Raw genomic sequence first — 57,525 nt, forward strand, 5'->3', positions numbered from 1 at the left:
ACCACCTTTGCATCCTCACCATGAGCTGTTATTTTTAAAGGATCGATTTTAGCTTTGTAGCGACCGTATTGTTCTAATGCATCCTCTGGAATGCCGGCCGCTTTGGCGATGTCTATAATTGGCTTCATTACCGCTTGGCTAGCAATTTCTAAATCTGATAAAGGTTGATTTTTCGTTGTCATATGGAACCCTACTTTCTCTATATATGATTCAACTCCATTATAGACTTTATTGTGAAAGAATACACAGTTAGTTATGCAATATTTCGACAATCAATTGACATCTCTAATGAATTCATGTATGTTCTAAGAGAAAATGCAATTTTTCATATTTTTTCAATTATGTCACGATTTAATTGATAGTATTTTACATTCAAGCGCATTGGAGGCGAATGCTTATGCAACAAGGAATCGTAAAGTGGTTCAATAACGAAAAAGGTTATGGCTTTATTGAATGTGATGATGGAGAAGATGTATTTGTACATTTTACGGGCATACAAGAGGAAGGCTTCCGTACACTTGAAGAAGGGCAAAAGGTTTCATTTGATGTAGTGGAAGGCAATCGCGGTCCGCAAGCATCCAATGTTGTGAAATTATAAGGTACAAGGAGCTGTTCAACAACTGAACAGCTCCTTATTTATAAACGGTCCTACTTTAAACATCTCTAAGGGTTAAGCCAATAAAATGCCGAAGGAAACATTAATGTTTCCTTTGTTCGTTCAGTATCCTTCAATGTCACTCCGAAAGGCCCTTCACTTTTATGTCCAAGCATCATTTTTGTAGCAGCAGCTTCTTCATAGAAATCTAAACGAATATTTGGCAAATGTAGGGCAATAAACTCGGAATGTACAACTGGCTCCGGTAATTGTAATACTTCATGCCATAACTTTGCTGTTGCCTGTGCATCTTGCACATAAAATTGCACAGATTCCATTGAAATCGTTTGTGATGTTGTTACCGCCCCACTGGCTATTAACTGCGCATAGCGCTCCTCATCTCCATCAGCCCACTCAATAAAAAATGGAAAATCAATTGCTTGCCCTACTTTCCCAAAATGCAATAGTTTCCAATGCACAACTGATCCATCTGGTCTCGTTCGACTACAAGCATCTGGTCCATAAACATCGAAACCAAGAGCACTTAATCGTTGTGCCTCTTGCTCTATATTTGTTGTACGTAAAGCAATTCTTGAAAAACCATAGCGCTCATTGTTCTGTTTGAACGTATAATGCAGAGAATACGGTAATTTAGCCGCTTCCTCAAATAGTGCATGATCGTATACTGCTATTTGTTCAATATAGCTTAATCCAAAATAGCTTAACGTATTATATGTCCCCCACATTGTGTGTTGCCCACCATTCACGGTATGGATATGACGTTTATTTAAAAAGACTTTCATATTTTCTGGTGACTGAACTTGATGAACTAAATGATCAAAATACAAAGTCATACTTCTACCTCCTTTTGTCCTTTCATTATATACTTTACCAGTTAGTTTTGTTGGTTTAAATTAAAATTAAAAATATTTAAATAGTTATAGTACTTTCTCTATACTATGAAACTATTTTAAATGATGTCATTCAAGGCCTACAATGGATTTTGTTTTAAGATTTTGCGAAGTTTGTAGCTGCTTAAGAGGATTGTAATTGAAAAAATAGACTAAAAAAAATGACCAATGCCAGTGTTCTTTCTTAACATACAACACTGCTATTGGTCATTTTTTATGGGATGGATAAGGCGAGTAGTTAATATTTGTTTAACGTAAGGATTACGTTTTGTACATCATTTTATATACGAAAGTTGTCAGCATATTTTAACACGAGCTGCGTTCGGGAAGTGACTTGAAATTTCCGATATAAATTTTGCAGATGCTTCTTCACCGTATTTTCACTGACATATAAAATACTAGCAATTTCTGCATTTTTAAACCCTTTACATAAATAGCGTAACAGTTCCTTTTCACGTTGGGTAATTTGCAATGATTGTGCTGGCTGAACGTATTGATGTAATAAATAACTATTTTCAATCAAGCGCTTCACAACTAATAGCTTTTGTCGATCCTGTTCGGTAAAGGGCTTTTCCCCCTTTTTGCGCAAAAAGCCAATTGCCGCGGATGGCTTATGTTGTATAGTCAAATACATCACCATTTCATCTATAAAATCATGGTATTGTAAAAAGGTTTCTATATAATAACGCTTATTCTTTCTTGATATCACTTCGTTTTGTTGCATTAATTGAATATCAGGCTGGTTTTGCATATTCATCGGATGTAAAGGATCATAAAATTTATATACATTTAAATAATTTTCCACTGTATACGCTTCTACATTAAAACACACTGGTTGATTAGTTAACTCGTCATCTATCACTTCCCAGAATATAGCATGCTCGTAGTGACAACATTCACTTAATACTTGCAAAACATTCAATTTAAAATCTTCACTTGTTTGTTGCAAATTAATATTTGAAATTCTAAACATTGCTTCTAGTAAATAGTTCACCTCTTTTATTTCGAAAAATATTATAATCACCTCTATCCTCTCTTTTAAACACATATATTCTCTTTAAAGCAATTTTATCCTTTTGGGTAATGTTACTTTTTCATTTATCATTTTAAAATAAACTTGTAAGTCAAACTAATAATGAGGTGATCAGATGAATTTACAAGAATATGCTTCCTATGATGGGCTTGGATTAGCAGAGTTAGTAAAAACAAAGCAGGTGACACCGCAAGAACTTACAACATTAGCGCTACAAGGAATTGACAAAGTGAACGCTTCGATTAATGCCGTTGTTAGCGTATTAGAGGAACAGGCTGAAAAAGCAATGTCAACTTTACATGAACAACAACCATTTGCAGGTGTCCCCTTTTTAATTAAAGAACTTGTCATTCATGCGGAGGATGTGCCACATAGTATGGGCAGTCGTATGGCAGAAAAGGCGGTGATGTCCGTTGACAGTGAATTAATGAAACGTTTTAAAAACGCAGGTTTTGTATTAAGTGGTACAACGACAACACCGGAATTCGGTTATAATGCTGCAACAGAAGCTGTGGTTTACGGCCCTACTCGTAACCCATGGAATCTAGACCATAGCCCAGGAGGTTCAAGTGGTGGAGCATCTGCTGCTGTTGCTAGCGGCATTGTCCCTATCGCACATGGTAATGATGGTGGTGGATCACTTCGTATTCCCGCATCATGCAGTGGTGTCATCGGTTTAAAGCCCTCACGTGGCCGCGTACCGATGGGCCCTTACAATAGCGAAGCATTAAATGGACTAGCCATTGAATTTGCCCTTACTAAAACCATTCGTGATACCGCTACTTTACTGGATCAAGTAGCAGGGCCAGACTTAGGTTGCTACTCGGTTATACAAAGCCCAGAAATGCCCTATAGTAAAGCGATACTACAAAAGGGAAGACCACTAAAAATCGCCTGGACTACAGCAACTAATTCTGGTGTATCCGTCGATATGGAATGTATTGAGGCCGTTCATAAGACGGTAAAATTATTAGAACAGTTAGGGCATGAAGTAGTTGAAGCACGACCAGTTTATGACCAAGCAACCTTTTCCAGTGCAACGGTCAATATTTGGACAGCGAATATTTATAAAATGATTGAAGGTGCTGCCGCATTAACTGGGAAAACACCTTCACGCGATCATATTGAAGCAGCCATTTGGCAGTGTTATGAATATGGCAAAGAGTTAAAGGCTAGTGCACTATTAGAAGCCATCCATACCAATGCCCTTGTGTCACGCCAAGTTGGAACATTCTTTACGGATTATGATGTGCTATTAAGTCCAACAATCGCCACTTTACCAGCCAAAATCGGGGAGCTAAATGCCAATAATCCAACTATTTCAGCAATTGAATGGACAGAACAAATTTTCACATACGCACCGTTCACAAACTTGTTTAATGCAACAGGTCAACCATCGATATCATTGCCACTTGCGATGAGTGCGTCAGGCTTACCAATCGGACTCCAATTTACAGGGCGCTTCGCAGATGAGCTAACACTGCTTCAGCTTGGGAAACAATTAGAGGAAGCGGTTCCATGGAAAGACCGTCTTCCACCCGTACATGTAGGTACTGAAGTTGCAGAAATTGCTAGAAAGTAAGAAAAAGGAGGTGCAAGCATGAATCTTGCACCTCCTTTTTCTTGTTTATCGACATTGGACATTCTATTAAGTCAAACGTTTGAAATAGGAGACAACGGGTATTGTTTGGATAAAGGCGCTTCGTGAATGAATACATAGCTAAAGGATAAGCGTTTAGGTGCTGTTTCAATTGTTAGTTAGTCTAAGAAAGGATAAGAAACATGAAAAAAACTTTATATGCAAGCATCATCGCTCTAAATTTATGTTTTTTTACCATCATGCAGGATGGTAAAGCAAAGGAAAATGATGAAACGGAACGAAAGATTGTCCTTATCTCATTTGATGGCATGAAAAATGACTATACTAAAAAATATATACAAGAAAATAAATTACCTCATATCAAACAAATGTTAGCAAACGGGGTTACTGCAAAAAATTCTTCTACCATTACCCCTTCTCTTACTGCCCCTTCACACGCAGCCATTGCCACAGGGGCGACACCGAAACAGACGGGCATCGTAAGCAATCATTTTCACGAACCAAATACAGCTATCGATAATGAAGAAAGTGGTTTCCAAGCAGAAAGCGAAGTACCGCCCGTGTGGGTAGAAGCTAGGAAACAAGGCAAAACAACCGCTACTATCGCTTTTCCTGGAGCAAATCCTAAAGAAGAAAAACAAGGTGATTTTGCTATTTATTTTGGTGAAACATGGTCTCCAAGCACTTTGGAGTCATTAACCTTTCAACTAGCTTCCGCATGGATTGATGCCCCTACAAGCTACAGCCCTATTAAGGAAACCGAATTGTCTATTGACATGAAAAATGAAAAAAATCGCCTTCTCCATATTTTAGCGATTGACTCGTCTAACGATCAAATACAAAACTATGACACCTTTATAGTATCTGCAGATAAAAAGGTCGATGCGGAAGACGTGATGGTAACAGCAAAGGAATGGGGAGCTCTTTCCTTCCAGTTAAAAGACTCTCTGTCCGCAGGTTTTTACTTTAAAGTAAAAGCCGAGATGCAAGACCTTAGCCATCCTGTAAAGTTTTATAGAACGGCCGTAACTTCTAGCTTAATTAGTGGTCCTAAAGGATTTTCCGATGAGATTGAGCAACAATTTGGTTTTTATCCTGTCCAAGATGACGACAGTGCCCTAGAAAAAGGATGGATTACGAGAAAGGAATATGAAGAAATCAGCGCCCGATCTGTTATGTGGGTTACAAAAGTTGCTCTTTATATAAAACAGCAATACAACCCTGATTTACTTATGTTTTATACGCCCCATATAGATCATGAACAGCATAAGTATTTATTAATCGATCCACGGCAACCAGACTTTTCAGTTAAAAAGTCCGAAAAATATATGGGCTATATCGAATGGTCATATCGTTTAGCGGATCAAGTAGTTGGTGAAACATTAAATTCCTTGAAAAAGAATGATGCATTATTTGTCGTCTCGGATCATGGAATGGAACCAGCCCATACTACTCTTTTCCCTAATAAAGTATTAAAAGATGCTGGGTTATTAACTGTAGATGAAAAAAACAACATAAACTATGCGCAATCAAAAGCTTACGCCATTCCTAGTGGCTCCGCGGCACATGTCTATATTAATTTGAGAAACCGTGAAAAGAAGGGAGTTGTACCACGTGAACAATATAAACATGTCCGTAGCCAAATCATGCAAGCTTTTAAAGAGGTAAAAGTCTCGGATAATAAGGAAGCACTTATTCAATATGATGTGCAAAAAATGAAAACTGCCATTAAAGTAGAGAGCTTTTCATTCCCTACTGTCCAACATCATATCAAAGATCTTTGGCACCATCTTTTGAAACCAAAAATTCATCCCTATGAAAAGGTCATAAAAAATACAGACGACAATAGTACCCTTTTAGAACATCAAAACGCAGGTGATGTTCTATTAATTGGCGCTCCTGGCTATGTGATGGGCAGCGACATGGAAAAAAATAGTGCACCACCGATTGAATTAGGGACACATGGAGGAGATGCTGCTAGAAAGATGTTACAACCTATTTTTATCGCTACTGGGACAGCTATTGTAAAAGGGAAAGAAATAAACACCACATCTAATTTAGATATTGCACCAACGATTTATCATGTACTTGGCTTAGATATCCCCTCATTTGTTGAAGGCGAAATTATTGAAGACATTGTTACCGTCCAAAAAAGGGAATGATTCACACAATCATTCCCTCAAAGTATGAGCAACACGCAACCGTTTGTTCTTAATCGAACAATAGTGTACCCGCATAAATTGCGTTTGTTCTTACCCCTGGTTTAATTTCTCCATTTATAGAATAAATGTTGCCATCCATTAACACTAAGCCCTCACCACAAGGTGCATCAAATGGGACTTTTCCTACAGAACGCCAAGTATCTTCTTGCGCATTATAGATGAGTACATCTTTATTCCACTTAAATTCATAAGGGTCTGCAGTAAAGTATTTTGTTCTAAATGCCAAAAGTTCATCATCTTTTAATGTCCCTAAATTTTTTACTGCATCATCATAAACTTCTTTATTGAAACCGCCAATGACCATCATTTCATTGTTATTTAATTTGACTGAATTAGCGCCAAGTAAAGATAGCTCTTTGTCATCCAGTTTTACAGAGGAGGCTTTGGACCATTGATTTTTTTCAATATTATATTGGTAACCATCTGTATAGGCAACAGATCCGCCACCACTAAATACATAAAGGTTTCCATTTAATATTTGGGCCACACTTTGGTTTCGAACACTTTCCCCTGGTATCGAAGCTAGCTCTTTTATTTTCAATGTTTTTAAATCATATTCATATAATTTATTACTTTCTTTTGCATTTTGCTTACCAAGTCCAATATACAATTTACCATTCTTTTCAGCCGCTATCCCATCACTAAATGTAAATGGCAAATCCCCTATTTTCTCTACTTTCAATTTTTGATTTTGGTCAACCGTCAATAATGTGATATCATCTGCATATTCTTTGTCAGGACTGCCACCAATATAATAGATTCCCTTTTCTGTCGTGATAGACGCTCCATAACCAATCTCATGATTAAGGTTCGTATGCTCTACCAGCGTTAACTTGTTGTTATCTTTTTTATAGACATAGACATCGGAGTAATGTTTCTTTGCCCCTCCATTTAAAACTGTATCATAAGGGAAATTAGCACCTCCTCCTACGATTAAATAATCTTTATAAGAGCCAGCTAAGACGCCAGCTGTTCCAATATTCTTGTCAAATCCTTTTTGTGCCTTAAGTTCTCCTGCATATTCCCATGTTATTCTGTCCACTGATTCTCCGTCCCTAGAAGCTTCTACTTTTTTATTTGCCATACCAACACCTAAAACCAACATTGATGCCATAGCTACTACCAAAAATTTTTTCATACGTTCGCCTCCTCTTTATTTGGAAATATAAATTTCTTATTATGGATATAAAAAATAGTGCGCAAATCACCTCCTTTGGGGGATTGCTTTTATTTCTAAATAGCCCTATAAAAATTCTAAATATTCCGAATATTTAAGTGTGAAAAAGATTATTCTTTTGAAGGAAAACGATAAGAAAAGAGGTGAAAATAGCGTTTATATTAAACGACGGACATCGTAACAAAATCTATGTTGAAACGATACTTACTAGTATTTAAGAAAACAATCAGCTTCTTCGACAACAAAACTCCTTAAATAAACCAATGCTAGTCATCCATTGATAGTTCTTTTTGATAAGATAGGACACCTCTACAAAAAGTCATTAGTACCTCGTAATGATCGTCTAAAACTACTATATCTGCATCCTTCCCTACTGCAATACTTCCTTTTCGATGACTAATATTTAACTGCTTTGCAGGATTTCTTGACGTCATGTTAATAACATCTTCCAGTGTACAGTCATCACAGTAATGCAGCATGTTTTTCATTGCATCATCAAGTTTTAACACACTGCCCGCTAATGTGCCATTTTGTAATTCAGCCGTACCATCTTTCACGAAGACCAACTGACCGCCTAAATCATAATTGCCATTTTGTAAACATTTTGCACGCATGGAATCTGTAATTAAAATGAGCTTCTCACTTTTTTTACTTTGATATGCTAACTGAATCATTTCAGGACATACATGAATGCCATCTACAATTAACTCAGCATATAATTCTTCCAGCAACAAAGCAGCCCCCGCGACGCCCGGCTCTCGGTGATGCAATCCTTTCATTTGATTAAATAAATGCGTTACTTGCGTAGCCCCCGCAGCCATTGCCTTTTGGACTTGCGCAAATGTCGCATTCGAATGGCCGATTGAGATGACAACACCATGTTGTTTCAAATACTGGATTAGTTCCAAGCCCCCTTTTTGCTCAGGAGCCAACGTAACTAGTTTAATGGTTCCTTCAGCTAGCTTTTGCCATTTTTCAAATAGCGAGATTTCTGGCAGCACGATAAAATCCACTGGTTGAGCCCCTGCCATGCTAGGGTTCACAAATGGCCCTTCTAAATGAACCCCTAGCACCTCTGCCTGACCTGGTTGTTGATGATTTTTTATAAAATTTGCTGCGTTTTTTAACGCCTGTGAAATATGGTCGTCCGATTGTGTCATTGTCGTCGCTAAAAAACTCGTTGTCCCTTCCTGGGGCAATGCTCCGACAATTGTTTCCAGCGATGCAATTTCTCCATCCATTACATCAGCACCAGACGTACCGTGAATATGAATATCAATGAGGCCAGGTATTACGTTATGTCCCTGTAAATCAATGATAACCGCTTGCTCATCCGTTCTATAATTGTGCATCCATCCTATAGCTTGAATGTTCATACCCGTCATCTTTATAAATCCATCATCAATAATGCCATTTTCTGCATATATTTTGGCATTCGTTAAAACAATTGATTGTTCCATCAACCTCACTCTCCCCACCAATCAATTTACTTGTCCGAATATTTTGTCTGCCTTTATAACATCTTCTCTATAACCGCTTGTGCAGTCAGTTCTTTGTTATGAACGGAGTCCTTATTTGTTTTCTTAAAGTATTCTAAATAGAGTAAATCTAAAAGATAGAGCTGTGATATTTTTGCAGATAAACTGCCCCCTTGAAGTGGCCCTTCATTCGCGCCGCAAAGCAATGTAATATCAGAAAAACTTGTTAAAGGAGACTTGGCAAATCTCGTGATTGAAATAATTTTTGCCCCTCGTTCTTTTGCTACTTTTGCTACTTCAATTGTATCCTTCGTTGAACCCGAATAAGATATAAGCACAGCTACGTCTTGCTTTGTCATTAAAGCAGCAGACATAATTTGCAGATGTGAATCGAGCGAACACTCGGTTTTATTCGTAATTCTCATAAACTTGTTTTTGGCCTCCATTGCTGTCATTAAGGACGAGCCGACGCCAAAGAAGTGAATTCTTTGGGCATTAATCATGCACTCAACAGCTAGTGCAATATCCTGTTCCGATAGTAAATTAAAGGTTTCCGTTAGCGCTTGAACGTTTGAAGATAAAACCTTCGACGATAGTTCCGCAATTGTATCTTGCATCGTAATGGCACTAGATAGTTGCGGGGTTTCATTATCGAGAGAAATGCTATGAGCTAACATAATTTTAAACTCCTGATAGCCTTTTAAATCCATCGTTTTACAAAATCGAAATACACTTGATTCTCCTACATGACACGCATCAGCCAAATCGGTAATCGACATGTAAATAACATCTTTAATATTTTCGAGAATATAATCAGCTACCTTTTTTTCCGTGTTAGTAAAAGAATTGTATCTCGAATGAATAAGTGAAAATATATCTTGTTTTGCCATTTTAATACTCCTTCTATTAATCGCCTCGTAAATGAAGTGACACAGCACCTAAAACGCCGGCTTTATTTCCAAGTGAGGCTTGCATAATTTTAACATCTGTGAAACTCTCCATCGTTAACGCTTTCACTTGATGTGCTATAATCTCAACAAGATGATCTTGCTCCATAACACCACCACCTATTATAATCGCTTGAGGATTAAAAATGTGAATGAAGGAAGTTAACCCTAATGCTACTTCTACTATCCAATCTTGAAAAACCTTTTCTAAGCTTTTTTCTCCCTGATGCATTCTTTCGAAAATGACTCTACCATTTATAAAGTCAGCGTTTATTTGCTGTGCTTTTTTTATTAAAGCCGTTGTCGAAGCGTACGTTTCATAACATCCTTGCTTACCACAGTTACACTTATTACCGAAAGGATGCGTAATCACGTGCCCAAATTCTGCTGCTAAGCCATTATGCCCTTTATAAATTTTAGAGTCTATGATAATGGCACCACCAATACCTGTACCATAAGTTAAACAAATAAAATCATGATAGTTCTGTGCTGCACCAAAATGCTTTTCCCCTAGGGCAGCTGCATTGACATCATTTTCAACTTTAACAGGCACTTTAAAATGCCTCTCGAGAATTTCCTTTAATTTAGTTCCCGTATAGTTTGGAATATTATCATTAGCATAAATAATAGAACCATCTGCACTATTAACCTGACCTGCCGTACTAATGCCTATTGCTTGAAAGCCTTGAAACTCATGGATTATCTTAATTAGTTTTTCAACTAAATACTTTCCGCCTTTGTTACTTTCCGTATCATATTCTTTAAATACTTCTAAGCGTCCATTATAATCTGCGATCCCTACTTTTATCGATGTTCCACCAATATCAGCGGCTAATATTTTCACTTGCATCATCCTTTAAAACACTATTCTTCTTCGTCTAGCAATCTTCACTATTGTATAGCCTGAACGAATCTTTTCGTAATTTCCATCGGTCTAGTGATTGCTGTACCGATCACTGCTGTATGAACACCTAAATCAAAAACGCGTTTCAATTCGTCTGGAGTCCAAATACCACCTTCCGCAATAACAGGAATCGGAAAACTTTGGACTAATCTTTTAATTAACGCTGTATCCGGCAATTTTTTATCATTTGTATATTCCGTATAACCACTTAATGTTGTACCTAAGCAATCAAACCCAAGTTCATAGGCCACTTTTGCTTCTTCATACGTGGAGCAATCAGCCATAAAAATTTGGTCTTTAAATGTTTCCCTAATTTTAGGGAAACATTCGCTAATCGTGGTGCCATCAGGTCGTATCCTTTTCGTTGCATCTAGCGCAATGATATCTACCCCCTCCTGATAAAGCAATTCAATCTCATGAGCAGTAGGTGTTATCACTACGTCGGACCCTTCACACGTCTTTTTTATAATACCAATAATCGGCAGTTCTACCATACGCTTAATTTCTCTAATATCTTCAATACTATTTGCCCGAATGCCCTTAGCTCCCCCAAGCATCGCCGCATAAGCCATTTTCCCCATAATAAAAGGGCTGTGAAGAGGTTCTTCTGGAAGTGCCTGACATGAAACAATCAGTTGTCTTTTAATACCGTCAAATACTTTTTGTTTTTTATTCATTTGCATACATCTCCATGGATAAACATTTACTTATCTGCTCCAATCGTTATTCCTTTTGTAAAGTACTTCTGGAAGAAAATAAATATCAGTAACATCGGAATTGCTGCTACAGTAGCACCAGCCATCTTATAAGCAAAGTTAGGATTTAAATCTTGCATTAAGGTTGCGATTCCTACCATTAATGTTTTGGAATGAACGTCTTGCCCAACAACAAGTTGCCATAAATAGTCGTTCCAAACTTGCACAAAGTTAAGAATAAATAAAGCACCTATACCCGGTTTAACTAATGGCAACATAATCTTAAAAAATATACGGAATTCGCTTGCGCCATCGATTTTGGCCGCTTCTCTTAATGAATCTGGAATGGTATCAAAAAATCCTTTTAGTAAAAATACCCCGAAGGCTGTTGCGACATTAGGCCAAATCATACCACTTAATGTATTGACCATATTCATATCTTGAATAATTCTAAATAGCGGAACAATCATAACCTCTTTAGGTATCATTAAACTTGAAATAAAAATAATGAAAATGATGTTTTTCCCTTTAAATTTCAATTGGGAAAAGGCATAGGCCGCAAGTGAACTAACAACAATTAAAGCAAATGTGGACATTAAAGCTACAAACAAACTATTATAAGTCCATATAAAAGCTGGCTGATTGTTAAATACATCTACATAGTTACTAAAGTTTAAGCTTTTTGGAAACCAATCTGGTGGCATTTTTACTACATCCGCACTGTTCTTAAAGGAACTTGTCACAAGCCAATAGAGCGGGAAAAGACTTAAACCGGCAAAAAATAGTACAATGCAATTTGTTATGATTTCTATTTTTTCTCTTTTCCTCTTGTTGTTCTTTCTTCGCATACTCGTTCACCTCTAATTCTTCTTGAGCATTGTTCTTAGCTGTGGCGTAGATAACACTAATGTAATGAGGAACATAATTACACCTACTGCAGAAGCAATACCAAGCTGATTATACTTAAATGCATTATTGTATAAGTAATACATGAGTGTCGTAGAGGCGTTGTTTGGCCCTCCACCTGTTAATAACTGAATAACGACAAATATTTTAAGTACTGCGATAATATTCATAATAATAATGTAAATCGTCGTCGGTTTAACCATTGGAATAATGATTTTGAATATGATTTTCATGCGACTTGCACCATCGACTTCAGCCGCTTCAAAAAGTTCCTTTTGCACCCCAATCATAGAGGCAATATAAAGGATAATGGCCTGCCCCACATTTGTCGCAAATGTAACGAAAATAATGACTGGTAATACCCAATTCGTATCCCCTAAAAAGTTGACGGAGGCTAGTTCCATTTTTCTTGCTATAAAAGGAATAAGTCCATTTGCAGGGTTTAGCAAAAAGCTCCATATCATACTCATAACAACCGCCGAGACCATTACCGGAATATAATATGCACCTTGTATAAAAGACACATATTTCGCATTTTTATCAAATACAGTAGAGGCAACAAACAGGGCAAAAAACACCGTCAGCGCGACAATACATACTACAAAAATAACGGTGTTGATTGTAGACTGAACGAATACAGGATCACTAAATAATTTTTTATAGTTAGCAAAACCAACAAACACTTCATCTTGATAATTTATTTTAAATAAACTTAAACGGATTCCTTCTATAATAGGGTAAACTAAAAATATAAGAAAAAGTAAAATTTGAGGTGCGATAAACAAGTAACCTGTCATATTTTCTTTAAACGATTTTTTATTGATTTTCATCGCTATCATTTACCTTTCTACAATTTAAGCCCCAGCATCTAGGGGCTTAAATTGTTGTAAAGTTATATACACGCCATGCTATTTTTTATAAATTACAGAATCTGCTTTTGATTCTTCAATTACCTCATTGCCTTTTGTTTCATAATCTTTCACAACCTGCTCCGCCGTTTTTCCACCCGTGTATAGTGCTTGTAGTTCTGGATATAAAACTTGTCTTAATTGGCTGTAGCCCGGTACGTTACCTGTGAAGTTAAACATGTAAGGGTCGTTAGCAGAATACGCCTCGAAATAAGGCTTTTCAGATTTGAACTCGTTGGCAACTGATGTTCTAACAGGTACACCATTTTTAGAAGCCTTGACAAGTTCAGCATCTGTGGAAATAAATTTCACAAAATCTTTACTAACTTTTATTCTCGTTTCATCTTTTGTGTCAAATACAGTTGCACCCGTTACATACGTGAACGATAATGGATCGCCACTTTCAGAAGGAATGTTTGCTAGTCTTATATCAAACTTAGGCGCTTTTGCACTTTCCATATCAGCCTTTGCGTTATTGAATAATATTGCGTTAGTAAAACTAATTGCAAGCTGTTGATTTTGGAACATCGCATTCACGTCATTTGAAGAAACGGATTCTACCCCTGGATTTGTTAAGCCATCATCGTAAATTTTCTTTAACCAATTGGCTGCTTTCACACCGTTAGCATCATCAATGATTAAATTGCCGTTGTTATCAAAAAATGGATTGCCAAACATTCTTAAATAAGCAAGATTCCAAGTATCACCTTGATTATTTAACGCATATAATCCCATAGGGTACGCATTGGAATATTGATCTTTCGGTATATCGGACTTTAACTTGTTTAATATGTTTTCATAGTCAGCTAGTGTCCAAGTTTTAATTTCATACTCTCCACCAATGTACTCGTCTAGTCCTGCAGCTTTAAACATGTCCGCATTGTAAGCTAAAGTACCTGGGTTATGCGAGAACGGGAAGAAGTACACATCTTCACCAAATGTCACACTGTCCCAATAACCTTGAGCAATATCTTTTTTTGATTGCTCATCCACAATATCATTTAATGGTACTAATGCTCCTCTATGCGCGTAGTCTCCCATGGCAAATACACTTTCAAAGAACACATCTGGAGGTGTTCCACCATTCAGATTGACATTTAATAGCTCATCTCGTTGCTCCCCTGCAATTACCTCTACATTCACCTTAACGTTATGCTCCTTATACTCAGCAGCGAAACGCTCCCCTGCATGTTTGAAGAAGCTATCATAATCTGCTCCATTTTCAGAAGCATCTAAAACCCCTTTCCATTGCGGAGTTAACCATACTTTTAGCTCTACCACATCAGATGAACTAGAGCTAGATTTTGAACTATCAGTAGAATTACTTGTACATCCTGCTAGCACTGAAAGTACAAACAAGATTGCTATTGCAGTTGCGAAATAACGCCTTTGAAACATAAACGACTCCCCCTTATGAATGTCATTAAAATAAAATTGCCTATATGAAAGACAAGCTTTTTATTAGCTTGTGTCCTCCCCTATGTGAAATTACACTTGTAATTATCGACAACCTTTATTACTAACGGTTGACCTTTTCAAGTGGACTACCCTTTATACTTTTGGATGGCGTTGTCGATTAACGCTTTAATACTAGCGATTTTATTTAAATCGTCACCCGATACCGGCTCTAATGGAGCTCTGACACTGCCTATATGAACCCCGTTTTGTTTTAAAATTTCTTTAATCGTGGAATATAGAGAACCATTTAACGAACATAAAGCAACGATAATATCATTAATATCATGTTGAATTTTTCTAGCATTCGCGAAATCCCCTGCTGACACAAATTTTTCTGCCATTAAAAATAGCTCAGGCATCACGGCATATGTTCCACCAATTCCGCTATCGGCACCGATTATTCTGCCTGAAACGTATTGCTCATCAGGCCCATTAAAGACGATAAAATTGTCACCGGCAGTAGCCTTAAATCTTTCAATATCCATAACAGGCATAGAAGAATTTTTTACCCCTATCACTTTTTCATTTTCTATTAGTTTTTTAAAGAGATTGAGTGAAAGGTCAAAACCTGTCGTTTGTGGGATATTGTAAATAATAAATGGCATTGTCGATGCATCCATAATTTCCGTCCAATACTTATAAACCGAACTTTCTGAAAATTTAAAGTAAATAGGTGGAATGGCCGAGACAGCATCATAGCCTAATTCTTCTGCATATTTTGCTAAAATTACACTATCCCTTGTTGATGGTGCCCCCACATGTGCGATTAATGTAAGCTTCCCTTTTAGTTGGTGTGCCACATATTTTAGGGTCGCTTTTCTTTCTTCTAAGCTGTGATAAATACATTCTCCTGAACTTCCACCAACGTAAAGCCCTTTAACACCTTTTTTGTATAAATAGTTACACAATTCTTTCGTTCTACTTTCAGATATTTCTCCTAGCTCATCATAACAAGCATAAAAAGCAGGAATGATTCCTTTATATTTTTCTAAATTCACCTTTGAACACCACCTAAAAAGTTTTTATATCATTGTCCGTTGACAAAACACCACGAAAATAGCATGGTTTAATGCCCTATTTTCGAAATGATAAAGCATGGCATTAACCTCTTGCGTTTTTTAAACGCCAAACATTACTGTTAACGCTTACAAGTAATATTATAACAAGTCAAAAAAGTTGTAAATAATTTTCTTTATTTTTTTAATTTACGGAGAAAAATTCCACCTTCGTAAACAATAATAAAAAACTACTCCTTATAGACATGACCGAAATCTATTTAAAAGGACCGATATAAAAGGCTTCAGACTAGCCCACTTGATGTCTAGAAGTATTTAAATTGTTTTACAGATGAAGATACGATTGTTTACAATCAGTCTAAAAAGGAGAAACCAATGCTTAAGAAATTAGAAAATTATTTTCAGACTGCCTTTACAACTACCTATAATGCACAAGACAACAGTAAATATTGGTTTATAACAGAGGATAATTGTAAATTCGGCATCGTCAAAACAGCCCTTTCAGATGCCGAACGTAATCTTTTACTGACTTTATTTCATCCCATAGACAATACGATGAGTGGACAAAATAACTCTAGCGTTCAACAAAAATGGTATGATTTTTTAAACAACGATGGAAAAGAGCTACCCTTTTTACAAGATGTAAAGACTTTGCGTTTTTGCTATTTCTATCTCAAACAACCAATTGATGATTTACATAATTTTAAAGAGGCCATTACAGGAGGATTTCAGCAACCGGTAATTTTAATGATGGACGATACACATGGCATTATCGTAGAGGAAAAGCCTCAAGTCGTTTTTGATAAAGAGGCATTTAGCCAACTAAGTGACACATTAACGAGTGATTTTTTTGTTAAAATCTATAGTTATATCGGTCAACTGCATCAAGCTGATTTATTCGTAAAAGAAAAGTTTAGCTATGAATACCAATGTTTCAAAGCAATCCATCGATTCGCTGATCGTGAAAAATCACTCACATTTCACGAAGCATTGCCTTTATTACTCATTAATGCTCCATCATTCGTCAACAAAAACATACTCTCGAATTTGTTTGTTGAAAGTATGCAAGGACAGGAGATGCTTGATACAATTCAAGTCTTTTTACAATGTAATTTAAACGCATCTTTGACTGCAAAAAAACTTTATATTCATCGCAATAGCCTACAGTATCGATTGGACAAGTTTATAGAAAATACAGGAATCGATATTCGATCCTTTGCCAATGCCGCATTTGTTTCACTCGCTATGTTGTTGCTAAAATCAGAAAATTATTATTAGTTGTTCAATGTGCCCAATGATATTTTGTGTAATGTATACATATACATTTTGCATAATTTTCTCTTATACTCTAAAAAACCATTACAAGGGAGATGAACCAAATGGCAGAACTAAAATTACAACATATTTATAAAATCTATGATAAAAACGTCACGGCTGTAAAAGATTTTAATTTGGACATTGAAGATAAGGAATTCATTGTTTTCGTAGGTCCTTCAGGTTGTGGTAAATCTACCACATTACGTATGGTCGCGGGTCTCGAAGAAATTTCTCAGGGAGATTTAATCATTGATGGAAAACGCATGAATGATGTTGCACCAAAAGATCGTGATATCGCCATGGTATTCCAAAACTACGCCCTTTACCCACATATGAGCGTATATGAAAATATGGCATTTGGATTAAAACTGCGCAAATTACCGAAAGATGAAATTAACCGTCGTGTCAACGAAGCCGCACGCATTCTAGGTCTTGAGGAATATTTAAATCGTAAACCGAAAGCACTTTCGGGCGGTCAACGGCAACGTGTGGCATTGGGACGTGCCATTGTTCGGGATGCGAAAGTATTTTTAATGGATGAGCCTTTATCGAACTTAGATGCCAAGCTACGCGTTCAAATGCGTGCAGAAATTACTAAACTTCATCAACGCCTACAAACAACAACGATCTATGTTACCCATGACCAAACGGAAGCTATGACGATGGCAACGCGCCTCGTTGTTATGAAAGATGGTATTATTCAGCAAGTAGGAGCACCAAAAGAAGTTTATGAGCAACCTAAAAATGTTTTTGTTGGCGGTTTTATCGGCTCCCCTGCCATGAACTTCTTTACGGGTACGCTTACCGATGGCAAACTCAACATTGGCAGTACTTCTATTGCTATTCCACAAGAAAGAATGAAATACTTACTAGCGCAAGGCTACAACCATAAAGAAATTATAATGGGCATACGTCCAGAAGATTTCCACGATGAACAGGCGTTTATTGAATCATCGCCAGGGTCTAGAATCGAGGTAACGATTGAAGTGGCGGAATTAATGGGGGCTGAAATCATGCTCTATTCACAGGTCGAAGGGCAGCAATTTATTGCACGTGTGGATTCACATGCCAATGTTAAACCTGGTCAAGTTATCCCACTAGCACTCGATATGAACAAAGTCCACTTCTTCGATAAAGACACTGAAAACCGAATTATTCCAGGTGATAACAAACATAACGAAGACAATGAGGACAATGAAACACCACTTGTTGTAAACTAAAAAAGGCGACTAATAACCAAAAAAGTGTTAGATTGGGCGCAATCAATCTAACACTTTTTACATGGTCATTGCTGTTTGCTACGGCGTTGCATTCCACGGTCTATTCTTATTTGAAATGAAAAAAGACTGTAGAACCGATTTTTATCGGTTCTACTTTATAAATTATATTAATATCAATACTTTATTTTTAATCTTAACTACTTTTCTCTCTTGTCATAATCCAATGCTTTTAAATTGATTTATATACGGGTTTTTAATTTTTGAATTTTTTCAATTTGGTAGCTGTATCCAGTCAAATCAAGTTCTTTTACAAGAACATTAAAAAAGACTTCAGCACGATTCAAAAAGATTCCTAATAACATTTTTTGTTCAAATTCTAACACATGATTGTCGTTATCAAATAAAAATTGTATTTTTTTATTTTTTAATTGCTTTAATTGAATTCTAACTGGTTGATCGGGAAAATAACATTTCCCAATTCCTTCTTCTAAGTATTCTTCAATACCATTTAAAATATATGCCCATAGCTCCGGAAGATAATCCCAATATCGAACACCTAAAATCTCTTTATTATATTTTTTAATAGATACCCCCCCATCAAGTGTAAGAAGGCCGTCTTCTATATATTTACTCCGATTATTATTGATAAAAGAAACAAATTCATCCCAGTTATCATTTATGCTTATCGTGTACTTATCAGGATTATTTACCGCATCTTCCAAATCGTTTATAGTTCTTTTTACAATAAATTCGTTAATTGTTACGATCTCCATTATATATTTACCTCACATTCATTTAATCTGTCCCTTTAATATCTCCATCTAGCAATAACTGCTACTGAAACAAATGACTAAAGATAGAATAACGTAGAAGCCCAGATACCCCATCAGAAATTAAAAAATCCTTTCAATGAATTGTTTTAAAATAATTGATTGAATCACGCTTTACAGTTGCTAGATTATTTTGTAGGCTTATCCATAATAGAACGAAGAAAATGCTACAAGAACAAACAAACGGATTTCTCCATAACATAACAAGAGGTGATGTGTATGACGGACAAAGTAACTGCATTTAAACAGGCATTAGGGAATTATCCAACAGGTGTCACAGTTGTTACAGCTTGCAATAATCTAAATGAACCGATTGGCTTAACGGTCAATTCCTTTGCATCGGTTTCCATAGATCCGCTTCTCATTCTATGGTCATTGGACAAAAAATCACAACTACATCCATTTTTTAGTACTACAGAAAAATTTGCGGTCAATATTTTAGCGCATGAGCAAACACATTTATGTACGGTATTTTCAAGTAAAATCGCTGACAGATTTGCGCAAGTTCATTGGTCTACTTCTGCACATGGTTTACCTATTTTGCATGATACGTTAGCTACGCTACAATGCGAAACATATAATAAAATTGATGCAGGTGACCATACGATTTTTATTGGGCAAGTTTTACAAATTGATAATAGACAGAAGGAACCTTTGCTCTATCACCGTAGACATCTTGGACAAATTCCAACGACCTTTTACCAATAATCTGGTTTAAGTAGGTATTTCAAATTTCCCCTTTGAGATACCTTTTTTAACGTTTTAAAATCGCTGCTCATCGCAATATTACGAGTGTAAAAGGAGTGAAACGATTATCATGCCCGATTATAGAAATATACTTGTCCCTTTATTATTCGTTTTCATTATTGCAGGTTGTACAAGCTTAGAAAAACAAAAAATTGAAGTTCAAAAAATGGCAGAAGACGGAGCTTATGAGGATTTCAAGGAAATTACCCATTCCAAAGAGGTAAAAGCGGTTAAACAAATACTACATCATGCTGACTGGGAGAAACGAAAAGTCGATATGGCAAGATTGCCAGACTATGAGTTTATATTTCAATTTGTTAATTCCAATACCAACGCAAAAGCCATCACTTATGCCGTTTGGATTGCTCCAAACAAAAACACACTAGAGGTCGTACAAGGTGAACAGCAATATGTTCATTTGAACGAAAAGGATTCTAGCACTTTGTTCGAAGCATTAACAGACAGTAAACTAGCAGATGTCAAATAAAGAAACATTTAGTGCGTTTTTTCGTTTATCGATTTTTAGTGTAAGACTACCTATGTGGCGTCAAAGGGCGCTTTTAAGGTAGTCTTTTGTTGAGTCTTCCGCATTCTATTAAAACTTTACTTTTTCTGTGGAAATCTTTGCTTTTCAAGTCGATTAATTTGTACAATCACACCATCTTGAATGGTAATTTGCACTTCACCAAATTCCAAATTTTGAATGGCCTTCGCAATCACTTCTAATTTCTTATCATCAATCTTAGACAGTTGAGACATACGATACACCCCTTCTTTTTTCACTTTTTGTATAAAAGACATTCAAGCATCAAAATGACTAGTTCTCTTATCTCTAAAGATAGTACTGAATTTGCATTTTACTCTCCTAGCTTCAGTACTACGTTTCTTGGAAATAATTCTATAATTCAGAAAACCTATTGTCAATATAAACATTATAAAACCTAGCTGAATACTTTGTAATTAAGGAAAAAGTTTCATTTTTCCCTTACAATTCCATATTTTTAATAACTTATTTCATCGATAGTGGTAGTGGCAAGTGGTAAATCACCTTTACTTTATTCATATTTTGGAACGGAATGATGTATGACAACAAAAAAACTGTGCAGAATATCATCTTCTACACAGTTTGTTGTTATACATTTTGTAAGTAATTCATCAATACTTTTGCCGTTTCTTGTTTGCCAATTACTTTGATGGGATCACCTTGTGCAGGTACAATCCAATGAGGCTCTTGACCACCGTACAGCGATTGCGAGCTATTAGCAACCATGCATTGTGCGTTCGCCGTTTCCATACGAAGACGTGCACGCGATAGTAAGAACTGTTCATCCTCTGTTGCCTCTAGCTTAAAGCCTACTAACGTGACATTCGGTTGCCAGCCCTTTATTTGTCCTAACACTTTCGGTGCTTTTTTAAAGTGAATAATAGGAGGCTCGTCTGACGGCATTTTACCCGCACCTTCCATGAGATTGCCCGATTGATCGTAAACTTTATCAATTACCCAATCAGAGCCGGCCGCTGCCATGATCACGATATCTACTTGTCCTTCCTGTACCGCATGGCGAACCTTGTCACCTAAATCTTCAATCCCCTCAAAGCGTACAGTACGCATTTTATCTTGGTTAACTGGAAGTTGTGCAAAATAGCCATGCATATAGATAACATCTGCCCCAGCTTCTAATGCTGCTTCAGCCAAATAGCAGCCCATCGTCCCCTTCGATAAATTCGTATGCCCGCGCACACGATCCCATTTTTCAAGTGTTCCCCCACTTGTAATGAGTACGGTTTTTCCTTGTAATGTCCCCACTCACACTCACCTTTTCTTTTCAAACTATCATGAAATACTAAGCTTTCTTCATGTTCTATTTTAACGTAAAAAGTTAAAATAACCTATTTCTTATTTTGTTCTTTCAGCCATGCACTTAAAATTTCCGCAAATTTTTTTGTCACTGGTGAGGCTTGGTATTTCATTGCCAGCCCAATTGTTCGATAACCACCTTGTTTTAACGGGATGGCCTTTAATGAAGACGGCAATCGATTAATAACTAAGCGAGGTAAAATACTAATTCCTAAATGATGCGAAATCATTGAAATAATTCCTACTTCCTCTGACAGCTCAAAGCGGATGTTTGGTTTCACATGATACTGCTCTAAAAGAACTTTTACATCATTGGTGCCCCGATATGACGTCATTATAAAAGGCATATCCTCTAATTCAGCAATATCAATTTCTGCTCGGTTATAGAGAGAACTTTGATTGGAAACGATACATAAAAGAGGGTCTTGTACTAACTGGATAAATTGGAATTGTTCCGATTTTTGACCATTTAAAAACCCAGCATCCACTACACCGCTTTGTAACCACTGTTCGATTTCATAATAATCGCCTTCGCGCAATTCTACTTGTATGCCTGGAAACTGATTGTCCATAATACGAATAATTTCGGGCATCCAATTGGATGAAATACTAGAAATAACACCTATTCGCAATTTACCACGGGTCACACCAAGAATATGGGCCGCTTCTTGCTGTAATAATTCATTTGCATCGAGAACTTGACGCATCGCACGCAGCATCGTTTGTCCTTCGCTCGTTAATGTTACACCTGTTCGACTTCGATGGATTAGTGCAAATCCACATTCTTTCTCTAAGCTTGAAACAGCATGACTAACTGCCGATTGGGTTAATCCAAGCGCATCAGCTGCTTTTGTAAAACTCGATACTTCAGCAACTTTATTCAAAATCTCGTATTTGACTAAACTCATTCACTTTCCCTCTTATACATGAATTTTTTTAATATTAATCATTATAAACATTCGTTTTACTAATCACAATACAAGATATATAGTAAATTTTAGTATAAAACTGTTTTAGTACACAGATTGAAGGTGGCATAATGAGTAATCAAGGAAAAGCAAATTTACTAATGGTAATTGTAACAATGTTTTGGGGATTGTCTTATACGTTTATGGTTATGGGGCTTGAAACATTGGCTGTTTATAATGTGGTAGCGTTGCGTTGTATTATCGCATTTTTTGCAGCAGGCATACTCTTTTATAAACGCATGATCAAAGTCGATTTCAAAACATTAAAATACGCAGCTATTCAAGGTTTGCTTTTATTCATTGTGTTTGCACTTAGCTTATTCGGACTGGAGACTACTTCCGTTTCCAACGCAGGATTTATTTTAAGTCTGACAGTTGTGCTAGTGCCTATATTCAGTAGCTTTATCGACAAAAAATTGCCTTCAAAAGCTGTTAGTTTTGCGATTGTTAGCACAATGATTGGTATTACTGTATTAACTGTACAACATTCATTTACTTTCCAAACAGGCGATATTTTAGTCGCTATTGCTGCGTTAAGCTATTCAATTTATCTGCTGTTAAACGGTCGATTTACTCGTAGCGTAGAGTCGATTTCATACGGTATCTATCAACTCGGCTTCGCTGGATTGTATGCACTTGTTTTAACGCTACTTTTTGAAACACCGACACTTCCAAATTCTACCACTTCATGGATTGCCATTTTAGGGCTTGGTATTATTTGTAGCGCATTTTGCTTTGTTGGCCAAACTGTTGCACAACAGTATACATCTGCTACACATACAGGGCTTATCTTTTCATTGGAGCCTATTTTTGCCGCGATGTTTGCCATGATGTTTATCGGTGAGGGGCTTACGGTTAAATTACTGATTGGTGGTAGCTTTATTTTAATCGGCAATCTTGTTGCCCAACTGGAACATCTTCACCTTTTACGCTTTATAAGAAAACATGAACAGGAAAAAGTGATGCATTAATCAATACGAAAAGAGTGAGATTGACCATAATCAATCCCACTCTTTTCTATTATCTGCTGCTCTGCCCACTCGGTGAGCGCTTTTCGCGACAATAATCATTTATCGTTAACTACAAATATCTTCTTATTTGTTCCGCATCATTCATACGCTCTTCAGCCTTTAAGCGTTCCTCACGTTGAGCTGGTGTCTCATCCACAATCGATTCAGGTGGCGTGACACGTGTATCCAGCGCATCCGGTTGTGCACGTTGTGATTCGACGCCAAGTGTAGCCGATGTTGGATCGATGTTGTCATCATGTTCGGCATATAATACAATGGCCCCTTCTTCCACAAGTTGTGCGTAATATGCTGTCTGACCCTCTGTCAAATCAAAACGTTTTAATCCTTCTGTGACCGCTGTTTCTCCTGTAAACCATGATTTAATTTGGTCAAACCAATTACCAGCTTCGTGGGTTTTCACATCAGCGTTCCATTTGACATCTTCCAAATCGCTAGCTTCTCTTGCAATAATATGGATTTCATCCGTGTGGTAACCTTCCATGCGCATACATTTTAAAATGTGAAACATCTCTTCTCTCGTATGTGCAACTTCAATTTTTGGGTTTTGTTCATTCATCATGTTCAATTCCTCCTAATTTGTAAGGCTTACTATGTATGTACCCCGACACTTTAAGAAAAAACCCTTTTTGTGCATCCTTTATACAACTGTAATAATTGTCATCTCAATTATTATTCTGTTGCCTGTTTGTCATATTGCCTGTCCTCCCAAAATTAAAAAAACACTTGGAGCTTTAACTAAACTCCAAGTGCTCTGTATTTTAAGCGCCTTTTTTATCAAGAAAGGCTTTTAACATCCAAGTATGTTTTTCAAGGGATTGATACATCGCATTCAGCAAATCTTCTGTACGGTCATCGCCTTCTTCTGCAGCAAGCTGCATCGTATTATTGATAGCTTGCATTTGCTTTTCAAAGTCAGAAATAGTAGTTGCGACCATTTCCTCTGCTGTCTCTTTTCCCGTTGCTTCTTCTACATAGGATAACTCAAGGTATTCTTTTAAAGTAGCGACAGGCTCGCCACCTTTGGATAGAATACGTTCAGCCGTATCATCAAAATTTAATGTAACCTCATTGTATAATTCTTCAAATTTTGCATGGAGTGTAAAAAAGGCATTCCCGGTTACATACCAATGATAGTTATGTAGTTTTGTATACAGTACCGACCATGTTGCTACGAGTTTATTCAATTCCTTGTTTAAATCTTGTGGCATAATTACCCCTCCAAATTATTGTTATTTATATAATTTCAGTATGCAATATACTGTCGAACCCTGTCAAGTAGACACCTTAAATAAAATAAAAAATAACAAAAAGGGTAAAAATCTTAATACACTATGTACGATTGGCATCCAAATAAAAAGAACTCTACATTGAGTACTTTGAACAAGCATACTTGATAGAGTTTGTTAAAGCATTATGTCCTTAAATTACGTATAATGGAATAAAAATGTTGGATACATCTTTCCAAAAAGGAGACTCTATGAATATTACATTAAGCCAATTGACATACGTTGATATGGAAAGTTTATATACATTCGAGCTTACTAATCGGGCTTATTTCGAAAAAATGGTACCAAGTCGTGGTGATGATTATTATGAATTTAATAATTTTCAAAAGCAAAACCTTATGCTAATACATGAACAAGAGCAAGAACGATCTTATTTCTATTTAATCAAAAATGAACTTGGACAAATCGTTGGGCGCATCAATTTAACCGACATAGATAAAAAACAACAGTTAGGTCATATCGGTTATCGAGTTGGCGATGAACATAGCAGCAAGGGCATTGCTAATAAAGCGTTAAAGTTATTATTAACAATCGCGAGCAATAAAGGCATTCGACAAATTGCTGCGAAAACAACAACAAACAATATAGCTTCACAAAAAGTATTAGAAAAAAATGGATTTATATACACTGGCACAAGTTCTGAAGAGTTTGCAATGAATGGACAAAAATTAAATTTTGTTTATTATAATTGGAACGATTCGGAGGCAAGCCGTTTGTAACAATAAGGTTTATTTAATCCTAGTATCACTTAAAATAGTAACTACTTCAACAAAGGGTTATAGCCAAAATATAGTAGTAGACGAAATAAACCGAATGCATATTATATGTACTACAAGCGTCCTTCATTTTAGCATTCGGTTTATTAATTTAGTTTATATATTTTTAGCAGTATTCCGCAATTTCTAAACTACAATCAATACTATTCCTCATTGAATAGATTTCCAACAGGATTTTTTAGAGTTGGGGTAGGCTGTGGTGCGCCCATTTGCATACTTTGTGATGGCGAAGCAGCTAGTTTCATCAATCGATAAATCCGTTTATGATTAAATTGTTTATTGTATTTATGGTTTAGATGGAGCTTCATTTTGCGATAGCCAACGTTTGCTTGTCCCTTTTCATGTAGCGCGTTTAATTCTTTTAAAATCTCGTTATTTTCAAGTTGCCTTTTTGTTGGTACGCGCTGTGTCCATTTATAATAGGCTGAGCGTGCAATTCCTGCGCATTCGCATAGTAGCGAGATAGAGTAGTTGTCGTTGTGATGCAATGCTTGAATGGCTGTATATTTATTTACATAACTCTCCTCCCTTCGATTTCCTCTAGCTTTTTTAGCAATGCATTTTCTGTACGTAGACGTTCATTTTCGCGTTCAAGATATTTTATTTCTTCTTTAAATTGTTCTTCTATTGTACGCTCCTGTTCTTTTTTAGTTCGCCCGCGTTTATCTTGTAGCGATGCTTCGTCACCCGCTTCATATTTTTTAACCCATTGGTAAACTTGTTGGTACGACACTTGAAACCTATCTGCAGTAAGTTGGTAGTTTTTATCATGCTTTAAACAAAAGAAAACGATTTGAACTCGTTCCTCTAATGTCGTTTTTCTTCCCTTTGGCATCAGTTCGGCTATCCTTTCAGCAATTCCTTTTTTATACTATTATAATAGTTAGAACAATAAACGAGAACAGAATAGTAAAGCAATATATTGTAAAAACCCCCTTCTTTAACAGAAGAGGGTTTTACTTACGTATTATCTTTATTCAATTGTTCCGCTTCTTCCAAACTTTCTTCTGCTCTTAACCGATGCTCTCGTTGCTCAGGCGTCTCGACATGATCAATCGTATCAATAAATGGTTCAGGCGCAGTAACGCGAGGTTCAAGTGGATTATGCCAATAGCGATTTTCCTCTTGATCAATCGCTATTGTTACTGGGGCATCTGTGTTGGCCTTCTCGCCAAACACAACAATAGCACCATGCTCTACAAGTTGTGCATAATAGGCCGTTTGCCCCTCACTTAAATGAAAACGTTTGACGCCTTCTTTTACAGCAGATTCACCTGTAAACCATGATTTAAACTGATCGAGCCAATTGCCTGCCTCATGCGTGTGTATATCTGTTTCCCATTTAATGTCCGCAAATGGCGTAGCGTCCTTCGCAATAATATGAATATCATTCGTGTGAAAACCTCGGTTATGCATTTGTTTTAATATTTCTAGCATTTCCTCTTTCGAGTGTGCCACTTCAATATATGGATTTTGTTCATTCATGCAATATATGTCCTCCTATTTTTAATGGCCACTCCATACTTATTCGTATCAGAGGAACTGCCTTTACTGTTTTTTTGTCTTCCTTTTAAAGTTATTCGTTCAGGAATGCTTTTAACATCCATGCATGTTTTTCAAGTGACTGATACATAGCGTTTAATAAGTCTTCCGTTCGATCGTCGCCCTCTTCTGCCGCAAGCTCCATCGTTGCGTTTAAAGCTTTCATCAACTTTTGGAAATCAGAAATTGTTGTAGCAACCATTTCTTCCGTTGTTTCTTTACCTGTTGCTTCTTCTATATAAGAAAGCTCCAGATGCTCTTTTAAAGTAGCTACTGGTTTGCCATCTTTGGATAGAATACGCTCTGCGATTTCATCTAAATTTAATGTTGTTTCATTATATAATTCTTCAAATTTTTCATGCAGTGTAAAAAAGGCACTGCCAGTTACATACCAATGGTAGTTATGCAATTTTGTATACAGTACAGAGTATGTTGCTACTAGCTTATTTAGTTGCTTGTTTAAATTTTGTGACATAATATCTCCTCCAATAATTCATACTAGCCTTTAGTATGCGTTGCTTTGTACTCTGGCTATACTTCATTTTTCCCTACTGACACAATTTCAAACATGTTCTGCTTCTTTTTAAAAAAAAATCATGATTTCGCTAGGCTACTAAAATCTTATTCTTCCCCCTGTAATTATTTCACTTTTCGAAATAGTTTCGTTATAATGGAATCACTTACGTTAAAAGGGGTGTTCTGACATGGAAGTATTACCATTAAGGAAAGATGTTGCAGTGGAAGAAACGTGGAATTTACAGGATTTACTTGAAAATGACGCTGATTTTGAACCTGCATTAGCTCAGTTTGTAGAAGATGCAGTAAAATTTGAAAGCACCTATAAGGGGAGCATTACGGATGCGCAAAAGGTAATTGAGGTACTGACAGCCTTTGAAGCATTACAAGTAGGCATTATCCCTCTGGGAACCTATGCGAGCTTAAATATACAGGCTGATCGTACGGATGACGTTGCACAAATGCGCGCAGCAAAATTTAGCACTGCGATTGGAAAAATTAGCAGTTCCATCGCATTCGTGAATAGCGAATTGCTTGCATTAGACGAAACCATTTTAGAGCAAGCTGCAGCGTCAAGTCCCCTATATAATCGCTATATCACACAACTGTTAAAGCAAAAGCCTCATCAACTACATCCTGAAGTAGAAAAAACGCTTGCTGCTTTGCGTTCTACATTCGACGCACCTTATGAAATTTATAACACGACAAAGCTCGTGGATATGCATTTCGGGGAGTTTGAAGCAAATGGCAAAAATCATCCGCTTAGCTATGTGTTATTCGAAAATGATTGGGAACTTGAAAGCGATCCAACGATACGTCGAGCAGCATTCAATGCCTTTTCTAACAAGCTTCGTGAGTATCAACATACTACGGCAAAAGTATATAACACGCATATCCAGCAAGAGAAAACAATCGCCGATTTACGAGGCTTCGACTCTGTCATTGACTTTTTATTATTTGACCAAGATGTCGATCGTTCGCTTTATAATCGTCAAATTGACCTTATTACAAAAGAGCTTGCCCCACATATGCGTCGTTATGCCAAGCTTGTACAAAAAGCGCATGGCTTAGATAAAATGACGTTTGCTGATTTAAAAATAGCACTTGATACAAGCTATGATCCAAAATTAACAATGGCAGAAGCAAAAGATTATGTTGAAAAATCATTAGCTGTAATGGGTAAAGATTATGAGGAAATGATTGAAAGGGCGTTCAACGAGCGCTGGATTGATTACGCACCAAATAAAGGAAAATCTACAGGCGCATTTTGCTCAAGTCCCTACGGTAGCCATCCGTACATTTTAATGTCATGGAATGAGCGTATGAACGAGGTATTCACACTAATCCATGAGCTTGGTCACGCCGGTCATTTTGTTAATGCACATGCACATCAATCGTATTTGAATAATCGCCCTTCCCTCTACTTTATCGAGGCACCATCTACAATGAATGAAATGCTATTAGCAAACTATTTATTGACACATAATGATGATAAACGCTTTAAACGTTGGGTTATATCAAACATCGTATCGAAAACATATTATCATAACTTCGTCACACATTTACTAGAGGCAGCATACCAACGTAAAGTATATGAACTAGTGGACGCTGGCGAATCAGTGAATGCTACAGTATTGAATCAATTAAAACGTACTGTTTTAGAAGATTTCTGGGGCGATACTGTCCATATCCTAGAAGGCGCAGAATTAACATGGATGCGTCAGCCTCATTACTATATGGGCTTGTATCCATACACATATAGTGCTGGTTTAACGATTTCTACACAAGTATCGCAACGTATTTTAAAAGAAGGTAGTACGGCTGTAGATGAATGGTTAAAAGTACTGCAAGCAGGTGGCACTAAATCGCCTGTAGAGCTTGCCCAAATGGCAGGTGTTGATGTCACGACAGATCAACCGCTGCGAGATACAATTGCTTACATCGGTCAGTTAATTGACGAGCTTGAAAGACTAACAGCAGAGATTGAAGTCTAATAGTATTACCATCTACGCTCAATTCAAGTGCGTAGATGGTTTTCTTTTTTTAGTTCTAAGCTAGAAAATACATACATATAATAGAATTAGGGCGTCCCTCTAATTTTTTGATATTTCAAAATAGATAATCATTTTTCTTCATACAAAAGTACCGTTATTATTAAGTGTACGCAATTTATTTAGCAAAAATCGACTAACAATTTTCAAAGGAAGTGTTTCTAATTATGGTAAAACGTAATGATCCATGCCCATGCGGTAGCGGCAAAAAATACAAAAAATGTTGTGAAGGTAAACAGCAAGTTACAGTTGAAGCTGTAGCAATCGAAGAACTAGAGCGTGTACTACAAACATTCTATTTAGAATATCCAGAACGCAAAGATGTTCGTGCTTATATCGAGCATGTTGGCACATGGCAGCCTAAATTAGAGAGCGTACTACAACGTGAGCTTATTGAAGCGATTGCGTTAGACGACTTCTTCTTCCATCAAGAGCCATCTATTTGGAAAGGGTATTTAAAGAAAACGAAGAAAAAGACGGTAAGACCTTCAACTTTAAAAGTACTTGAAGGCTGGTCACAACCTACACTCTTTATTGGTACGGTAACTGTTGTAGAGGAAAAATATTTTAAAGCTAGTCATGTTCTTTCAAATGAAGAAATTTATATCCGTCGCGAAAATGATAAGCCAATTCCTGAGGGAATGCATGTCTTTGCGTTTATCCTGCCAGATGGCACGAAGCAGGAAGCGCATTATCTAGCGGTATCAACGCTTATATTCTTCCCACATGACCATGAACAAGTATTTGTGAAGTTAAAAGAAAACTTCGAGGCTTCAAATAAGAAAGTTCAAACATTCTTAAAAGAAGATCATCTAACATTCTGGGAGCTACTTGTGTCTAACGGCTACAAGGGCGAAGAATTCACAAACTTCGAGAACGGTGTTATTACGCAAGTTAAGGAATTCCTTGAACAAAATGAGCGTGAAACAGCACCGATGCTTGAACTATTAGAGGATTACTTAATCGAAGGACAACCCTCTGCACGTAAAGAAGCGGCCATCGCAGCAGGTGCTATTCGCTACGGTCAGGAAAAAGAGCTATTTGAATCACTTTCTATGACAGTCAAAGAAATTGCAGCGACTTTCGATATTTCCCCTTCCTCTTTAACAAAATACTACCAAGATTTAAGTCAATACGCTTCAACAAAATAAAAAACAAAAACAAGTGTTAGATTGAGTTACAATCAATCTAACACTTGTTTTGCTAAAGCGGTATTTGCCTTCTATCCGCGATTTCTTCTGTTTTACCCGCGTTTGATGGACCTCTATCCGTGATTTACACTGTTTTACCCGCGTTTGATGGACTTCTATCCGCGATTTACACTGTTTTACCCGCGTTTCAAAAAATAAATAGAAAAAAGCTACGTTCGTTATCTGCATAATAACAGATAACAAGGTAGCTTTTTCTATGGTAACCAACCAATTTTATTATTTCCGAACATATAGTTATTTATGCAAGAAAAGCACTACATATGCTTAATTTCATGCATAAAAATTTCTTATTGGATATTTTTATGTGAGTTCTCACAATCGGCGCCTTATTTGCTATACACTTTCATTAGCTCTTCCCCTAAAAACTGCAGTCGCTCTCCTACTGTACACGCCTCAATACAAAAACGATGGGCCCCTTGTTTCCCACGCTCTTTCCGCAGTTGCTTAATGACTAAGCAATCAGCACAGTACATATCATGTAGTTCATCAATATCTTTCATAACCGTCACTTTATCCATTAAGAACATTCGCCCCCTTCACGTCCAAATTTCATGTCTTTCTATTATGAAGTCAACATTGTATTCAAGCAACTATTTTGTTCATCCTAATTTAACAAAAATTGTTTCAATCATTTGGAGGTTGTCAAACAGCCCCATTGCTGTACAATAAAATGGAAGTCTAATCGCAAAGTAGGGATTTTCATGTTAGAGGTCTATATCGATGCGGCAAGTGCAGGTAATCCTGGCCCTAGCGGCATTGGCATTTTTATTAAAGGAGAAGGCCATCACGTACAAATTAGTGAGTACATCGGTCATACAAATAATCATATCGCCGAATTCACCGCATTAGTACGGGGCTTAGAAGAAGCACAAAAACTAGGTACAAGCATTGTGTCCGTCCGTTCCGATTCAAAAGTGGTCGTTACATCTATAGAAAAAGAATATGTCAAAAACGAAGAATTTAAACCTTTTCTTGAACAAGCATTAACACTTGCAAATAATTTTGATTTATTTTTCATCAAATGGATTCCAGATGGGCAAAATAAAGCAGCAGATGCACTAGCACGCAACGCTATTCAAAAAGAAAAAAATTAAAACAATAGGGGGACCGCCCGCTAAAACAAGCAGTCCCCTATTCGCTTATTTTATTTCATTGTACGTTTCTAAAAGTCCACGATAAGAACTTTCTTCGGAAAACCAAAGTTTTTCATTGTTACAAAACTCCACAAATTTAAAAAACTCCTTCTTCACCTCTTTTTTGAATGGCTCTTTAGGCAACAGATAACGTTGAGAACTAACAAGTTGAATTTCATAGAATTGATCAATTTCTTGAATTGTTGTATAAACATAGGGATAATTATCTAAAAAATTTATCTCCTCTTTGCTCCCATCATATCTACTTTCTAAAATATTACTTAAACTACTCCATGTATCTAATAAACTTTCCGTCATTTGCTCTTCGCCAAAAATAACTTCATCATTGTAAATCAAACTCACAAAGCCACATAAGCAGTCGCCCTCGTTTTCTTCTAATATCTTCTGTGCCTTTTCCACAGCTAATGGATTGGTAATAGGAAAACTTTCGATTTTATAAACAGGAGCAGTTATATCTTCTTCCCCTATAAAGGTCTCAATTTTTAGTTTATTCATAAAAAGCACCACACTTTTTTGAAATGAGTTCCAAGTTTTTTAAATAATACTGTATATTGTGGGACTGCTCATTGAAAATAAACAGTCCCTTGTCTGTATTTTTACCTTTCAACTTCTTTCATCTTCATCATAAAGTAATTCATCATACGTTTCTAAAATTCCACGATATAAACTGTCTTCGGCGAACTGTAGTTTTTCATTTTTACAAAACTCCACAAAATTAAGAAATTCCTTCTTTACCTCATTCCGGAATAGCTCTATAGGTACGAGAAAACACTGGTGGTTTAGTTTAATTTCATAAAACTTGTCAATTTCTTTAACTAATGCATTTCCTCTATAATTATCTAAAAAAGTAATATCAATACTTCTTCCGTCATATCTGTAATTTAAAATATAGATTAAATCACACCACGTATCTAATAAATCCTCTGTTAATTGCTCTTCTCCAAAAATCACCACATCATTATATATCAAGCTGACAAAGCCACATAAGTAATCACCTTCGTTTTCTTCTAATATCTTCTGTGCCTTTTCCACTGCTAAAGGATTGGTAATCGGGAAACTTTCGATTTTATAAACAGGAGCAGTTATATCTTCTTCCCCTATAAAAGTTTCTATTTTTAGTTTACTCATACAAAGCACCACACTTTTTAAAAACGAGTCTCATGTTAAAAGTCTTAAATCAGAGGAACTGCTCATTGGAAATAAGCAGCCCCTTATCCACTAGTTTCATTTACCTTTATCATAAAGTAACTTGTGATATGTTTTTAAATGACTTTTATATAAACTTTCTTCAGAGAATAAAAAGTTTCCATTTTTACAAAAGTCCATAAATGCAATAAAACCTTTTTTTACCTCATTTTTAAATGGCTCAATAGGTAATTGGATGCTATGGGAACTATCAAGGTGAATTTGATAATACTGACCAATTATTTCAATTTCAGTATCATAAGATGCATTGTCCAAAAAGATGATATTATGAATACTACCATCATATCTGTGGTCCAAAATAAAAATTAAATCACTCCACGTATCTAATAAATTTTCCGTTAATTGCTCTTCTCCAAAAATAACTACATCATTATATATTAAGCTTACAAACCTACTTAAGTAATTCCCTTCGTTTTCTTCCAAAATCTTTTGAGCCTTTTCAAAAGCTAAAGGATTCGTAATCGAAACTGCCTCAGTTATTACTTCTGGAAAAGAGCTATAATATTGCCGACCAATAAATGTTTCAATCTAATATCTTCTGTGCCTTTTCCACAGCTAATGGATTGGTAATAGGAAAACTTTCGATTTTATAAACAGGAGCATTTAAAGCTTCTTCCCCTATAAATTTTTCGATTTTTAGTTTATTCATAGAACACCCTAGTTATGGGGACTGCTCGCTAAAAACAAGCAGTCTCCCTAATAAATTTTAGATTTTAGCCTTCTAGTTTTTATCTTCTTCATTTTGTATTAATTCATCATACGTTTCTAATAGCGCTTGATATAAACTCACTTCTGCAAACTGTAGTTTTTCATTTTTACAAAACTCCACAAATTTGAAAAATTCCTTTTTCAGTTCATTTTTGAATGATTCTTTTGGCAAGAGGAATTGGCTTGAACTATTAAGTTCAATTTGATAAAACTGCCCTATTTCTTTAATTACTGTATCATCATAAGAAGCATTATCTAAAAAAACTATCCCATGCCTTCTCCCATCATAATGATTATCAAAAATATAAATTAAATCACACCACGTATCTAATAAGTCTTCAGTTAATTGCTCTTCTCCAAAAATAACAATATCATTATAAATTATGGATACATAGCCACTTAAGTAATCTCCTTCATTTTCTTTTAAAATAGTCTGTGCCATTTCAACAGCTAAAGGATTTGTAATAGAGATATTTTTAATAGTTGTATCTGAAACATTATCCCGACTAATAAATGTCTCAATTATTGGTTTGTACATAAAAATGATTCACCTTCTTTTTTTATTTACCAAATGGATAAGCAGAATTTATATGCCCAGTTCTACTAATCCTAACTCTATATTCAATTCCGTTTACTTTCGCCTGCACTTTTATCCCTTCCTTTTTAATTAGCTGTCTAGATATCTCAGATTTATTATTATTAATTACCGTTGTGACAATATTTTTAATATCATTTACAGATAAATCTGGATCAAAAAACGACTTTCCTTCATTTCCAGTCCAATAATTTGGATGATGATTTTCTAGAATATGTCTCATTTTAGCTTTCGTAAAGTAAACCTTTTTACCACCGCCTACATCCAAAGTGATATCTGTAAAGTTGGCTACAGCCTTTTTCGCCGCATCTTTTGATTTACTAAAAAATGTACGTTTGCCAATTTTCAGAACCTGTTTAAAACCAAATTTTTGTACTGTATATCTAACGACCGCACCACCGATTAAGTATACCAATTGCGGTATTACGTGTGCCTGCAACCTTACAGGATTGCTTTCAAAGATTTCATCCGTTTCTAAATTCGTAAAGATTGTACTAAAATGGTCATCTTCCAATTGTTGCATCGTCACACGATAATGGTTTTGCTCAACAGTGCCGTTTTCTTCGATGACACTATCGATTAATATGTCTTCGCTTTCACTATCAAACTTGATGTCTAAATCCGCTTTCAAATCCTCGGACTCAAAAGTTGTTTGGACAAGTAATTCGTTATCATATATTTCAATATTCCGAATATTTATCGTACTATCGTCTTAATAAATAAGATTTTTATTTAATTCATCGTATAGTTCTTGTTGGTATTCTTCTGTATTCACATCCTGTATTTCATCTATGGAAATCATCACAATAGGCTCATCAGATACTACATCATATTCCTGTGCAGAAATCAAATTGGGTGCAATATTTGCAAATAGCAACGCTGCAATAATAATAGATATAAAGTGTTTTTTCCATTTCATCGTTTCATTTCTCCTTTATTATTGTATAAATATCGTACCTTTGCCATATTCAGCTTCATTCCAAAAATCTTTTGTCACAGTATATTGTTGTAAGATAGCGTTAAAATTTTCTTTTGACTCAACCTCCTTATATATTTCTTTCAACTGAATGAATAGATGTGTTGCATAGGCAGCTGCAAAAGAGGTTCCCGTAAAGACAGATGCTTGCCCATTATGATGAATACTTTGTACATTCTCCCCGTTAAAAACATAATCAATTTTTCCAATAGCTGAAAAAGAGGATCGTTTATTTTTTTCATTAATAGAACCTATTGACAATACACCATCCAATTTTGCTGGATAGTCAGTTGCTAAACCATATGTATTACCTGCTGCGGCGACAATAGTAATTCCTTGTTCTACTGCTTTTTCAATAATAGATTCTAGTTCAGCATTGGGCGTTTGAAAGCCAAAACTAATATTAATGAAATCTACCTGTTTATCTATGCACCATGTAATAGCTTCTATTAAATGATCAATGGAGCCATTGCCTTGTGCATCTAAAAGTTTTATATCGTATATTTTTAATTTAGCTTTTGCTTCTCCTACAATAATTCCCGCGACTGGCGTACCATGATTAAAATCATCTTTAATTTTTTCCCCAGGATGCGTTAAATTGACTTCTTCAAATGCGACACCTTGAAAGACATCCAAATCTTTATTTATACCACTGTCCAGTACAGCAACTTTTATATATTCGCCGTCACTTTTTATTGCCAATTGTCCGAAGGCAAAATAACAAAGAATGCAAATAATCAATGACAACAATACACTAAATTTTTTATTGATAGTGTTCGCCACCTTATTATGTAGTTGTTAAAAAATATTTCCAACATGGATTTCGTAAAGATAGTTATTCTGTAGGGTTTTTCGAAGACAAATGAAGTTTTTCAATAATTTTTTAGATTATTCTAAATTATCTCGATAAAGGTTGTCAATCAATTTAATGTAGATTTCCATGCCAATTTTAATGGCGTTTCCTATTAGTTTAGTGGCGTTTTCTGTAGGTTTTGTGGCGATTCCAGAGGGTTTCGTGACGTTACCTGAAGTTTTACTAGCGATTTCCTTATGACTCTATCAAAAAAAGCTATCTCAAATGAGACAGCTTCTAGATTATTTTAAATTCCTTTGTAAAAATGCTTTTGTCCGTTCGTGTTGTGGATTAGTAAAGAACGCTTCAGGATGGTTGGCCTCGATAATGTCGCCGCCGTCCATAAAGACCACCTTGTTTGCGACCTCTCGTGCAAACCCCATTTCATGTGTCACAACAATCATCGTCATTTGATCTTCCGCTAAATCTTTCATGACTTTTAATACTTCACCTGTCAGTTCTGGATCAAGGGCAGAAGTGGGCTCATCAAATAATAAAATTTGTGGGTTCATCATAAGTGCTCGTGCAATAGCCACACGCTGTTTTTGCCCTCCAGATAGATTCGCTGGATAGGCCTGTGCCTTATCAGCAAGACCAATTTTTTGTAATAAGTCTTGACAACGTTTTTTAATTGCATCCGATGACTCCGTTTTTAGTAAGCCTGGTGCAATTTCAAGGTTTTGTTGTACTGTTAAATGAGGGAATAGGTTAAAATGTTGAAATACCATGCCCATTTTTGCGGTAATTTTTTTAATGTCTTGTTGCTTAGCATATGCCCCGTTTTGTACTAAATAGTCACCATCTACACAAATGCTGCCGCCATTAATTTCTTCTAAATGGATTAAGCTTCGAAGCATTGTACTTTTACCCGATCCAGAAGGCCCAATAACAGCCACGACATCATTTTTCTCTACGTTCAATGTGATGGTCTTTAGCACCTCTAACTTGCCAAAGGATTTCTTCAAATTCGATACTTCAAGCAATGCCATCTGTGTCCACCTCTATTCAAATTTAAACCGTTTTTCTAGCCACTTAAAGAATACCGTTAAAACAAGCGTCATAACCAAATAAATAGCGCCCGCAATAAAGAACGGCACAATGGTAAAGTCACGGTTGACAGCTGTTTGTGCAAAATGCAGCAGTTCAGGTACAGCTACCGCATAAAGAAGTGCTGTGTCTTTAATCAATGTAACAGATTCATTCGATAAAGCAGGCAACGCTACACGGAACATTTGTGGCAATATAATGCGTGTTGTTGTTTGCCATTTTGACAGACCTAACACTTGCGCTGCTTCGTATTGGCCTTTATCAATTGCTAATAAGCCACCACGGAATATTTCTGCAAAGTAGGCAGCATAATTTAAAATAAAACCAAGACATGCGGCAACAAAGCGGTCAAGTACCAGATATTCACCGATTACCGGCACCATCGGTAAACCGAAGCAAATTAATAACAATTGTAGTAATAGCGGTGTACCGCGCATGACATAAATATACGTATTGGCTAGCCAAGACAGTGGTTTGATACGGCTTTTCACAGCTAAAGTAAGCAAAAAACCTAGTGGAATCGATACCAAAATGGCAATAATGAACAGCAACACCGTCATTTTTGCGCCTTCAAGCATCGGCAAAATCATTGTTTGCCAGTAGTCCGCCATAATTATTTTCCCTCCAAAAAGATAAGAGTTTCACGAGGAAACTCTTATCGACTGATAACATTCAATTAAAACGTGCCGCATAAGTACACGATTTATTACCATTATTTTAAAACCTTATTTTCACCAAACCATTTTGTTGAAATTTCTGCGGCTGTGCCATCTTCATTCATTTTATCTAAAGCGGCTTGCAGTTTTTCTAATAATGCTTCGTTACCTGGTTTGACACCAATTCCATATTGTTCTGGTGCTAATGATTCATCTAATAATTTGAATGTGTCAGGCTCTTGCGTCATGTAATATTCTGCTACAACAGCATCAATAATGACTGCATCTACACGCCCCGTTTTTAAATCTGTTAAAGCTAAAACATTGTCTGCAAATTCTGTTACGTTTTTCACTTCTTTGTGGATTGGATTTGAATTCAGTGCTTCAGCAGCAGATGATTGTGATTGAATACCGATTTCTTTTCCTGCTAAATCACTTAATTTTTTAATAGACGATTTATTTAATATCATTACAGCTTGTGAGTTTTCTAGGTACGGTTTTGAAAATAAAACCTTTTCTTTACGCTCATCTGTAATTGTGTAACCATTCCAAATTACATCGATACGACCGCTAATCAATTCTGCTTCTTTCGTTTTCCAATCGATTGGTTGGAATTGAGCTTCCATTCCCATATGTTCAGCAGCAGCACGTGCTAAGTCAATATCAAAACCAACGATTTCATTTTTATCATCACGGAATCCCATTGGTGCAAACTTGTCATCGATTCCTATAATAATAGTATCTTTGTCTGTTGCTTTCGTTGTTTCCTTCGAGCTATCCGTCGTACTCGATTTATCTCCAGAATTACCACAAGCTGCTAAAGCAAGAATAGCTGTAAGCATAAAAAGTAGTGTAAAAATACGCTTCATGATTTAATATCCCCTTACATTGTAATTTGTTTTATAGCAAAAACTACACTTTCTCTTGCTAAACTACTAATGTGTTAAAGAATATCAAACTGGCGCATTATTGTCAATATCCTGATTGAATTATTAGAATATTATTCAATAAAAATTTCTCTATTCTGAACGATTGAATATAACAGAAGCGTAACTTGTTCCACCAAAAAAACAATTCACCTACTCAACGTAACTGAACTGTTTTTCAAGATATTATTTATGCTGTTGTTTTAGCCATCCTATTGCTACATTTGCATGTAGAGCAGCACCATATTTAAAAATCTCTTCATTTTGGCGCATGCGCGGGTTATGCACTGGAGCCTCGCCTTCTTTGCCAGTTCCTAACACAACAAATGCAGAAGGTACTTCCTGTGAAATGTAAGAAAAGTCTTCCGAACCTCCGAGGTATCCGTTATCCACCACATTTTCAGCTCCTACTACATGTTGTAAAAATGGGGTAATGGCATCAATAAATTGTGGATTATTATAAGTTGTTGGTGTATGGAATTCGATTGTATGATACTCTCCACGCCATGCTTTTACCGTATGGTCAATCATCTCCGGAATGCGTTTACATAAGTGGTCACGTGTTTGTTGGTCATAGCTACGCATATTGCCTTGTAACACTGCTTTGTCAGGAATAATATTGGTCGCCGTACCGCCACTCATAGCACCTACCGAAAAGGTGACACTATGGTTTGGATCTGCTTCTCGTGTCATTAATAGGTTTAAACTAGTATATAACTGATTCATAATCATATTCGCATCAATTGTTTTATGTGGCTGCGAGCTATGGCCACCATTACCTTGAATTGTAACGATATACGTATCCATCGCTTGCGTTAATGTCCCTTTATGGACAGATAATGTGCCCGCTTGTTGATCGGGCATAATATGAATCCCAAAAGCAGCATCCACCTTTGGATTTTGTAGTAAACCATCATCAATCATTAGTTTAGAACCATAACCCCACTCTTCACCAGGTTGGAACAATAATTTAACCGTGCCCTGTAACTCTGCTTCCCGGTCCTTTAAAATTTGTGCAGCGCCTAAAAGCATTGCCACATGGGAGTCATGACCACAAGCATGCATCACACCTGGATTTTTTGAAGTAAATTCACAGTCTACTTGTTCTTCAATGGGTAGTGCATCCATATCAGCGCGCAAAAGTATACAAGGGCTTCCTTGCCCAATTGTCGCAACTACGCCTGTACAATAATCTTGCGAACCAAATCCTGCTACTGCATATTTTTCTTTTATCTCAGGGGGGACTACTCCACATTGCTTATGGGCTATCCCCATTTCATCAAGCCGTTGTTGAATATATTTTTGTGTGTTCGGTAGTTCAAAGCCAATTTCCGGATATTGATGTAAATAGCGCCGATCTTGAATAATTTGTTCTTCATATTTCTTAGCATGTTGTAAAATATTCATCATGTTGCAATCCCCTTTATTTTTTAGAATGAATTAATCTATTAGAATGGTCCTAGATCCATATATTGAGCAATTAATATTAAGACAAATGCCGCGAAGTGTAGTAAAAGGAATAGTTTCACTGAAAATTTCACCCAAGCGGAATAACTAACATTTGACATACCAAGCGCTGCCATTAGCCCTCCTGATGTCGGCCATAAATAGTTCGTGAAGCCATCACCAAATTGGTAGACGACAACCATTACTTGCTGATTAATGCCTAATATTTTCCCTAAAGGTCCCATAATCGGCATTAAAATAATAGCCTTTCCACTTCCTGAAACAACGAAGAAGTTAAAGAAAATCACCACGATGAAAAGGACTAATAAAGTAATAATAGTTCCTGTATTACTTAATAGATTCGATAATGAATGGACTGCTGTATCAATTATTTGCGCCTGCGTCATTAAAATCATCACCGAACGTGCAAACCCAATGGCTAGACCTGTAGGCAATAATCTCGCCGCTCCAATACCAAATGTTTCAGCAGCCTCGCTTGGTTTAAGTTTTAAAATTAGGACTAGTACGATCGCATAAATCGCATAGACAGCCGATAGTTCAGGCATGCCCCATCCTAGTTTAATCGCACCGAAAGCACTACCAACTAATACAAAAACTAAACCTACTAATGCCAACTTTCTAGACCGTGTAAATTCTTCTTCTTCATATTCTGCTGTTTTTGAATTCTCCAGCTCTTCCAAATACTCTGTAGCCACAATACTTTTACTCGGATCTTCCTTTGTTTTATTTGCATAGCGAAGAATGTAAATGATTGAAATAATGACAAAGACCATTAAGGCAACGATACGGAATGCTAAACCCGAATAAATTGGCAATCCAACAATTGATTGACTAACACCCGTCGTATAAAAGTTAACCACTCCTGATGTAAAACCAATGGCTAAGCCCACAGTTGGAATGGCAAAAGCCGTGATGCGGTCATACCCCAAGCCCATCACAACAGCCATCGCAAGTGGAATAAATGGAATGCCTCCTTCTCCGAAGCCAATTGTTCCCAATACGGAAAACAAGATGAGTAAAGTAATAATAATTAGTTTTTCTTTTCCTGCTGCAATGCTTAATAATTTATGGATACCGGCTGCAATCGCACCAGACTTTTCAAGAATAAATAGGGCGCCACTTGCAAACAGCAACATGACAATGATATCTGCTGATTGCACTACCCCGTTATGTAAAGCTGTGAAAAAATCCATAAACCCTATTGGTTTTGCTTGTTCCACATACGTAAATTTTTCTGTATTAAGTTCGGTAATACCCGTATCTGGATTGACAATTCGCTCATACTCCCCACTTGGAACAATCCAAGACAATATTACAACGAGCAACATGACGAGCATGAACATAATGTAAACATGTGGAAAGTTAATTCCCTTTTGTTTGTCCTTTGATGACATGTGAAATCCTCCAAATCCCTATTGTTATTAGCAAAATTAGTATTTAATTAATGCTTTAAAAAGCTCCACACCCGATTCAATTAATTCATCACGGAAATCATATTCATGTGTATGGACATGTGGGTAATCTTCACCATTCCCTATGAAACAATAGGCTCCTTTTGTTAACTTCGTAAAGTGTCCAAAATCTTCAGACCCTCGAAAAGCTTCGCTCAATTCAACGAATGCGATACCTTCCGATTTTGCAGCACAACGAATCTTATCTACACTTTCTTTGTGATTGACCGTTTCCGGGAATTCATCATTGTAGTGAAAACTTACCTGTAAGCCGTATTGTTGCGCTTGAACTTTGGCAAAATGTTCAAGGTTTTCTTGAAGCGTATTGAGTTCCTCTTCATATAGGGCACGTATCGTTAAACGTAGATCCCCTTTCGAAGCTGCGATACCAAAAGCATTTTCTCCAACATCAATATGTACAACTGTACAAAGGACAAGCCCATTATGGCGTTCTGGAGCTGTAAAATCAGGAATTGCTTGGACAATGTTCGCAATCGCAAATGCTGGATTAATGCCCTTTTCCGGCTGACTGGCATGGGTAGGTGAACCTTCCATATGGATGGTCATACCCTTAGAAGCACATAATGCTGTACCATCAATAATTCCGACGGTTTTATAAGCGAGCCCACTCATATTATGGTAGGCGAAAATTTCATCAATATTATGTGCTTTAATAAAATCGACACATTGAATGGCTCCATCGCCCGTTTCTTCCGCAGGCTGAAAGAGGAAAAAGATATTTTTATCAGCGCCCATTTGATCGACTTCCAGTGCCAAACCCGCTAAAGTCGCTGCATGACCGTCATGTCCACATTTATGTGCTTTACCTGGAAATTGAGAAGCCCAAGGAAGATCAATTACTTCATCCATCGGAAGTGCATCAAAATCTGCACGGAACGCGATATTTTGCGTAGCTGATTGGGCATAGTAAATGGCATAAAACCAGTTTCCTTTATCTACAATTTCTAGATTTGTATACGTTTTCAAAAAATTGATTAAATGTTGCTTTGTCCACACTTCCTCGTTCGAAAGTTCCGGATGTTGATGCAATTCGTGTCGCAATTGTTTTGCTAAATCGAAATTTAAACTTTTCACTGTGTAATTCCCTCCTAAAATAACCAGATTTTTTAATCCCTAACGCTTTCAATTTATACAAATTCGTATAATGTATATTGTATATTATATTTTATATTTTAATTTTTTCAACAAAAAAATAATTCTGTCTTTTTAAAGACAGAATTATTTATTGTGTATAAGCGAGCATTTTTCATCCTAAAGTGGGATAAGCTCTGCTTTATCAATATTCCAATGTACTTCTTTCATGTATCTCTCTAGTTCAGCTAGCTCACCTTTTTTAAATAATTCCATCATTTTTCGATGTTCATTATTAGTTTGAGACAATCTTTTCTTTGTCAGTTCTGCCTCACCAGAATGAGCGAAGTTTTTCAAAAACTTTTTTTGTAATTGTAAAAGAAGATTTACAAGACTTTTATTTGGGCAGACAGAAAGATAGACGCCATGAAAAGCTTCCTGCATTTTATGATACATCGAGAAATTACCAGTATTAATGGCTAAATCAATACTTTGAATATAAAACTCCATTTCATTCATATGTTTCTCGGTTAAAAAAGGGGCTGCTAATGAAGCAGCTAAACCATCTAATGCCCCAATAATAAAATACGTTTCTTTCGCTTCTTCTGTTGTTAGGTTTTTAATTACAAAGCCTTTTCTTGGCACATTTTCTAATAACCCTTCAGAAGACAATTGTATTAATGCCTCTCTAACGGGTGTCCTGCTAACATTTAAGCTTTCACTAATCGCACTTTCATTGACCTTTTTTCCAGCAATCAGATTCCCGTTGTTGATTTGATCTACGATATAATTATAAACATGGTCTTTTAACGATAAATAATTATTCATAAAGTAACCTCTATTTAATAATATTTTTACAATCCTTTTTATCTACTATACACTATACACTTTTTTCAAGTATCTTAGCCATAGTCATGAAATGGATTTTTATTTGTTAAATCGCTTTCCCTTTTACGTTACTTTACAAATATATTAAAAAACCATTATACATTGCGATATTTCGCTAACATAATTTCATCATAGTATTTATCGAATTGAGGTAAACCCAACGCTTGTGCAATCTGAAGCTCAGCCTCTCTATCGTACTTTACCCTAATAAGTTGAATAGCATTGTTTGCATAGGTTCCATCTAGTATTGCATAGGAAGCTGAAGTTAAATCCAGTGAATTGCCGACGCTCCCCACGTTACACAAAATACCATTTGTATATGTATGTAAAAAAGTTGTATGAATATCGCCGTAGAATACAATATCAGGAATTTTATTGTTATGGTTTGGATCGGTTATTGTACTATTGTCAAACATAGATAATCGCTTCTCAAGTGGATGACTATCCAAAATACGCTCAAATTCACTTCTTGGAGACGCATGGAAAAACCTTATCAATTGTCCATTTAATTCGAGATCAATGTGAAATGGTAACGATTTTAAATACTGATAATCTTTTATTGTTAATCTATTTTTGAACCACTGAATAAAATCATTGTCTGTAGGCGATTGAATAAATACGTCCCAATTGCCTCGCACAACTCGTTCGCAATTCTTTTGGATAAGTTCTATACATTCAGATCCACGCGGACCTTTGCCAATTAAATCACCTAAACAAAAAATTCTTTCAATTTTTCTTAAGCGAATATCTTTTAAAACTGCTTCCAATGCCGTTTTATTTCCATGGATATCCGAGATAATTGCAATTTTCGTCACAAAGCTTCCTCCTCTTACCCCACCTAATCAGGATTACCTATTACTGGAAAAACGAGCAAAATGTCTTCTACTTCCTTTACTAATCTTTGCAAATAGGATTGATCAGATTTAAATTCAAATTTTAACACCGCTCCGTTGCCTACTGGATAACATGTTTGACCTGACCACAATAGTTGTCCCATCTTGTTCATTTGACATTCAAGTTGTATATAATCTTCCATATTTAATAGCATTGCTTTACCACTTAAATCACTACTTATCATAGTTAATTCAGCAAGAAAATCCCTTAATTCGTCTGTTCTTAAATCTGCAGTAAATTGAACTAAGTAACCTGGGATTTCTATTTTTATCGTTGATGTAATCCAATTGGCATCCCAATAATCTGTGCTATTAGGGTAAATTCTTATTAGTACTTCAATTTCTATTCGTTCATTTTTTTCCCCTAGTATATAAAATTTCATTTAAATCACCTCCTCAATCAAAATAAACCTTAAAGTGTCCCTTTAAATTTCTCGGGCTTTTTGACATAGCTTTCGATAATAAAACCGCAGTCTGTACAAAGAATATATTCAACTTCTGAGCCAAAGCTCATCTTGTTCACTGGGTGCATTAATGCATAACCACTATGTTTTCCCTTCCCTAATTCTAGTCCACCACATTTTGGACATTCCGTTATTGTCGGATATTGATTCATGCGAAAACCTCCTTATTTGATCTATGTAAAAGTTCAATAGATGCCATATTATTCATAGTTAAAAAATGTATGCTTATCCTTACTATATTTACGACCGAATAATTATTTCGTTTCATTTCAAAGTAATCGTTCACATTTACCAATAGTTTTTCAACAAACAATCTCTAAAAATATTTCCTTTTATCATAATTATACTATATTCATCTTAGTGCCAAACAACGCGAAGAACTTTTAACCAAAAGAAGTATTATAGATACATGTTTGTGTCCATTTTGTTAAAGATGTATTTTATATATTGCTTTAAAGATTGTTTAAGCATATAGTAAAGCACGAAAGGACGTGTTCAACATGTTAGATCAACATACAATTAACGTGATTAAATCCACAGTACCGGTTTTGGAGGTACACGGTGTAGCCATTACAAAAACTTTCTATCACAATTTATTTAAAGATAATCCATCACTATTAAATATTTTCAACCATACTAATCAAACAAAAGGTCGCCAACAGGGCGCTTTAGCAAATACAGTGTATGCCGCTGCACAACATATCGATAACTTAGAACCGATCGTACCAGTTGTCGTACAAATTGCACATAAACATGTAAGTCTTGGCGTCTTACCTGAGCATTATCCAATTGTCGGTCAATACTTGCTTGCAGCTATTAAAGAAGTTTTAGGTGATGCAGCAACTGATGAAATCATCGAAGCTTGGGGCAAAGCGTATGGCGTGATTGCAGATATCTTTATTTCAGTGGAAGAAGATTTATATAAAGCGGCAGAACAAAATAATGGCTGGCGCGCATTTAAACAATTCAAAATTATGCGCACTATCAAAGAAAGCGATGATGTTACATCCTTTTACTTGCAACCAATAGACGGCTCAAAAGTACCTGCGTACAAACCGGGCCAATATGTTTCTATTCGTGTAACAATTCCAGGTGAAGATTATTTATTAAATCGTCAATATACATTATCCCAAGCAAGTAATGGGCAAGAATTCCGAATTTCTGTGAAACGAGAAAGTGCACACAGTCCAAAAGGGAAAGTTTCCAACTTCTTACATGATGCTGCACTTGGAACAATTATTGATGTTAGTGCACCAGCCGGTGTATTCACATATGAGCCAACAAGTGCTCCCGTACTATTCATTAGTGGTGGTATTGGTGTAACACCGTTAAATGCGATGTTACAAACGATTGAAAATAAAGAAAATGTTACGTTTCTCCAATGTGCACGGAATGAACAGGTCCTTGCTTTCCATGAAGATATTCAAAATAAAATGAATGCTTTAAATGGTCCTACTGGTTTAAGCAAGCTGTTCCGCGTATTCAAAAAAGACAGCAATGCCCATCATAAAGTGTTGTATTCTGATAATAAGGAGTACATTAATGCGAATGTGCTTCGACCTCTGTTAACACCAGATACGCAAGTATACATTTGTGGCCCAACTCCGTTTATGGAAGCAGCAGTAAATGCTTTACACGAATGCAATATCGCAGACAGTCAAATCCATTACGAATTTTTCGGTCCCGCACTACAATTAAATACAAAGTAACAATGGACTAGCCCTGTATGCGCAGGGCTAGTTTTTTCTATTGCTTAAGTCATAAGCTTAATTAGCGTTCCTTCATTATTATATGAATTGTATCCTTAATGTTATTTTGTTGACATAGAACTGTAATATTAGCATGTTAATATCATTATTGTACCAAGTAATACGTTTTAATGTTTTTAGGAGGATACATATCATGAAAAAGAATAAACGAAATAAGTGGGGGATGAAATTAGCAGTATTAGCGTTAGGCTCTTCTGTACTTTTTTCAACAATTGACACAGCATCTGCTGCAACATATACAGTGAAATCTGGGGATTCTCTATGGAAAATTGCCAGTCAAAACGGCATTTCTTATCAAACATTGATGAGATGGAATAACTTAACTTCTTCAAATATTCGTGTTGGACAAAAATTAACGCTGAATAGCACGCCTGCAAAAGTTCCAGCAACCCCGAGCGCACCGAAAAGCCTTGTTCAAGTTGCCAAACAGCAATTAGGTGTAAAGTATACATTTGGTGGTAGCAAACCGAGCACAGGATTTGATTGCTCAGGCTACATTACTTATGTTTATAATAATGCTGGTATTTCGACAAGCCGCAAATCAGCAGCAGGCTTTTATTATGCTGCAAAAAAAATAACATCACCACAAGTTGGGGATTTAGTATTTTTCGCCAATACTTATAAAGCAGGCATTTCACATGCAGGTATTTATATTGGCAATAACCAAATGATTAATGCTAGTGATGGCGGTGTTAGCATTGCCAACATTCACAGCTCCTACTGGAAGAAACATTTTGTAGGTTATGGACGCTTATCATGATTTATAAAACAGTTAGGCATGCCCTAACTGTTTATCTTTTTTTATAGCATTCAGGCTAATCACAAAATAAAATCGCCCTTTACAATCGTAATGGGCGATTTCTAGGTTTACGGCATCACAAATATGTTACGTGTGTGCTACTTTCTTGGCTTTTAATTTTGCTAAACGAAGCAAATAGATAATAAAAACAATCCCAAGTACAGCTGCTGCTGTAAAATAGACGGAAGTGTACCCTACTTGCACCGCGACCATACCTAAAATATAGGATCCAAGGGCAATACCAAGATCGAACATTGTAAAATATGTTGCGGTTGCATAGCCACTACGAGTATGGGCAGTTGATTGAACTGCTAGTGCTTGCAAGCTTGTCGTCACAGCACCGTAACCAAAGCCAATAAAAATGGCCGAAACTAAAAATAGTGCTGCTCCTGCAACATTAGCAAGGAGGATTAGTCCAATTGCGAAAGAAATAATACCGGGGATAATAACAAACTGCGGTCCTTTCGTATCATAAAGCTTGCCAGTATAAGGTCGTGTAATTAACATAGCGGCTGCAAATACAGCATAAAAAAGACTTGCCACAGCCATTAAATCTTTTTGCTGTGCGTATACTGACAAAAATGATAACACACTTGCATAAGAAAACGCGACCATACTTGCAATGGCAGCTACTGGCAATGCTTTCCGTTCAAATAAATCATCAAACTTAAATGTCAATTTCCCCGTATGTTCAGGCTTGGGTAAATCCTCTGTATCAACTGTTACAGCTAGTATACCCCCTACTAAAATACAGATACTCATAACGATAAACAAAACATTAAAACTACTATATTGAATTAGTAGTAAACCGATAAAAGGACCAATGACTACGGCTAAATTTGTGGACATTGTAAAATAGCCTAGCCCTGCTCCTTTACGGCTTGCCGGCACAATATCAGCCGCTAAAGAACCGGCTGCTGTCGTAATAATGCTAAAGAAAATCCCTTGCACAAAGCGCAAAGTTAATAAAAGGCCAAATGGATGAATAAATAAATATAAAATGGTACATAAAAAATAGCCTGCAATTGCGATAACTAATAGCTTTTTCTTACCGAACACGTCTAATAACTTACCAGAAAACGGGCGTACTATAATGGCAGATAACAAGAACCCCGATAGTAATAATCCCGCTTCTTTATCCGTTTGGTGCAGTTCACCAATCGCATATAAAGGTAAAGTTGTGACTAGACCATAAAAAACAAAAAATACCGCTATATTTGTTAAAAATAAACTAATGAACCGCTTCGTCCATATTTGTGTGTTTTCCTCTTGCTGCATATCAATCAACCTTTCATTTTTTGCAATAGATTTATAAATTGTGACTGTTCTTCTTCAGTCAGGGAACCAACCATTTCTGCTTCAAATGCTAATATCGTTTTTGTAATAATCGGTAAACGTTCTTCCGCCATGGCTGATAATGTCACAATTTTTTCGCGCTTATCTTCTCCTTCAACTCTTTCCACCCAGCCTAAATCTTCAAGCCGCGATATAGCTCTTGTTATACTTGGCGCCTCGACATTTAAATACTTCCAAATTTGTGTCAAAGTCATTGAACCGTGCTTATGTAAACAATATAAAATGGTCCATTGCGAACTATACAACTGATGTTGTTTTAAAACTTCGTTTAAACAATTCGTTAAATATCGACTTTTTTGAAATAATGCATGGAAAATTGGATTCATTGTATCTCCCCCTCATTTATTTACCTAGCTAAATAAATACTATACGCCTCATTTTTTATGTTGTAAAGGAAGATATTTATACTGGCGTTGCGCATGCATTTTATGGCGTTTTTCTTATGGTTTGTGGCGATTCTCACGAGTTTAGTGGCAATATGTCCTGTTTTACCCCTACTAGCAGGGAATTTATAGTAAATGTCGAATAAAGCTACTAGACTAAAAAAGGGAGATGGAAACATGGGGAAAAACATACTAATTATCGCAGGTGATGCAGTAGAAGCTTTAGAGATTTACTATCCATATTACCGCTGTTTAGAGGCGGGCTATCATGTCACTATTGCTGCTCCATCAGTAAAAAAGATGCAAACGGTTTGTCATGATTTTGTGGATGGTGTGGATACGTATATCGAGCGTCCAGCATATGGCATAGAAGCAAATGCAGCCTTCGCGGATATCGATCCAGCACAATTTGATGGTTTAATTATTCCTGGTGGGCGTGCCCCTGAATACATCCGATTAAACGAGCATGTTCCGGCGCTTGTAAGCCATTTCTTTGAAGCAAATAAACCAATCGCAGCTGTTTGCCATGCCGCACAAATTTTCGCGACAATACCGGAAGTCCTAAAAGGGCGCGAACTAACAGCTTATATCGCCTGCAAACCGGAAGTTCAAGTCGCAGGCGGTACGTATATTGACGCAAATCTGCACTCCGATGGTAACCTTGTCAGTGGTCATGCATGGCCAGATTTACCTGGATTAATGCGTGAGTTTATCAAAAAAATAGAAGCATAAGGAAGAAGAGGTTGGGACATAACTAAAAAAAATTAAGAAACAGACGAAATGTGTTCATAATTTTTTGCTATATGGGAACTTAGCTATTCTTGCTTTTGTAATTAAAAAAATTAGAAGTGTTCACTAGTTGTTGGTAGCGGAGGTGGTGACTCCGGCGGGAACAGTACACAATGTAAGACGCGGGCAGACCGCGCGTTAGCGAGGGTTGCGGCTTACGGTGCTGAGCGGAAAGCACCGCTGTAGCGGATAACAACGGCATAGCAAAAAAGTGTTAGATTGATTAGGTTCAATCTAACACTTTTTCTCATATGTCCCAGCCTCTATTTCGACGTTTCCTGAAGCTCGATATCAACTACTTGTTGTGTTTTGGTCGTATATTTTATTGTTACATAAACACCAAATTCTTTGTCACCCTCTTGTAACCACAGTTTAAATTTTTCAATCGTTGCACCTTCTTTTATTTCACTGCCTTCATGCAAATAATCAATAATTTTTGAATTAGGATAGGATGACTGTGTTTTTTCAATCGCAAGCTTGCCCCATTTTGCATAAGCAGGCGTTTGTTGTTGAGCATTGGCATCTGGCATTTGTTGTGGAAGCGCCAATACTGTCATCATAATCCCAAGTGCTGCAAGTATTTTTCGCATGTTGTAAGCCCCTTTCTTTTTTATAGAATGTGCAACATCCTAAAAATCATTATGCCTTAAGCAAAATAAAGAAAATCGAATCGTTTAGATGTATGTATTTGTTTAGCCTTGCTGAAACTAAAAAATGCTCCAAATAGTAACTTGGAGCATTCCACTTAAATTACTTAACGACTTTTTTTGCTTGGTTGCTGGGGATTATTATGAATAACTTGATTAAATTCGGCTGAATATTCTTCCCGATCATTTCTTTTATGTGTATCTTCTTTCTTTTTCTTTTTGAAACTTGTTTTACTTTTCTTTGCCATTGCTAACTCCCCCATTTTAGTTCTTTTTATTGGATTGTTGGTTTTTATCATGGTTCGTTTTATTGTTTTTGTTTTTCGCTTTAGCATCAAATTCTGCACTGAATTCTTCGTTTAAATTATCATTTGGGTTGTTATTGTTACTATTACTATCATCAAGGTCTTTACTTTTATACGTTCCAAAAGGATTATGTGTTCTTTTATTCATTGTTTTATTGTTATTTTTATTATTTCTATTTCCCACAGATTTTCACCTCCTCCTTGTAATGTGCGCACGCGTGAAGGTTTTATGCTATGGTGAAAACTTCAATGGAAAAATTCCAACTACTGTAAGACTTACCATACTGACAAATTGGAATAAACAATCTAGCAAACTTCATATATTATAAGAAGATATACTACATAATACTTTCACTGTACGTCATAACTTAAATCATAAAAGGAGACATACCATGTCAAGTTCTCTATCATCCGCGAAATTAAATGTGCCTTATAGTACGACCGAAACAATTGAAAGACCTAGATTACATGATTTCTTTCGTGAAAATGACCAGAAAAGGATTACAATACTTCGCGCGCCAGCAGGCTACGGCAAAACAACACTTTTAAGTCAATGGCTTATCCATTCTCAACAACCAATTGCTTGGGTCGCCATAGACCAAGCAGATAATGATCCAATCAGATATTGGACTTTTGTCTTTCAGGCAGTAGCGCAAGCCTGTGAAACCGATGTCGATAAAGTGCTCGCACCACTATTACAAGGGCAAGATGTTTCCACTTTCGATTTTCTGATGGAGTCGTTTATCCATGAACTAAATACGGCTAAAAAAAGCTTTCATCTTGTAATGGACGATTACCATTTGATAGAAAACGAAACAATTCATCGCACGATGATTAAACTAATCGAACAACTACCATCTTATGTTCACATATATTTGACTACTCGAACAGCTCTTCCATTACCAATTGCGATATGGCGAGTAAAACAATGGGTACATGAATGTAATACCGAACATTTACGCTTTACTTACCAAGAAACAAAGCAGTTTTTTTCCTTAAAAAATTCAATCTCATTAAACGAACACCAATTACAAACAATACAAAATAAAACAGAAGGATGGATCGCAGGATTACTATTAACGAGTCTAACTAATTTTAATGAAGTACAACCATTTATTTCTAATTTTTTGTGGCAAGGCATTATTCATAAACTCCCAAAAACAATACAAAATTTTCTGTTAAAAACCTCTTTTTTACATGAATTAGAGCCTGCTATATGTGACCAATTAATAGAGGAGACGAATAGTGCAGAACTATTAGCTTATTTAGAAGAAAATGGCTTGTTCACAGTTTGTCTTCAATCATCAAAACTTGTTTTCCGCTATCACCATTTATTTGCTGAGGCATTACAAGAAGAACTGATGAAGCAATATACCGAACAAGAAATAAAGTCCCTTGTCGAAAAAACGGTTCAATTAATTTATGGAAAAGGTGATTACACTTCCGCGATTGAATTAGCATTAAAACATCATCTATATGAGCAAGCCCAACAATGGATCTCTCATCATCTTGTTCAACTTTTTTTATCAGGTCAAACTGCAACTTTCATGCGCTGGTTACAACAGCTAAGAGACAATCAACAAACAGTCCGTTATGAAATGCTTATTTTGGGCTATGAACGTGCAATTTCAATATTAGAAATGACAACCGCTACCTCCATAATGGAAGAGCTTGAACAGCGTCAACTCAGTGAACAATGGATGGAACAAAAAGAAAATATAGCTATCGCGAATATTTACGAACGAACCAAAGCATATGCCTTAGTTGCCTCGGGTGGGAAATTACAAACCGTGAAAGAAATATTAGAAAAACAGCTCACTACACAACAAGCTCCGTGTCGTTGGGATAAAGTACGAATGCCCTACAATAATTTTGAATATAAACTTTCGCGCACAAATTTAGCTTCAAAAGGCAAATTACCCGCAATGGATGAAGTTCCAAAAATTACACAGCTATTTCGGGATACAAATTTTAAAACATTATATGTGACCGCCTATATATCTGGCATTGCTGCTGAGGTGTACTATGAGAGAAATTTACTAGAAGATGCGCAAAAGGAGCTTGATATTGCAATCCAATTAACTCAACAACAGCCAGATCCTAACTTATTTGTTCCTATGTATTTGCTAAAGGCTAACATTTACATGCATCAACAGCAAACCAATACAGCGCGCGCTATGCTGACACAATTGTTAGAAGATGTTGTTGAAAAACATTGGCGGAATACTATCCAAATTATGATTGCTTTTTGTTACATTGTGGAGGGTGATGACGAGCGTGCAGAGTCTATCCTACAGGCTACAAAAACGAAACAGCCATTTTGGATGCTAGTGTATGCTAGATTATTATTATTAAAGAAACAACCAAATGATGCATTATCTATCGTTGTACAAGTTAAAACAAAAGCACAACAAGACGAGCAAGTTGGGACAATTATTGAAGCAACCATTCTTGAAGCCGTTTGCCAACTACGTTTAGACAACCATGATATAGCTTTAGATACTTTACACGAAGCGCTACAATTGGCAGCAAAGTTTTACTACGTACGAACCCTTTTAGACGAAAAAGAAATACTGCCCCTTCTCAACCAGTATTTTCAATTAGAGTCCTTAACATCTAAATGGAATCCTGTCCCTAAAAGTTATTTTGACTATTTACAAAAAAATTGTACAGTGAAGAAGGAACCGACTGATTTACTTACCCCGCGCGAACAAGAACTCTTCGATTTATTAACAAAAGGGCTGAGTAATCAAGAAATAGCCAAACAACTGCATTTATCTAATGGTACAGTTCGCGTTTATTTATCTACTATTTATAGTAAGCTAGGTGTCAATTCAAGAGCGAAAGTAATTGCACTTAAAAACCAACGATAGCCATTCGTAAAAAAAATGTACATCACTAAAATCGTTAGGGATGTACATTTTTATTTGTCCTTTAGACAATTGTATATTCAGTTATGTTAAGTAGGGCACCGACTGCACCGGAAAAACCGTGGTCATTGATAAAAACAGGTGTATGCTTTTTCGTGCGTGTATAATTAGCAATGACTTGTGCAAGATGTTCATTATAACTTAAGGTAGAGCCAATATACACAATATGTTGTGCATTTTTTTCCTCGGCATATTGAATACTAAGCGTCGTGATAACCTCACCAACGAGGCCTTGAACAGTCGCAATAATATCCTCAGCAGGCTGTTTCAATTCCTCAGTAATACTGACTTTACCAAAATTACTTGCCGTTAAATGCCCGTCAATAGGTGTATCCATACCTTGATAAATATCTTTGACAAGCAAGTCTACACCTTCACGATTACCCTTTGTAGCCATCTCTCGGATTTCATTGTAATCTGTAATCCCTGTTGTAAGCGCTGACAATCCAATCAAGGTTCCGCCCCCAACGCCTGTCCCTCCTACACGTATATGGGTGTTCCCCTCCATATAATGGATTGAAGTTCCTGTACCGATATTGGTAATCATACTACGCTCGAAGAAGTATCCTTCTTTATTTAGTAAAAAACGAACTCCCTTCAATGTAGCTTCAAACTCTACTATATAATGAATCGATTTCATTGTTTTGATGACATCAAGTAATTGTTCTGTACGCCCCCCCGTAACACCAATATCCTCAATATCTGGATTATTTCGAATCCACTCCATTACAGACTGCAAATCATTAGACGGAAAAGTTGTTAAAATAAGCTCATTGTGCTCGTCTAAATAAGCAACCTTCGTCAATGTGCCACCTGCATCAATACCTATAGCCTTTGGCATACCATTCTCCTTTAACTTTATTCAGCAGAAATTTTTCTACCTAAATAGATGGTTAGTTGAATATGAATACTAGTTTACTCTTTTATTCAGCGTGTGTCTAAACGCTAACTAATAAAAGTTCATGCCTCCGGCGATTGTCACGGATTTCAAAAGGAGTTTTTTGTGTATGCACAATTCAAAATCCTGACGCACTTTATTTTGCGCGAAAGCGAAAGGTCAGCGATCATTACGCCGAGGCATAATTGAATATTCGCTCTCCCTAAACTTTACCGCTGTTGAAATGATTGTGCAATAACTTGGCAAACTTTCATGTAAAATAACATGAAAAAAAGCTCGTTAAATAGATAAATTAAACAAATTATATAAATTTATGTAAAAAAAGAGCCCCTGTCAAAACAGTGAACTCTTTTTGAAATCGTATGAATTCTAACAAGCAAACATAATTATTGTGCAGAATATCCGCCATCAATTACTAGTTCGCCACCTGTAATATATGAAGCTTCATCAGATGCTAAGAATAAAATAGCATTGGCAACTTCTTCTGGTTGGCCAAGACGACCCATTGGAGTAGCACGAACTAACATATCCATTGCTTCTTTGAATTGACCGATGTTCGCAGTCATTGGTGTTTCAATTACACCTGGGAATACTGTGTTTACACGAATATTAGATTTTCCTAATTCAGCAGCCGCAGCACGTGCGATGGCGCGTAAAGAACCTTTTGATGCTGTATATGAATTTAAGCCAGAACCGATAATAGCTGTGTATGAAGATGTATTAACGATTGAGCCTTTACCTGCCTCTTTCATGTATTTAGAAACGTGTTTAATTCCTAAAAACGGACCGAATGAGTTAATTTTGTGCATAATCGCCCAATCTTGGTCTGTAATATCTTGTGGAGATTTTTGTGAAGAAATACCAGCATTGTTGATTAAAATATCAATTCGACCGTATTTTTCAATAACTGCTTTTGTAAATGCAGCCCAGTTTTCATCAGATGAAACATCTAATTTCATACCTTCCACATTTTCTAATTCAGAAATTTTAGCTAGATTTTCTTCGTTAATATCCGCAGCAATAACGATTGCGCCCTCTTTCGTGAATAATTCTGCCATTGAAGCACCCATACCTGATGCGCCACCTGTAATAATTGCAATTTTGTTGTCTAAACGACCCATAAATAAAAACTTCCTCTCTGTTCTATTTCGCCTAAGCGTCTTAAGCGCTGTAACGTATCTTTTTATACCAACAGTCACCAAGTACTTTAAAACTAATACCGATATTCAAATACTGTATAGCTTTAAATAGTTTACTATTAAACTTTATCATATATTTGAAGTGTTTTCAAAGATTATGACTAGAATTTAAACAATCTGTTTTATCTTTCTCCTGTTTTGCGATACGATATAGATAGAGGCTTGACCATTTGAACGGAGGAATACAAGTGAAAGATCAAAAAACACTTTATAAAGAAGCGATGCATGTTTTAAAAGAAACGAGTCGCACATTTTATATACCTATTACTTTTTTAAAAAATGATTTAAAAATGTCTGTTGCCGCTGCTTATTTAGCGATGCGTGCCATTGACGAAATTGAAGACCATGAAAAGCTATCGAATGATGTGAAGTTTGATTTACTTTCAGCAATAAGTGAATTATTAAAAAATGAATTCGATGCTGAAGCATATCAAACCTTATTAGCTCCATATGCCGATCAACTGCCGGAAGTTTCCCTTCGCCTAGCAGATTGGTTAACATTTTGTCCAGATGGATCTCGAAAAATTGTCCAAGCTTCTACAAGTGAAATGGCTTATGGCATGGGAAAATGGGCAAAAGCCAACTGGCAAGTGCATACACGTGAAGATTTGGATGACTATACATACTATGTGGCAGGTCTCGTTGGAACAATGCTGTCAGAGTTATGGGCGTGGGGTGCAGGCATTCAAACAGATCGTGATTTAGCGATTGGCTATGGTCGCGGACTTCAAGCCGTCAATATTTTACGTAACCAGCATGAAGATTTAGATGAGCGTGGTGTAAGCTTCGTGCCGGACGGTTGGACACGAGAAGATTTATTTGCCTATGCAGAGGAAAACTTAGCCAAAGCAGACCTTTATATAAAGGCTAT

The 57,525-nt window shown here is 36.4% G+C and carries 65 protein-coding genes (2 of these 65 cut by a window edge); 17 read left to right on the plus strand and 48 right to left on the minus strand.

Features of this window, described 5'->3' with window-relative positions; genetic code table 11:
- A protein-coding gene (locus FC748_RS08710) for a formate--tetrahydrofolate ligase (protein ID WP_108030528.1) crosses the window boundary here: on the minus strand, positions 1–182 show its beginning. The gene continues 1,498 nt to the left of window position 1, outside the view; 182 of the gene's 1,680 nt are visible here — the first part of the coding sequence; it begins with the start codon at positions 180–182; its stop codon lies beyond the left edge, outside the window.
- A 215-nt stretch (positions 183–397) separates the two neighbouring features.
- On the opposite strand from FC748_RS08710, the gene FC748_RS08715 reads away from it, so the two are divergent.
- A complete protein-coding gene (locus tag FC748_RS08715) occupies positions 398–598 on the plus strand; it encodes a cold-shock protein (RefSeq protein ID WP_004269397.1) in 201 nt (66 codons plus the stop codon).
- A gap of 65 nt (positions 599–663) precedes the next feature.
- Here FC748_RS08715 and FC748_RS08720 read toward each other — a convergent pair whose 3' ends face one another.
- A complete protein-coding gene (locus tag FC748_RS08720; RefSeq protein WP_108030527.1) occupies positions 664–1,449 on the minus strand; it encodes a VOC family protein in 786 nt (261 codons plus the stop codon).
- A 337-nt stretch (positions 1,450–1,786) separates the two neighbouring features.
- Positions 1,787–2,530 carry a response regulator transcription factor gene (locus FC748_RS08725; RefSeq protein WP_238600188.1) on the minus strand — a complete coding sequence of 248 codons (744 nt, stop codon included), beginning with the start codon at positions 2,528–2,530 and terminating at the stop codon, positions 1,787–1,789.
- A gap of 124 nt (positions 2,531–2,654) precedes the next feature.
- Here FC748_RS08725 and FC748_RS08730 point away from each other — a divergent pair, with 124 nt between their 5' ends.
- Positions 2,655–4,121 carry an amidase gene (locus FC748_RS08730; protein WP_108030526.1) on the plus strand — a complete coding sequence of 489 codons (1,467 nt, stop codon included), beginning with the start codon at positions 2,655–2,657 and terminating at the stop codon, positions 4,119–4,121.
- 200 nt (positions 4,122–4,321) lie between these two features.
- Positions 4,322–6,301 carry an alkaline phosphatase family protein gene (locus FC748_RS08735; protein WP_108030525.1) on the plus strand — a complete coding sequence of 660 codons (1,980 nt, stop codon included), beginning with the start codon at positions 4,322–4,324 and terminating at the stop codon, positions 6,299–6,301.
- 49 nt (positions 6,302–6,350) lie between these two features.
- Here FC748_RS08735 and FC748_RS08740 read toward each other — a convergent pair whose 3' ends face one another.
- The 9 genes from FC748_RS08740 to FC748_RS08780 all read right to left on the minus strand — a co-directional run bounded on the left by FC748_RS08740 (position 6,351) and on the right by FC748_RS08780 (position 15,832).
- A complete protein-coding gene (locus tag FC748_RS08740; RefSeq protein WP_108030524.1) occupies positions 6,351–7,499 on the minus strand; it encodes a cyclically-permuted mutarotase family protein in 1,149 nt (382 codons plus the stop codon).
- Positions 7,500–7,804: 305 nt separating this feature from the next.
- Positions 7,805–8,998, minus strand: coding sequence for an N-acetylglucosamine-6-phosphate deacetylase (gene nagA, locus FC748_RS08745; RefSeq protein WP_108030523.1), 1,194 nt, complete (start codon positions 8,996–8,998; stop codon positions 7,805–7,807).
- 53 nt (positions 8,999–9,051) lie between these two features.
- Positions 9,052–9,906 (minus strand): MurR/RpiR family transcriptional regulator, encoded by an 855-nt coding sequence (locus FC748_RS08750; protein ID WP_025219222.1) that lies wholly within the window; start codon positions 9,904–9,906, stop codon positions 9,052–9,054.
- Between the two features lie 16 nt (positions 9,907–9,922).
- Positions 9,923–10,813: an ROK family protein gene (locus FC748_RS08755; protein WP_307723615.1), complete on the minus strand. Its 891-nt coding sequence runs from the start codon at positions 10,811–10,813 to the stop codon at positions 9,923–9,925.
- 41 nt (positions 10,814–10,854) lie between these two features.
- Positions 10,855–11,544 carry an N-acetylmannosamine-6-phosphate 2-epimerase gene (locus FC748_RS08760; RefSeq protein ID WP_108030522.1) on the minus strand — a complete coding sequence of 230 codons (690 nt, stop codon included), beginning with the start codon at positions 11,542–11,544 and terminating at the stop codon, positions 10,855–10,857.
- A gap of 26 nt (positions 11,545–11,570) precedes the next feature.
- Positions 11,571–12,410 carry a carbohydrate ABC transporter permease gene (locus FC748_RS08765; protein WP_108030521.1) on the minus strand — a complete coding sequence of 280 codons (840 nt, stop codon included), beginning with the start codon at positions 12,408–12,410 and terminating at the stop codon, positions 11,571–11,573.
- A 12-nt stretch (positions 12,411–12,422) separates the two neighbouring features.
- Positions 12,423–13,307: a carbohydrate ABC transporter permease gene (locus FC748_RS08770; RefSeq protein ID WP_233433800.1), complete on the minus strand. Its 885-nt coding sequence runs from the start codon at positions 13,305–13,307 to the stop codon at positions 12,423–12,425.
- Positions 13,308–13,376: 69 nt separating this feature from the next.
- Complete coding sequence (locus FC748_RS08775; RefSeq protein ID WP_108030520.1) at positions 13,377–14,774, minus strand: ABC transporter substrate-binding protein; 1,398 nt, start codon at positions 14,772–14,774, stop codon at positions 13,377–13,379.
- Positions 14,775–14,920: 146 nt separating this feature from the next.
- Positions 14,921–15,832: a dihydrodipicolinate synthase family protein gene (locus FC748_RS08780; protein ID WP_108030519.1), complete on the minus strand. Its 912-nt coding sequence runs from the start codon at positions 15,830–15,832 to the stop codon at positions 14,921–14,923.
- A gap of 393 nt (positions 15,833–16,225) precedes the next feature.
- Between FC748_RS08780 and FC748_RS08785 the strand changes: the two genes are divergently transcribed.
- The gene (locus tag FC748_RS08785) at positions 16,226–17,128 is read left to right on the plus strand and encodes a PucR family transcriptional regulator (RefSeq protein ID WP_108030518.1); all 903 of its coding nucleotides are present in this window, start codon (positions 16,226–16,228) and stop codon (positions 17,126–17,128) included.
- Between the two features lie 101 nt (positions 17,129–17,229).
- Positions 17,230–18,387 (plus strand): oligosaccharide ABC transporter ATP-binding protein MsmX, encoded by a 1,158-nt coding sequence (locus FC748_RS08790; protein WP_108030517.1) that lies wholly within the window; start codon positions 17,230–17,232, stop codon positions 18,385–18,387.
- A 239-nt stretch (positions 18,388–18,626) separates the two neighbouring features.
- On the opposite strand, the gene FC748_RS08795 is transcribed toward FC748_RS08790, so the two are convergent.
- Positions 18,627–19,160 carry a hypothetical protein gene (locus FC748_RS08795; protein ID WP_108030516.1) on the minus strand — a complete coding sequence of 178 codons (534 nt, stop codon included), beginning with the start codon at positions 19,158–19,160 and terminating at the stop codon, positions 18,627–18,629.
- A 276-nt stretch (positions 19,161–19,436) separates the two neighbouring features.
- Here FC748_RS08795 and FC748_RS08800 point away from each other — a divergent pair, with 276 nt between their 5' ends.
- The gene (locus FC748_RS08800) at positions 19,437–19,925 is read left to right on the plus strand and encodes a flavin reductase family protein (protein WP_108030515.1); all 489 of its coding nucleotides are present in this window, start codon (positions 19,437–19,439) and stop codon (positions 19,923–19,925) included.
- A gap of 109 nt (positions 19,926–20,034) precedes the next feature.
- The gene (locus tag FC748_RS08805; RefSeq protein ID WP_024363459.1) at positions 20,035–20,451 is read left to right on the plus strand and encodes a YhfM domain-containing protein; all 417 of its coding nucleotides are present in this window, start codon (positions 20,035–20,037) and stop codon (positions 20,449–20,451) included.
- A 116-nt stretch (positions 20,452–20,567) separates the two neighbouring features.
- Here the strand turns inward: FC748_RS08805 and FC748_RS08810 are convergent, their stop codons facing one another.
- The 3 genes from FC748_RS08810 to FC748_RS08820 all read right to left on the minus strand — a co-directional run bounded on the left by FC748_RS08810 (position 20,568) and on the right by FC748_RS08820 (position 22,730).
- Positions 20,568–20,723 (minus strand): YezD family protein, encoded by a 156-nt coding sequence (locus tag FC748_RS08810; RefSeq protein ID WP_080653350.1) that lies wholly within the window; start codon positions 20,721–20,723, stop codon positions 20,568–20,570.
- Positions 20,724–21,096: 373 nt separating this feature from the next.
- Positions 21,097–21,771, minus strand: a complete 675-nt coding sequence (locus FC748_RS08815; RefSeq protein WP_024363458.1) for a phosphopantothenoylcysteine decarboxylase domain-containing protein — start codon at positions 21,769–21,771, stop codon at positions 21,097–21,099.
- 83 nt (positions 21,772–21,854) lie between these two features.
- Positions 21,855–22,730 (minus strand): LysR family transcriptional regulator, encoded by an 876-nt coding sequence (locus FC748_RS08820; RefSeq protein ID WP_025219213.1) that lies wholly within the window; start codon positions 22,728–22,730, stop codon positions 21,855–21,857.
- A gap of 131 nt (positions 22,731–22,861) precedes the next feature.
- Here FC748_RS08820 and FC748_RS08825 point away from each other — a divergent pair, with 131 nt between their 5' ends.
- On the plus strand, positions 22,862–23,761 hold the full coding sequence (locus FC748_RS08825) for a DMT family transporter (RefSeq protein ID WP_024363456.1): 900 nt from the start codon (positions 22,862–22,864) through the stop codon (positions 23,759–23,761).
- Positions 23,762–23,870: 109 nt separating this feature from the next.
- On the opposite strand, the gene FC748_RS08830 is transcribed toward FC748_RS08825, so the two are convergent.
- Both FC748_RS08830 and FC748_RS08835 read right to left on the minus strand, forming a co-directional pair.
- The gene (locus FC748_RS08830; protein WP_108030514.1) at positions 23,871–24,380 is read right to left on the minus strand and encodes a general stress protein; all 510 of its coding nucleotides are present in this window, start codon (positions 24,378–24,380) and stop codon (positions 23,871–23,873) included.
- A gap of 199 nt (positions 24,381–24,579) precedes the next feature.
- The gene (locus FC748_RS08835; RefSeq protein ID WP_024363454.1) at positions 24,580–25,029 is read right to left on the minus strand and encodes a Dps family protein; all 450 of its coding nucleotides are present in this window, start codon (positions 25,027–25,029) and stop codon (positions 24,580–24,582) included.
- Positions 25,030–25,298: 269 nt separating this feature from the next.
- Between FC748_RS08835 and FC748_RS08840 the strand changes: the two genes are divergently transcribed.
- Complete coding sequence (locus FC748_RS08840) at positions 25,299–25,826, plus strand: GNAT family N-acetyltransferase (RefSeq protein ID WP_108030513.1); 528 nt, start codon at positions 25,299–25,301, stop codon at positions 25,824–25,826.
- Between the two features lie 200 nt (positions 25,827–26,026).
- On the opposite strand, the gene FC748_RS08845 is transcribed toward FC748_RS08840, so the two are convergent.
- The 4 genes from FC748_RS08845 to FC748_RS08860 all read right to left on the minus strand — a co-directional run bounded on the left by FC748_RS08845 (position 26,027) and on the right by FC748_RS08860 (position 27,900).
- The gene (locus tag FC748_RS08845; RefSeq protein ID WP_167492662.1) at positions 26,027–26,371 is read right to left on the minus strand and encodes an IS3 family transposase; all 345 of its coding nucleotides are present in this window, start codon (positions 26,369–26,371) and stop codon (positions 26,027–26,029) included.
- 23 nt (positions 26,372–26,394) lie between these two features.
- A complete protein-coding gene (locus tag FC748_RS08850; RefSeq protein ID WP_107894120.1) occupies positions 26,395–26,718 on the minus strand; it encodes a helix-turn-helix domain-containing protein in 324 nt (107 codons plus the stop codon).
- 125 nt (positions 26,719–26,843) lie between these two features.
- The gene (locus tag FC748_RS08855) at positions 26,844–27,368 is read right to left on the minus strand and encodes a general stress protein (RefSeq protein ID WP_108030511.1); all 525 of its coding nucleotides are present in this window, start codon (positions 27,366–27,368) and stop codon (positions 26,844–26,846) included.
- Positions 27,369–27,459: 91 nt separating this feature from the next.
- Positions 27,460–27,900, minus strand: coding sequence for a Dps family protein (locus FC748_RS08860; RefSeq protein ID WP_024363449.1), 441 nt, complete (start codon positions 27,898–27,900; stop codon positions 27,460–27,462).
- 229 nt (positions 27,901–28,129) lie between these two features.
- On the opposite strand from FC748_RS08860, the gene pepF reads away from it, so the two are divergent.
- Both pepF and FC748_RS08870 read left to right on the plus strand, forming a co-directional pair.
- Entirely contained in the window at positions 28,130–29,935 is a 1,806-nt protein-coding gene (pepF, locus tag FC748_RS08865) for an oligoendopeptidase F (protein ID WP_108030510.1), read from the plus strand.
- A gap of 224 nt (positions 29,936–30,159) precedes the next feature.
- Positions 30,160–31,143, plus strand: coding sequence for an SEC-C domain-containing protein (locus tag FC748_RS08870; protein ID WP_024363447.1), 984 nt, complete (start codon positions 30,160–30,162; stop codon positions 31,141–31,143).
- 386 nt (positions 31,144–31,529) lie between these two features.
- On the opposite strand, the gene FC748_RS08875 is transcribed toward FC748_RS08870, so the two are convergent.
- Complete coding sequence (locus FC748_RS08875) at positions 31,530–31,721, minus strand: zinc-finger domain-containing protein (protein ID WP_024363446.1); 192 nt, start codon at positions 31,719–31,721, stop codon at positions 31,530–31,532.
- A gap of 183 nt (positions 31,722–31,904) precedes the next feature.
- Between FC748_RS08875 and FC748_RS08880 the strand changes: the two genes are divergently transcribed.
- Positions 31,905–32,297, plus strand: a complete 393-nt coding sequence (locus FC748_RS08880) for a ribonuclease HI family protein (RefSeq protein WP_024363445.1) — start codon at positions 31,905–31,907, stop codon at positions 32,295–32,297.
- Positions 32,298–32,342: 45 nt separating this feature from the next.
- On the opposite strand, the gene FC748_RS08885 is transcribed toward FC748_RS08880, so the two are convergent.
- The 18 genes from FC748_RS08885 to FC748_RS08965 all read right to left on the minus strand — a co-directional run bounded on the left by FC748_RS08885 (position 32,343) and on the right by FC748_RS08965 (position 45,731).
- Entirely contained in the window at positions 32,343–32,852 is a 510-nt protein-coding gene (locus FC748_RS08885) for a hypothetical protein (protein WP_108030509.1), read from the minus strand.
- A 108-nt stretch (positions 32,853–32,960) separates the two neighbouring features.
- Positions 32,961–33,485, minus strand: coding sequence for a hypothetical protein (locus tag FC748_RS08890; protein ID WP_108030508.1), 525 nt, complete (start codon positions 33,483–33,485; stop codon positions 32,961–32,963).
- 96 nt (positions 33,486–33,581) lie between these two features.
- Positions 33,582–33,986 carry a hypothetical protein gene (locus FC748_RS08895; RefSeq protein ID WP_108030507.1) on the minus strand — a complete coding sequence of 135 codons (405 nt, stop codon included), beginning with the start codon at positions 33,984–33,986 and terminating at the stop codon, positions 33,582–33,584.
- A 100-nt stretch (positions 33,987–34,086) separates the two neighbouring features.
- On the minus strand, positions 34,087–34,212 hold the full coding sequence (locus tag FC748_RS22410; RefSeq protein WP_274519749.1) for a hypothetical protein: 126 nt from the start codon (positions 34,210–34,212) through the stop codon (positions 34,087–34,089).
- 72 nt (positions 34,213–34,284) lie between these two features.
- Entirely contained in the window at positions 34,285–34,809 is a 525-nt protein-coding gene (locus tag FC748_RS08900) for a hypothetical protein (RefSeq protein ID WP_024363442.1), read from the minus strand.
- Between the two features lie 22 nt (positions 34,810–34,831).
- A complete protein-coding gene (locus tag FC748_RS08905; protein WP_341867446.1) occupies positions 34,832–35,566 on the minus strand; it encodes an SAR2788 family putative toxin in 735 nt (244 codons plus the stop codon).
- Between the two features lie 12 nt (positions 35,567–35,578).
- Positions 35,579–35,785, minus strand: coding sequence for a hypothetical protein (locus tag FC748_RS08910; RefSeq protein ID WP_108030505.1), 207 nt, complete (start codon positions 35,783–35,785; stop codon positions 35,579–35,581).
- A gap of 18 nt (positions 35,786–35,803) precedes the next feature.
- The gene (locus FC748_RS08915) at positions 35,804–36,583 is read right to left on the minus strand and encodes a S8 family peptidase (RefSeq protein ID WP_167492663.1); all 780 of its coding nucleotides are present in this window, start codon (positions 36,581–36,583) and stop codon (positions 35,804–35,806) included.
- Between the two features lie 354 nt (positions 36,584–36,937).
- A complete protein-coding gene (locus tag FC748_RS08920; RefSeq protein WP_024363439.1) occupies positions 36,938–37,684 on the minus strand; it encodes an amino acid ABC transporter ATP-binding protein in 747 nt (248 codons plus the stop codon).
- A gap of 12 nt (positions 37,685–37,696) precedes the next feature.
- Positions 37,697–38,353, minus strand: coding sequence for an amino acid ABC transporter permease (locus tag FC748_RS08925; RefSeq protein ID WP_025219199.1), 657 nt, complete (start codon positions 38,351–38,353; stop codon positions 37,697–37,699).
- A 101-nt stretch (positions 38,354–38,454) separates the two neighbouring features.
- On the minus strand, positions 38,455–39,267 hold the full coding sequence (locus FC748_RS08930; RefSeq protein WP_024363437.1) for an amino acid ABC transporter substrate-binding protein: 813 nt from the start codon (positions 39,265–39,267) through the stop codon (positions 38,455–38,457).
- Between the two features lie 243 nt (positions 39,268–39,510).
- The gene (locus FC748_RS08935; protein WP_108030503.1) at positions 39,511–40,734 is read right to left on the minus strand and encodes a M20 metallopeptidase family protein; all 1,224 of its coding nucleotides are present in this window, start codon (positions 40,732–40,734) and stop codon (positions 39,511–39,513) included.
- A gap of 38 nt (positions 40,735–40,772) precedes the next feature.
- Entirely contained in the window at positions 40,773–42,185 is a 1,413-nt protein-coding gene (locus FC748_RS08940) for a YfcC family protein (RefSeq protein WP_108030502.1), read from the minus strand.
- Positions 42,186–42,221: 36 nt separating this feature from the next.
- Entirely contained in the window at positions 42,222–43,337 is a 1,116-nt protein-coding gene (locus FC748_RS08945) for a M20 metallopeptidase family protein (protein WP_108030501.1), read from the minus strand.
- Between the two features lie 177 nt (positions 43,338–43,514).
- Positions 43,515–44,162 carry a GntR family transcriptional regulator gene (locus tag FC748_RS08950; RefSeq protein WP_024363433.1) on the minus strand — a complete coding sequence of 216 codons (648 nt, stop codon included), beginning with the start codon at positions 44,160–44,162 and terminating at the stop codon, positions 43,515–43,517.
- Between the two features lie 155 nt (positions 44,163–44,317).
- Positions 44,318–45,037, minus strand: a complete 720-nt coding sequence (locus FC748_RS08955) for a metallophosphoesterase family protein (RefSeq protein WP_108030500.1) — start codon at positions 45,035–45,037, stop codon at positions 44,318–44,320.
- Positions 45,038–45,060: 23 nt separating this feature from the next.
- The gene (locus tag FC748_RS08960; protein WP_024363431.1) at positions 45,061–45,498 is read right to left on the minus strand and encodes a WapI family immunity protein; all 438 of its coding nucleotides are present in this window, start codon (positions 45,496–45,498) and stop codon (positions 45,061–45,063) included.
- 29 nt (positions 45,499–45,527) lie between these two features.
- Entirely contained in the window at positions 45,528–45,731 is a 204-nt protein-coding gene (locus FC748_RS08965; protein ID WP_024363430.1) for a hypothetical protein, read from the minus strand.
- Positions 45,732–46,079: 348 nt separating this feature from the next.
- On the opposite strand from FC748_RS08965, the gene hmpA reads away from it, so the two are divergent.
- Positions 46,080–47,288 carry an NO-inducible flavohemoprotein gene (gene hmpA, locus FC748_RS08970; RefSeq protein ID WP_108030499.1) on the plus strand — a complete coding sequence of 403 codons (1,209 nt, stop codon included), beginning with the start codon at positions 46,080–46,082 and terminating at the stop codon, positions 47,286–47,288.
- A 193-nt stretch (positions 47,289–47,481) separates the two neighbouring features.
- Positions 47,482–48,108 carry a C40 family peptidase gene (locus FC748_RS08975; RefSeq protein WP_024363428.1) on the plus strand — a complete coding sequence of 209 codons (627 nt, stop codon included), beginning with the start codon at positions 47,482–47,484 and terminating at the stop codon, positions 48,106–48,108.
- A 126-nt stretch (positions 48,109–48,234) separates the two neighbouring features.
- Here FC748_RS08975 and FC748_RS08980 read toward each other — a convergent pair whose 3' ends face one another.
- Both FC748_RS08980 and FC748_RS08985 read right to left on the minus strand, forming a co-directional pair.
- Positions 48,235–49,425, minus strand: coding sequence for an MFS transporter (locus tag FC748_RS08980; protein WP_108030498.1), 1,191 nt, complete (start codon positions 49,423–49,425; stop codon positions 48,235–48,237).
- A 5-nt stretch (positions 49,426–49,430) separates the two neighbouring features.
- Complete coding sequence (locus FC748_RS08985) at positions 49,431–49,829, minus strand: MarR family winged helix-turn-helix transcriptional regulator (protein ID WP_024363426.1); 399 nt, start codon at positions 49,827–49,829, stop codon at positions 49,431–49,433.
- Positions 49,830–50,063: 234 nt separating this feature from the next.
- Between FC748_RS08985 and FC748_RS08990 the strand changes: the two genes are divergently transcribed.
- Positions 50,064–50,618, plus strand: a complete 555-nt coding sequence (locus tag FC748_RS08990) for a DJ-1/PfpI family protein (protein ID WP_025219190.1) — start codon at positions 50,064–50,066, stop codon at positions 50,616–50,618.
- A 320-nt stretch (positions 50,619–50,938) separates the two neighbouring features.
- On the opposite strand, the gene FC748_RS08995 is transcribed toward FC748_RS08990, so the two are convergent.
- The 3 genes from FC748_RS08995 to FC748_RS09000 form a co-directional block, all read right to left on the minus strand.
- On the minus strand, positions 50,939–51,265 hold the full coding sequence (locus FC748_RS08995) for a DUF3889 domain-containing protein (protein ID WP_107894102.1): 327 nt from the start codon (positions 51,263–51,265) through the stop codon (positions 50,939–50,941).
- Between the two features lie 164 nt (positions 51,266–51,429).
- Positions 51,430–51,570: a hypothetical protein gene (locus FC748_RS22050; protein WP_162832722.1), complete on the minus strand. Its 141-nt coding sequence runs from the start codon at positions 51,568–51,570 to the stop codon at positions 51,430–51,432.
- A 16-nt stretch (positions 51,571–51,586) separates the two neighbouring features.
- On the minus strand, positions 51,587–51,811 hold the full coding sequence (locus FC748_RS09000; protein WP_024363423.1) for a hypothetical protein: 225 nt from the start codon (positions 51,809–51,811) through the stop codon (positions 51,587–51,589).
- Between the two features lie 208 nt (positions 51,812–52,019).
- Between FC748_RS09000 and FC748_RS09005 the strand changes: the two genes are divergently transcribed.
- A complete protein-coding gene (locus FC748_RS09005; RefSeq protein ID WP_108030497.1) occupies positions 52,020–54,500 on the plus strand; it encodes a winged helix-turn-helix domain-containing protein in 2,481 nt (826 codons plus the stop codon).
- Positions 54,501–54,561: 61 nt separating this feature from the next.
- Here the strand turns inward: FC748_RS09005 and coaW are convergent, their stop codons facing one another.
- Both coaW and FC748_RS09015 read right to left on the minus strand, forming a co-directional pair.
- Complete coding sequence (coaW, locus tag FC748_RS09010) at positions 54,562–55,398, minus strand: type II pantothenate kinase (RefSeq protein ID WP_024363421.1); 837 nt, start codon at positions 55,396–55,398, stop codon at positions 54,562–54,564.
- A gap of 443 nt (positions 55,399–55,841) precedes the next feature.
- Complete coding sequence (locus FC748_RS09015) at positions 55,842–56,576, minus strand: SDR family NAD(P)-dependent oxidoreductase (RefSeq protein WP_024363420.1); 735 nt, start codon at positions 56,574–56,576, stop codon at positions 55,842–55,844.
- A gap of 266 nt (positions 56,577–56,842) precedes the next feature.
- Between FC748_RS09015 and FC748_RS09020 the strand changes: the two genes are divergently transcribed.
- Positions 56,843–57,525 carry the 5' portion of a squalene/phytoene synthase family protein gene (locus FC748_RS09020; protein ID WP_238600186.1) on the plus strand. Its footprint extends 139 nt past the window's final position, so 683 of the gene's 822 nt are visible here — the first part of the coding sequence; it begins with the start codon at positions 56,843–56,845; its stop codon lies off the right edge, out of view.

The sequence above is a fragment of the Lysinibacillus sphaericus genome (genome assembly GCF_005217585.1).
Lineage (GTDB): Bacteria > Bacillota > Bacilli > Bacillales_A > Planococcaceae > Lysinibacillus > Lysinibacillus sphaericus.

What these genes read in the sequence shown, in the direction of transcription:
- FC748_RS08715 (WP_004269397.1), top strand. Translation starts at nt 398, where the DNA reads ATGCAACAAGGAATCGTAAAGTGGTTCAATAACGAAAAAGGTTATGGC.
- FC748_RS08720 (WP_108030527.1), bottom strand. Translation starts at nt 1,449, where the DNA reads ATGACTTTGTATTTTGATCATTTAGTTCATCAAGTTCAGTCACCAGAA.
- FC748_RS08730 (WP_108030526.1), top strand. Translation starts at nt 2,655, where the DNA reads ATGAATTTACAAGAATATGCTTCCTATGATGGGCTTGGATTAGCAGAG.
- FC748_RS08735 (WP_108030525.1), top strand. Translation starts at nt 4,322, where the DNA reads ATGAAAAAAACTTTATATGCAAGCATCATCGCTCTAAATTTATGTTTT.
- FC748_RS08740 (WP_108030524.1), bottom strand. Translation starts at nt 7,499, where the DNA reads ATGAAAAAATTTTTGGTAGTAGCTATGGCATCAATGTTGGTTTTAGGT.
- nagA (WP_108030523.1), bottom strand. Translation starts at nt 8,998, where the DNA reads ATGGAACAATCAATTGTTTTAACGAATGCCAAAATATATGCAGAAAAT.
- FC748_RS08750 (WP_025219222.1), bottom strand. Translation starts at nt 9,906, where the DNA reads ATGGCAAAACAAGATATATTTTCACTTATTCATTCGAGATACAATTCT.
- FC748_RS08755 (WP_307723615.1), bottom strand. Translation starts at nt 10,813, where the DNA reads ATGCAAGTGAAAATATTAGCCGCTGATATTGGTGGAACATCGATAAAA.
- FC748_RS08760 (WP_108030522.1), bottom strand. Translation starts at nt 11,544, where the DNA reads ATGAATAAAAAACAAAAAGTATTTGACGGTATTAAAAGACAACTGATT.
- FC748_RS08765 (WP_108030521.1), bottom strand. Translation starts at nt 12,410, where the DNA reads ATGCGAAGAAAGAACAACAAGAGGAAAAGAGAAAAAATAGAAATCATA.
- FC748_RS08770 (WP_233433800.1), bottom strand. Translation starts at nt 13,307, where the DNA reads ATGATAGCGATGAAAATCAATAAAAAATCGTTTAAAGAAAATATGACA.
- FC748_RS08775 (WP_108030520.1), bottom strand. Translation starts at nt 14,774, where the DNA reads ATGTTTCAAAGGCGTTATTTCGCAACTGCAATAGCAATCTTGTTTGTA.
- FC748_RS08785 (WP_108030518.1), top strand. Translation starts at nt 16,226, where the DNA reads ATGCTTAAGAAATTAGAAAATTATTTTCAGACTGCCTTTACAACTACC.
- FC748_RS08790 (WP_108030517.1), top strand. Translation starts at nt 17,230, where the DNA reads ATGGCAGAACTAAAATTACAACATATTTATAAAATCTATGATAAAAAC.
- FC748_RS08795 (WP_108030516.1), bottom strand. Translation starts at nt 19,160, where the DNA reads ATGGAGATCGTAACAATTAACGAATTTATTGTAAAAAGAACTATAAAC.
- FC748_RS08800 (WP_108030515.1), top strand. Translation starts at nt 19,437, where the DNA reads ATGACGGACAAAGTAACTGCATTTAAACAGGCATTAGGGAATTATCCA.
- FC748_RS08805 (WP_024363459.1), top strand. Translation starts at nt 20,035, where the DNA reads ATGCCCGATTATAGAAATATACTTGTCCCTTTATTATTCGTTTTCATT.
- FC748_RS08810 (WP_080653350.1), bottom strand. Translation starts at nt 20,723, where the DNA reads ATGTCTCAACTGTCTAAGATTGATGATAAGAAATTAGAAGTGATTGCG.
- FC748_RS08820 (WP_025219213.1), bottom strand. Translation starts at nt 22,730, where the DNA reads ATGAGTTTAGTCAAATACGAGATTTTGAATAAAGTTGCTGAAGTATCG.
- FC748_RS08825 (WP_024363456.1), top strand. Translation starts at nt 22,862, where the DNA reads ATGAGTAATCAAGGAAAAGCAAATTTACTAATGGTAATTGTAACAATG.
- FC748_RS08830 (WP_108030514.1), bottom strand. Translation starts at nt 24,380, where the DNA reads ATGATGAATGAACAAAACCCAAAAATTGAAGTTGCACATACGAGAGAA.
- FC748_RS08835 (WP_024363454.1), bottom strand. Translation starts at nt 25,029, where the DNA reads ATGCCACAAGATTTAAACAAGGAATTGAATAAACTCGTAGCAACATGG.
- FC748_RS08840 (WP_108030513.1), top strand. Translation starts at nt 25,299, where the DNA reads ATGAATATTACATTAAGCCAATTGACATACGTTGATATGGAAAGTTTA.
- FC748_RS08850 (WP_107894120.1), bottom strand. Translation starts at nt 26,718, where the DNA reads ATGCCAAAGGGAAGAAAAACGACATTAGAGGAACGAGTTCAAATCGTT.
- FC748_RS08855 (WP_108030511.1), bottom strand. Translation starts at nt 27,368, where the DNA reads ATGAATGAACAAAATCCATATATTGAAGTGGCACACTCGAAAGAGGAA.
- FC748_RS08860 (WP_024363449.1), bottom strand. Translation starts at nt 27,900, where the DNA reads ATGTCACAAAATTTAAACAAGCAACTAAATAAGCTAGTAGCAACATAC.
- pepF (WP_108030510.1), top strand. Translation starts at nt 28,130, where the DNA reads ATGGAAGTATTACCATTAAGGAAAGATGTTGCAGTGGAAGAAACGTGG.
- FC748_RS08870 (WP_024363447.1), top strand. Translation starts at nt 30,160, where the DNA reads ATGGTAAAACGTAATGATCCATGCCCATGCGGTAGCGGCAAAAAATAC.
- FC748_RS08875 (WP_024363446.1), bottom strand. Translation starts at nt 31,721, where the DNA reads ATGGATAAAGTGACGGTTATGAAAGATATTGATGAACTACATGATATG.
- FC748_RS08880 (WP_024363445.1), top strand. Translation starts at nt 31,905, where the DNA reads ATGTTAGAGGTCTATATCGATGCGGCAAGTGCAGGTAATCCTGGCCCT.
- FC748_RS08885 (WP_108030509.1), bottom strand. Translation starts at nt 32,852, where the DNA reads ATGAATAAACTAAAAATTGAGACCTTTATAGGGGAAGAAGATATAACT.
- FC748_RS08890 (WP_108030508.1), bottom strand. Translation starts at nt 33,485, where the DNA reads ATGAGTAAACTAAAAATAGAAACTTTTATAGGGGAAGAAGATATAACT.
- FC748_RS22410 (WP_274519749.1), bottom strand. Translation starts at nt 34,212, where the DNA reads ATGAATAAACTAAAAATCGAAAAATTTATAGGGGAAGAAGCTTTAAAT.
- FC748_RS08900 (WP_024363442.1), bottom strand. Translation starts at nt 34,809, where the DNA reads ATGTACAAACCAATAATTGAGACATTTATTAGTCGGGATAATGTTTCA.
- FC748_RS08910 (WP_108030505.1), bottom strand. Translation starts at nt 35,785, where the DNA reads ATGAAATGGAAAAAACACTTTATATCTATTATTATTGCAGCGTTGCTA.
- FC748_RS08920 (WP_024363439.1), bottom strand. Translation starts at nt 37,684, where the DNA reads ATGGCATTGCTTGAAGTATCGAATTTGAAGAAATCCTTTGGCAAGTTA.
- FC748_RS08925 (WP_025219199.1), bottom strand. Translation starts at nt 38,353, where the DNA reads ATGGCGGACTACTGGCAAACAATGATTTTGCCGATGCTTGAAGGCGCA.
- FC748_RS08930 (WP_024363437.1), bottom strand. Translation starts at nt 39,267, where the DNA reads ATGAAGCGTATTTTTACACTACTTTTTATGCTTACAGCTATTCTTGCT.
- FC748_RS08935 (WP_108030503.1), bottom strand. Translation starts at nt 40,734, where the DNA reads ATGATGAATATTTTACAACATGCTAAGAAATATGAAGAACAAATTATT.
- FC748_RS08940 (WP_108030502.1), bottom strand. Translation starts at nt 42,185, where the DNA reads ATGTCATCAAAGGACAAACAAAAGGGAATTAACTTTCCACATGTTTAC.
- FC748_RS08950 (WP_024363433.1), bottom strand. Translation starts at nt 44,162, where the DNA reads ATGAATAATTATTTATCGTTAAAAGACCATGTTTATAATTATATCGTA.
- FC748_RS08960 (WP_024363431.1), bottom strand. Translation starts at nt 45,498, where the DNA reads ATGAAATTTTATATACTAGGGGAAAAAAATGAACGAATAGAAATTGAA.
- FC748_RS08965 (WP_024363430.1), bottom strand. Translation starts at nt 45,731, where the DNA reads ATGAATCAATATCCGACAATAACGGAATGTCCAAAATGTGGTGGACTA.
- hmpA (WP_108030499.1), top strand. Translation starts at nt 46,080, where the DNA reads ATGTTAGATCAACATACAATTAACGTGATTAAATCCACAGTACCGGTT.
- FC748_RS08975 (WP_024363428.1), top strand. Translation starts at nt 47,482, where the DNA reads ATGAAAAAGAATAAACGAAATAAGTGGGGGATGAAATTAGCAGTATTA.
- FC748_RS08980 (WP_108030498.1), bottom strand. Translation starts at nt 49,425, where the DNA reads ATGCAGCAAGAGGAAAACACACAAATATGGACGAAGCGGTTCATTAGT.
- FC748_RS08985 (WP_024363426.1), bottom strand. Translation starts at nt 49,829, where the DNA reads ATGAATCCAATTTTCCATGCATTATTTCAAAAAAGTCGATATTTAACG.
- FC748_RS08990 (WP_025219190.1), top strand. Translation starts at nt 50,064, where the DNA reads ATGGGGAAAAACATACTAATTATCGCAGGTGATGCAGTAGAAGCTTTA.
- FC748_RS08995 (WP_107894102.1), bottom strand. Translation starts at nt 51,265, where the DNA reads ATGCGAAAAATACTTGCAGCACTTGGGATTATGATGACAGTATTGGCG.
- FC748_RS22050 (WP_162832722.1), bottom strand. Translation starts at nt 51,570, where the DNA reads ATGGCAAAGAAAAGTAAAACAAGTTTCAAAAAGAAAAAGAAAGAAGAT.
- FC748_RS09005 (WP_108030497.1), top strand. Translation starts at nt 52,020, where the DNA reads ATGTCAAGTTCTCTATCATCCGCGAAATTAAATGTGCCTTATAGTACG.
- coaW (WP_024363421.1), bottom strand. Translation starts at nt 55,398, where the DNA reads ATGCCAAAGGCTATAGGTATTGATGCAGGTGGCACATTGACGAAGGTT.
- FC748_RS09015 (WP_024363420.1), bottom strand. Translation starts at nt 56,576, where the DNA reads ATGGGTCGTTTAGACAACAAAATTGCAATTATTACAGGTGGCGCATCA.